Annotated in this window: 52 protein-coding genes and 4 pseudogenes (1 of these 56 running past the window's edge); 28 read left to right on the top strand and 28 right to left on the bottom strand. The window is 57.4% G+C overall.

The window, feature by feature from the left end:
• From ACYZTU_RS06055 to ACYZTU_RS06045, 3 genes are all read left to right on the top strand, one after another.
• Positions 1-109, top strand: partial view of an alginate O-acetyltransferase gene (locus ACYZTU_RS06055; protein WP_461968721.1) — the final stretch only. 1,067 nt of this gene lie to the left of the window's left edge; 109 of the gene's 1,176 nt are visible here — the last part of the coding sequence; the start codon falls outside the window, past its left edge; the stop codon is at positions 107-109.
• A gap of 14 nt (positions 110-123) precedes the next feature.
• The gene (locus ACYZTU_RS06050; protein WP_282375203.1) at positions 124-789 is read left to right on the top strand and encodes an alginate O-acetyltransferase AlgF; all 666 of its coding nucleotides are present in this window, start codon (positions 124-126) and stop codon (positions 787-789) included.
• A gap of 106 nt (positions 790-895) precedes the next feature.
• Positions 896-2,347 carry a mannose-1-phosphate guanylyltransferase/mannose-6-phosphate isomerase gene (locus ACYZTU_RS06045; protein ID WP_461968719.1) on the top strand — a complete coding sequence of 484 codons (1,452 nt, stop codon included), beginning with the start codon at positions 896-898 and terminating at the stop codon, positions 2,345-2,347.
• A gap of 77 nt (positions 2,348-2,424) precedes the next feature.
• Here the strand turns inward: ACYZTU_RS06045 and ACYZTU_RS06040 are convergent, their stop codons facing one another.
• Positions 2,425-5,157 carry an RHS repeat domain-containing protein gene (locus ACYZTU_RS06040; RefSeq protein ID WP_461970976.1) on the bottom strand — a complete coding sequence of 911 codons (2,733 nt, stop codon included), beginning with the start codon at positions 5,155-5,157 and terminating at the stop codon, positions 2,425-2,427.
• A gap of 182 nt (positions 5,158-5,339) precedes the next feature.
• Here ACYZTU_RS06040 and ACYZTU_RS06035 point away from each other — a divergent pair, with 182 nt between their 5' ends.
• From ACYZTU_RS06035 to ACYZTU_RS06025, 3 genes are read left to right on the top strand one after another with little or no spacing between them, the layout of a single operon-like run.
• On the top strand, positions 5,340-5,804 hold the full coding sequence (locus ACYZTU_RS06035) for a multidrug transporter (RefSeq protein WP_461968717.1): 465 nt from the start codon (positions 5,340-5,342) through the stop codon (positions 5,802-5,804).
• 34 nt (positions 5,805-5,838) lie between these two features.
• Positions 5,839-6,666: an SDR family oxidoreductase gene (locus tag ACYZTU_RS06030; protein WP_461968715.1), complete on the top strand. Its 828-nt coding sequence runs from the start codon at positions 5,839-5,841 to the stop codon at positions 6,664-6,666.
• Positions 6,663-7,064: a DUF4440 domain-containing protein gene (locus ACYZTU_RS06025; RefSeq protein WP_461968713.1), complete on the top strand. Its 402-nt coding sequence runs from the start codon at positions 6,663-6,665 to the stop codon at positions 7,062-7,064. The genes ACYZTU_RS06030 and ACYZTU_RS06025 overlap by 4 nt, the downstream gene beginning before the upstream one ends.
• Here the strand turns inward: ACYZTU_RS06025 and ACYZTU_RS06020 are convergent.
• Positions 7,057-7,709 (bottom strand): annotated as a pseudogene (locus ACYZTU_RS06020) (efflux RND transporter periplasmic adaptor subunit); the annotation flags it as partial. The gene ACYZTU_RS06025 and the pseudogene ACYZTU_RS06020 overlap by 8 nt on opposite strands.
• Before the next feature lie 401 nt (positions 7,710-8,110).
• On the opposite strand from ACYZTU_RS06020, the gene tmk reads away from it, so the two are divergent.
• The 5 genes from tmk to ACYZTU_RS05995 are packed head-to-tail and all read left to right on the top strand — an operon-like array spanning position 8,111 to position 11,210.
• Positions 8,111-8,758 (top strand): dTMP kinase, encoded by a 648-nt coding sequence (gene tmk, locus ACYZTU_RS06015; protein WP_461968711.1) that lies wholly within the window; start codon positions 8,111-8,113, stop codon positions 8,756-8,758.
• Between the two features lie 8 nt (positions 8,759-8,766).
• Positions 8,767-9,126 (top strand): hypothetical protein, encoded by a 360-nt coding sequence (locus ACYZTU_RS06010; RefSeq protein ID WP_461968709.1) that lies wholly within the window; start codon positions 8,767-8,769, stop codon positions 9,124-9,126.
• A complete protein-coding gene (locus tag ACYZTU_RS06005) occupies positions 9,126-9,899 on the top strand; it encodes a dCTP deaminase (RefSeq protein ID WP_461968707.1) in 774 nt (257 codons plus the stop codon). The genes ACYZTU_RS06010 and ACYZTU_RS06005 overlap by 1 nt, the downstream gene beginning before the upstream one ends.
• Complete coding sequence (locus tag ACYZTU_RS06000) at positions 9,896-10,252, top strand: MazG nucleotide pyrophosphohydrolase domain-containing protein (RefSeq protein ID WP_461968705.1); 357 nt, start codon at positions 9,896-9,898, stop codon at positions 10,250-10,252. The genes ACYZTU_RS06005 and ACYZTU_RS06000 overlap by 4 nt, the downstream gene beginning before the upstream one ends.
• The gene (locus ACYZTU_RS05995; protein ID WP_461968703.1) at positions 10,230-11,210 is read left to right on the top strand and encodes a hypothetical protein; all 981 of its coding nucleotides are present in this window, start codon (positions 10,230-10,232) and stop codon (positions 11,208-11,210) included. The genes ACYZTU_RS06000 and ACYZTU_RS05995 overlap by 23 nt, the downstream gene beginning before the upstream one ends.
• 219 nt (positions 11,211-11,429) lie before the next feature.
• On the opposite strand, the gene ACYZTU_RS05990 is transcribed toward ACYZTU_RS05995, so the two are convergent.
• The 4 genes from ACYZTU_RS05990 to ACYZTU_RS05975 are packed head-to-tail and all read right to left on the bottom strand — an operon-like array spanning position 11,430 to position 16,252.
• Positions 11,430-12,281 (bottom strand): efflux RND transporter periplasmic adaptor subunit, encoded by an 852-nt coding sequence (locus ACYZTU_RS05990; RefSeq protein ID WP_461968701.1) that lies wholly within the window; start codon positions 12,279-12,281, stop codon positions 11,430-11,432.
• 39 nt (positions 12,282-12,320) lie between these two features.
• A complete protein-coding gene (locus ACYZTU_RS05985) occupies positions 12,321-12,521 on the bottom strand; it encodes a DUF1656 domain-containing protein (protein WP_007896379.1) in 201 nt (66 codons plus the stop codon).
• Positions 12,511-14,715 (bottom strand): FUSC family protein, encoded by a 2,205-nt coding sequence (locus ACYZTU_RS05980; RefSeq protein WP_461968699.1) that lies wholly within the window; start codon positions 14,713-14,715, stop codon positions 12,511-12,513. Before ACYZTU_RS05980 ends, ACYZTU_RS05985 begins: the two co-directional genes overlap by 11 nt.
• Before the next feature lie 10 nt (positions 14,716-14,725).
• Complete coding sequence (locus ACYZTU_RS05975; RefSeq protein WP_461968697.1) at positions 14,726-16,252, bottom strand: efflux transporter outer membrane subunit; 1,527 nt, start codon at positions 16,250-16,252, stop codon at positions 14,726-14,728.
• Between the two features lie 190 nt (positions 16,253-16,442).
• On the opposite strand from ACYZTU_RS05975, the gene ACYZTU_RS05970 reads away from it, so the two are divergent.
• The 3 genes from ACYZTU_RS05970 (at position 16,443) to ACYZTU_RS05960 (ending at position 19,110) form a co-directional block, all read left to right on the top strand.
• Positions 16,443-17,411: a LysR family transcriptional regulator gene (locus tag ACYZTU_RS05970; RefSeq protein WP_282375192.1), complete on the top strand. Its 969-nt coding sequence runs from the start codon at positions 16,443-16,445 to the stop codon at positions 17,409-17,411.
• A gap of 76 nt (positions 17,412-17,487) precedes the next feature.
• Positions 17,488-18,462, top strand: a complete 975-nt coding sequence (locus ACYZTU_RS05965) for a 2-hydroxyacid dehydrogenase (protein ID WP_461968695.1) — start codon at positions 17,488-17,490, stop codon at positions 18,460-18,462.
• 138 nt (positions 18,463-18,600) lie between these two features.
• Positions 18,601-19,110, top strand: coding sequence for a DUF2165 family protein (locus tag ACYZTU_RS05960; protein ID WP_461970975.1), 510 nt, complete (start codon positions 18,601-18,603; stop codon positions 19,108-19,110).
• Positions 19,111-19,139: 29 nt separating this feature from the next.
• Here ACYZTU_RS05960 and ACYZTU_RS05955 read toward each other — a convergent pair whose 3' ends face one another.
• Positions 19,140-20,042 (bottom strand): DMT family transporter, encoded by a 903-nt coding sequence (locus ACYZTU_RS05955; protein ID WP_461968693.1) that lies wholly within the window; start codon positions 20,040-20,042, stop codon positions 19,140-19,142.
• A 137-nt stretch (positions 20,043-20,179) separates the two neighbouring features.
• On the opposite strand from ACYZTU_RS05955, the gene ACYZTU_RS05950 reads away from it, so the two are divergent.
• Positions 20,180-21,055, top strand: coding sequence for a helix-turn-helix domain-containing protein (locus tag ACYZTU_RS05950; RefSeq protein WP_461968691.1), 876 nt, complete (start codon positions 20,180-20,182; stop codon positions 21,053-21,055).
• A gap of 46 nt (positions 21,056-21,101) precedes the next feature.
• On the opposite strand, the pseudogene ACYZTU_RS05945 reads toward ACYZTU_RS05950, so the two are convergent.
• The 4 genes and pseudogenes from ACYZTU_RS05945 to ACYZTU_RS05930 form a co-directional block, all read right to left on the bottom strand.
• Positions 21,102-21,878, bottom strand: a pseudogene (locus ACYZTU_RS05945) (TonB-dependent siderophore receptor); the annotation flags it as partial.
• Positions 21,879-21,942: 64 nt separating this feature from the next.
• Positions 21,943-22,269, bottom strand: a complete 327-nt coding sequence (locus tag ACYZTU_RS05940; RefSeq protein WP_461968689.1) for a DUF3325 domain-containing protein — start codon at positions 22,267-22,269, stop codon at positions 21,943-21,945.
• Positions 22,270-23,850, bottom strand: coding sequence for a PepSY-associated TM helix domain-containing protein (locus tag ACYZTU_RS05935; RefSeq protein WP_461968688.1), 1,581 nt, complete (start codon positions 23,848-23,850; stop codon positions 22,270-22,272).
• On the bottom strand, positions 23,847-24,152 hold the full coding sequence (locus ACYZTU_RS05930; protein ID WP_461968686.1) for a DUF3649 domain-containing protein: 306 nt from the start codon (positions 24,150-24,152) through the stop codon (positions 23,847-23,849). Before ACYZTU_RS05930 ends, ACYZTU_RS05935 begins: the two co-directional genes overlap by 4 nt.
• 177 nt (positions 24,153-24,329) lie before the next feature.
• Between ACYZTU_RS05930 and ACYZTU_RS05925 the strand changes: the two genes are divergently transcribed.
• The 3 genes from ACYZTU_RS05925 to fecA all read left to right on the top strand — a co-directional run bounded on the left by ACYZTU_RS05925 (position 24,330) and on the right by fecA (position 28,188).
• A complete protein-coding gene (locus ACYZTU_RS05925) occupies positions 24,330-24,818 on the top strand; it encodes a sigma-70 family RNA polymerase sigma factor (protein WP_461968684.1) in 489 nt (162 codons plus the stop codon).
• 8 nt (positions 24,819-24,826) lie between these two features.
• Positions 24,827-25,765 (top strand): FecR domain-containing protein, encoded by a 939-nt coding sequence (locus ACYZTU_RS05920; RefSeq protein ID WP_461970973.1) that lies wholly within the window; start codon positions 24,827-24,829, stop codon positions 25,763-25,765.
• 89 nt (positions 25,766-25,854) lie between these two features.
• Complete coding sequence (gene fecA, locus ACYZTU_RS05915; RefSeq protein ID WP_461968682.1) at positions 25,855-28,188, top strand: TonB-dependent Fe(3+) dicitrate receptor FecA; 2,334 nt, start codon at positions 25,855-25,857, stop codon at positions 28,186-28,188.
• Positions 28,189-28,307: 119 nt separating this feature from the next.
• Here the strand turns inward: fecA and ACYZTU_RS05910 are convergent, their stop codons facing one another.
• Both ACYZTU_RS05910 and ACYZTU_RS05905 read right to left on the bottom strand, forming a co-directional pair.
• Positions 28,308-28,715, bottom strand: coding sequence for an HPF/RaiA family ribosome-associated protein (locus tag ACYZTU_RS05910; RefSeq protein ID WP_054049780.1), 408 nt, complete (start codon positions 28,713-28,715; stop codon positions 28,308-28,310).
• Between the two features lie 213 nt (positions 28,716-28,928).
• The gene (locus ACYZTU_RS05905) at positions 28,929-29,876 is read right to left on the bottom strand and encodes a LysR substrate-binding domain-containing protein (RefSeq protein WP_140684258.1); all 948 of its coding nucleotides are present in this window, start codon (positions 29,874-29,876) and stop codon (positions 28,929-28,931) included.
• Positions 29,877-30,011: 135 nt separating this feature from the next.
• Between ACYZTU_RS05905 and ACYZTU_RS05900 the strand changes: the two genes are divergently transcribed.
• A complete protein-coding gene (locus ACYZTU_RS05900) occupies positions 30,012-31,388 on the top strand; it encodes an L-serine ammonia-lyase (RefSeq protein ID WP_461968680.1) in 1,377 nt (458 codons plus the stop codon).
• A gap of 63 nt (positions 31,389-31,451) precedes the next feature.
• On the top strand, positions 31,452-32,753 hold the full coding sequence (locus ACYZTU_RS05895; protein ID WP_461968679.1) for a serine/threonine transporter: 1,302 nt from the start codon (positions 31,452-31,454) through the stop codon (positions 32,751-32,753).
• Here ACYZTU_RS05895 and ACYZTU_RS05890 read toward each other — a convergent pair.
• Positions 32,735-32,947 (bottom strand): hypothetical protein, encoded by a 213-nt coding sequence (locus ACYZTU_RS05890; protein ID WP_461968677.1) that lies wholly within the window; start codon positions 32,945-32,947, stop codon positions 32,735-32,737. The two genes, ACYZTU_RS05895 and ACYZTU_RS05890, sit on opposite strands and share 19 nt — an antisense overlap.
• Positions 32,948-32,970: 23 nt before the next feature.
• On the opposite strand from ACYZTU_RS05890, the gene ACYZTU_RS05885 reads away from it, so the two are divergent.
• Positions 32,971-33,288, top strand: a complete 318-nt coding sequence (locus ACYZTU_RS05885; RefSeq protein WP_461968675.1) for a DUF3509 domain-containing protein — start codon at positions 32,971-32,973, stop codon at positions 33,286-33,288.
• Here ACYZTU_RS05885 and ACYZTU_RS05880 read toward each other — a convergent pair.
• Positions 33,285-33,785, bottom strand: coding sequence for a phosphate-starvation-inducible protein PsiE (locus ACYZTU_RS05880; RefSeq protein ID WP_461968673.1), 501 nt, complete (start codon positions 33,783-33,785; stop codon positions 33,285-33,287). The two genes, ACYZTU_RS05885 and ACYZTU_RS05880, sit on opposite strands and share 4 nt — an antisense overlap.
• A gap of 290 nt (positions 33,786-34,075) precedes the next feature.
• Here ACYZTU_RS05880 and ACYZTU_RS05875 point away from each other — a divergent pair.
• Positions 34,076-34,330 (top strand): annotated as a pseudogene (locus ACYZTU_RS05875) (YebG family protein); the annotation flags it as partial.
• A gap of 141 nt (positions 34,331-34,471) precedes the next feature.
• Here ACYZTU_RS05875 and ACYZTU_RS05870 read toward each other — a convergent pair.
• The 4 genes from ACYZTU_RS05870 to ACYZTU_RS05855 all read right to left on the bottom strand — a co-directional run bounded on the left by ACYZTU_RS05870 (position 34,472) and on the right by ACYZTU_RS05855 (position 38,805).
• A complete protein-coding gene (locus ACYZTU_RS05870) occupies positions 34,472-35,581 on the bottom strand; it encodes a dihydrolipoamide acetyltransferase family protein (protein ID WP_461968672.1) in 1,110 nt (369 codons plus the stop codon).
• Positions 35,582-35,609: 28 nt separating this feature from the next.
• Complete coding sequence (locus ACYZTU_RS05865; protein WP_461968670.1) at positions 35,610-36,599, bottom strand: alpha-ketoacid dehydrogenase subunit beta; 990 nt, start codon at positions 36,597-36,599, stop codon at positions 35,610-35,612.
• A complete protein-coding gene (gene pdhA, locus ACYZTU_RS05860) occupies positions 36,592-37,686 on the bottom strand; it encodes a pyruvate dehydrogenase (acetyl-transferring) E1 component subunit alpha (protein WP_461968668.1) in 1,095 nt (364 codons plus the stop codon). The genes ACYZTU_RS05865 and pdhA overlap by 8 nt, the downstream gene beginning before the upstream one ends.
• Before the next feature lie 99 nt (positions 37,687-37,785).
• A complete protein-coding gene (locus tag ACYZTU_RS05855) occupies positions 37,786-38,805 on the bottom strand; it encodes a Glu/Leu/Phe/Val dehydrogenase family protein (protein ID WP_461968666.1) in 1,020 nt (339 codons plus the stop codon).
• Positions 38,806-38,988: 183 nt separating this feature from the next.
• Here ACYZTU_RS05855 and ACYZTU_RS05850 point away from each other — a divergent pair, with 183 nt between their 5' ends.
• Positions 38,989-39,792 (top strand): SirB1 family protein, encoded by an 804-nt coding sequence (locus ACYZTU_RS05850; protein ID WP_461968664.1) that lies wholly within the window; start codon positions 38,989-38,991, stop codon positions 39,790-39,792.
• A 107-nt stretch (positions 39,793-39,899) separates the two neighbouring features.
• On the opposite strand, the gene maiA is transcribed toward ACYZTU_RS05850, so the two are convergent.
• From maiA to hmgA, 3 genes are read right to left on the bottom strand one after another with little or no spacing between them, the layout of a single operon-like run.
• Positions 39,900-40,535: a maleylacetoacetate isomerase gene (gene maiA, locus ACYZTU_RS05845; protein WP_461968662.1), complete on the bottom strand. Its 636-nt coding sequence runs from the start codon at positions 40,533-40,535 to the stop codon at positions 39,900-39,902.
• A 12-nt stretch (positions 40,536-40,547) separates the two neighbouring features.
• A complete protein-coding gene (gene fahA, locus ACYZTU_RS05840) occupies positions 40,548-41,852 on the bottom strand; it encodes a fumarylacetoacetase (protein WP_461968660.1) in 1,305 nt (434 codons plus the stop codon).
• Between the two features lie 3 nt (positions 41,853-41,855).
• A complete protein-coding gene (hmgA, locus tag ACYZTU_RS05835) occupies positions 41,856-43,160 on the bottom strand; it encodes a homogentisate 1,2-dioxygenase (RefSeq protein ID WP_461968658.1) in 1,305 nt (434 codons plus the stop codon).
• 165 nt (positions 43,161-43,325) lie between these two features.
• On the opposite strand from hmgA, the gene ACYZTU_RS05830 reads away from it, so the two are divergent.
• The gene (locus tag ACYZTU_RS05830) at positions 43,326-44,129 is read left to right on the top strand and encodes an IclR family transcriptional regulator (protein ID WP_461968656.1); all 804 of its coding nucleotides are present in this window, start codon (positions 43,326-43,328) and stop codon (positions 44,127-44,129) included.
• Here ACYZTU_RS05830 and ACYZTU_RS05825 read toward each other — a convergent pair.
• From ACYZTU_RS05825 to ACYZTU_RS05815, 3 genes are all read right to left on the bottom strand, one after another.
• Entirely contained in the window at positions 44,118-46,673 is a 2,556-nt protein-coding gene (locus ACYZTU_RS05825; protein WP_461968655.1) for a LuxR C-terminal-related transcriptional regulator, read from the bottom strand. The two genes, ACYZTU_RS05830 and ACYZTU_RS05825, sit on opposite strands and share 12 nt — an antisense overlap.
• A 141-nt stretch (positions 46,674-46,814) precedes the next feature.
• On the bottom strand, positions 46,815-48,188 hold the full coding sequence (locus ACYZTU_RS05820; RefSeq protein WP_461968653.1) for a DUF1329 domain-containing protein: 1,374 nt from the start codon (positions 48,186-48,188) through the stop codon (positions 46,815-46,817).
• A gap of 23 nt (positions 48,189-48,211) precedes the next feature.
• Positions 48,212-50,005 (bottom strand): DUF1302 domain-containing protein, encoded by a 1,794-nt coding sequence (locus ACYZTU_RS05815; protein ID WP_449643791.1) that lies wholly within the window; start codon positions 50,003-50,005, stop codon positions 48,212-48,214.
• Positions 50,006-50,849: 844 nt separating this feature from the next.
• Here ACYZTU_RS05815 and ACYZTU_RS05810 point away from each other — a divergent pair.
• From ACYZTU_RS05810 to ACYZTU_RS05795, 4 genes and pseudogenes are all read left to right on the top strand, one after another.
• Positions 50,850-52,874 (top strand): S-type pyocin domain-containing protein, encoded by a 2,025-nt coding sequence (locus tag ACYZTU_RS05810; RefSeq protein WP_461968651.1) that lies wholly within the window; start codon positions 50,850-50,852, stop codon positions 52,872-52,874.
• 1 nt (position 52,875) lies between these two features.
• Complete coding sequence (locus ACYZTU_RS05805) at positions 52,876-53,142, top strand: bacteriocin immunity protein (RefSeq protein WP_461968649.1); 267 nt, start codon at positions 52,876-52,878, stop codon at positions 53,140-53,142.
• A gap of 189 nt (positions 53,143-53,331) precedes the next feature.
• Positions 53,332-53,628, top strand: a complete 297-nt coding sequence (locus tag ACYZTU_RS05800; protein WP_461970971.1) for an HNH endonuclease signature motif containing protein — start codon at positions 53,332-53,334, stop codon at positions 53,626-53,628.
• Between the two features lies 1 nt (position 53,629).
• Positions 53,630-53,881: pseudogene (locus ACYZTU_RS05795) on the top strand (bacteriocin immunity protein).
• A 168-nt stretch (positions 53,882-54,049) separates the two neighbouring features.
• Here ACYZTU_RS05795 and ACYZTU_RS05790 read toward each other — a convergent pair.
• From ACYZTU_RS05790 to ACYZTU_RS05780, 3 genes are all read right to left on the bottom strand, one after another.
• Positions 54,050-54,961 carry an SDR family oxidoreductase gene (locus ACYZTU_RS05790; protein ID WP_461968647.1) on the bottom strand — a complete coding sequence of 304 codons (912 nt, stop codon included), beginning with the start codon at positions 54,959-54,961 and terminating at the stop codon, positions 54,050-54,052.
• Between the two features lie 111 nt (positions 54,962-55,072).
• Entirely contained in the window at positions 55,073-55,975 is a 903-nt protein-coding gene (locus tag ACYZTU_RS05785; RefSeq protein ID WP_461968645.1) for an alpha/beta fold hydrolase, read from the bottom strand.
• On the bottom strand, positions 55,975-56,757 hold the full coding sequence (locus ACYZTU_RS05780; RefSeq protein ID WP_461968643.1) for a class II aldolase/adducin family protein: 783 nt from the start codon (positions 56,755-56,757) through the stop codon (positions 55,975-55,977). Before ACYZTU_RS05780 ends, ACYZTU_RS05785 begins: the two co-directional genes overlap by 1 nt.
• Positions 56,758-56,845: the final 88 nt, after the last annotated feature.

Genomic DNA, 56,845 nt, shown 5'->3' with positions numbered 1-56,845 from the left:
CGGTGACGCCGACCCGCAGTGGGTCGCAGAGCTCAAAGAAGCCGGCGTTCGCCAACAAAACGTAGCCGCAAACACTAAATCCGAGACGCCCGACCGGGCGCAAAACTGAAAGAGAGGTACACCATGACTTTCACTACTACTCCTCGCCGTCTCGCCGCTCGCTCCTTAAAAGCAGTTGCACTCGTCGCTGGCATGAGCGTTCTGTCGATGTCCGCCTTTGCTGGCGACGCCGCACTCTACGGTCCGACCGCACCGAAAGGCTCAAGCTTCGTGCGTATCTACAACGCCGGTAACGCTGAAGTCAGCGCCACCGTCGGTACTACCAACCTGAGCGAAGTCGCGCCGCTGTCCAGCAGTGACTTCAGCTTCATGCCGGGCGGCGATTACAGCGCCAAGGTCGGCAGCCAGACGCTGCCGGTGAAACTGGCCGGTGATCACTATTACACCCTGGTCAACAACGCCAGCGGCGCGCCACAACTGATCGAAGAGCCGCCGTTCAAGAACAAGCAGAAATCCCTGGTTCGCGTGCAGAACCTCAGCGACAAGGCCCTGACCCTGAAAACCGCTGACGGCAAGACCGAAGTGGTCCCGACCGTGGCCGCCAAGGGCCGTGGCGAACGTGAAATCAACCCGGTGAAAGTCAGCCTGGCGCTTTACGATGGCGACAAGAAAGTCGGCGACGTGAAACCGGTTGCCCTGGAACGCGGTGAAGCCGCCGTGCTGTACGTCACCGGCACCGGCAGCAGCCTGGCACCAGTCTGGGTAAAACGCCCGGTTTCGACGCGCTAATCATTTTGTCGGGTAGCCCACGGGCTACCCGGACACGGAATAAGAACAAGAGTGAAACGACAGAACGCAGTAGCTCTGACCCATACGATTTTCAAGGAGTAACAACATGATTCCGGTGATCTTGTCAGGTGGTAGTGGCTCACGTCTTTGGCCGCTTTCGCGTAAGCAATTCCCCAAGCAATTTCTCGCCCTGACCGGCGAACAAACACTGTTCCAGCAAACCCTGGAACGCCTGGTGTTCGAAGGCATGGACACCCCGATCGTGGTCTGCAACAAAGAACACCGTTTCATCGTCAACGAGCAACTGGCCGCCCGTAAACTGGACGTTCAGCGCATCCTGATGGAACCGTTCGGCCGCAACACTTCACCGGCCGTGGCCTTGACCGCAATGATGCTGGTCAACGAAGGTCGCGACGAGTTGATGCTCGTGCTGCCCGCCGACCACGTGCTGGAAGATCAAAAAGCCCTGCAACGCGCGCTGGCCCTGGCCACCGTCGCTGCAGAAAACGGCGAATTGGTGCTGTTCGGCGTACCGGCCACTAAACCGGAAACCGGCTATGGCTACATCAAGTCGGCCAATGATTCGCTGCTGCCGGAAGGCGTCAGCCGCGTCTCGCACTTCGTCGAAAAACCGGACGTGAAGCGCGCCACCGAATTCGTCGAGTCCGGCGGTTACTTCTGGAACAGCGGTATGTTCCTGTTCCGCGCCAGCCGTTTCCTCGAAGAGCTGAAAAAACACGATCCGGACATCTACGACACCTGCATGCTGACCCTGGAGCGCAGCAAACAGGATGCCGACACCGTCGACTTCGACGCCGCCACCTTCGCTTGCTGCCCGGACAATTCCATCGACTACTCGGTGATGGAAAAAACCCAGCGCGCCTGCGTTGTACCGCTGACCGCGGGCTGGAGCGATGTCGGCTGCTGGGCGTCGTTGTGGGAAGTGAATGAGAAAGACGCCAACGGCAACGTCACCAAAGGCGACGTGGTCATCCAGGACAGCAAAAACTGCATGATCCATGGCAACGGCAAACTGGTGTCGGTGATTGGCCTGGAAAACATCGTGGTGGTTGAAACCAAGGACGCCATGATGATCGCCCACAAGGACAAGGTCCAAGGCGTGAAACAGATGGTCAACACCCTCAACGAACAAGGCCGCAGCGAAACCCAGACCCACTGCGAAGTCTATCGTCCGTGGGGCTCCTACGACTCGGTGGACATGGGCGGCCGCTTCCAGGTCAAGCGCATCTCGGTCAAACCGGGCGCGTGCCTGTCGCTGCAGATGCACCACCACCGCGCCGAACACTGGATCGTGGTCAGCGGCACGGCTGAAGTGACCTGCGACGAAAACGTGTTCCTGCTGACTGAAAACCAGTCGACCTACATCCCGATCGCCTCGGTCCACCGTCTGCGCAACCCGGGCAAGATTCCACTCGAAATCATCGAAGTGCAATCGGGCAGCTACCTGGGCGAAGACGATATCGAGCGGTTTGAAGATATCTACGGTCGCTCTACCCCGATCGACCGCGGCGTATCGGTGAAAACCATCGCGCGGTAATTGATCTGTAACACCAGAAGCCCCCGTCCGACCGACTGCGCTCCCTATCCGTAGTCGGTTGGACGTTTTTTTATGAGTCAGACCTTAAGGGGTTTTTTGACACTGAATTTCAGATCCTTCCACTTCAGAATTGAAGTGGGTCCTCGTGAACTATCCAATTCTACGGTTCCACCGCTTTTCGCAGCAGCGATGAAACGATGATGCCCATCCTGAAGGGTGATTATTTTTGTCTCACTGTCATGTGCAAAAATCGGGGTTCCCAAGCCGATTTTAAGCGCTGCTGGATCTTTGGCTTTAATTGCAGCAATGGCTTGTTCATGCTCGACACCTTTCAACGAATTGAACTTTTCATATTCTTCAATACCTTCTTTGTTGATCCAGTCTTGGCTAGGTACTATTTCGTGACCGTCCGGCCATTTAGGCAGGTTCTTTCCTTCGACCAAATCAAATTTTCTGTGAAAAACCACGACCAACCGTTGCACGATAACTTCCCTTCTGTTCCTCATAATGGTCACGTTTTTGAAACTCATAGAAACGTCGCTGGTGGATAGCCCACTCCCGCCCAGCATTACGTTCTCGCTTCTTTTTCCTACATCTATTCCATTTGTACTGTCTGCTCCTCTCACCTGTTCGAGCGAACTCTTTCCAGCCACAGCGGGTAGGGCAGGTTTATTAGCAGGAGACAAAACGTTCACTATCGGCTTTGTAACAACGGTGCGACCGTTAATTTCGGGAGCAACACTACGCGCTCCAAAAATACACGCCATATTTTTTACTGAGCTTTTATTTAGTTCTTTTGCGTGCGTTGCAACGCCACTAATGGCGCTCTCCCCTTTGGCATACCCGTCAATATCCACGAAAGTAACCGGGTTATTTCCTACCATTGCGTAATAATTCAATCCATCTACATTGCCTGCCGGATCCGGATTCAGCCACCGCTGCAACCACGGTATGTAATACCGAAACCCATAGTAATAAAGCCCCGTCGCATCTCGTTCTTTGCCGGAATAACGAATGGTTTTGTAATCCCCATCGGTGTCGTTCGGGCTGGCAGACCAGGCTGTTGTACCAAAGGGATGATAAGTTTCCCGACTGATGATTCGCGCATCGTCGGCGAGTTCCAGCGTGCAGGAGTTTAGATGATCAACCAGGCTGTAGCGGTACTGATCGTTGGTCACGCCGGACGGCGGATCGGTTTCCCAATGCAGCACCCGGACACTATTGAGCCCGGCCTGCGCGGTGATGACCTGTAGCACCTTCCCGGTGCCACTGTCGGTACGCAGTTCCAGCCCCGGCAAGTAACGCACTTCAGCCACCACGGTGCGGGCATTGGTCTGTAACGAGCGAATCTTGCGCACGCGCTGACCACCGCCATCGTAGACATAGGATTCCCGGTCATTGAAACCGGAGGCGCGCTCCACCGGGCTGACCGATTGCAACTGGTTACGCAGATCCCAGGTTAAAAACCGTCCCTGATCCAGTTCCAGCAAATTACCCCGGGCATCGAACGCGGCGGCGATTTCTGCCTCGGTGGGTGGCACTCCGTTGCGCCAGGGCAGACAGCGATTGCTGTTACGCGCGGCCTTCAATTCACGTCCGGGCCCCTGCGCACCGACGTGCGTCAGCTTCAGCAAGTTACCGCCCTCGTCATAGCTGTAGGTCTGGTGATAGTTGCTGACTGCTGCCGGATCGGTTCGCCCCACCGATTCCGGCCCCTGATTGGCACTACCCGCCTCCCAACCAAAGGCCACGATCAATTGGTAAAGGCTGTCGTAGTTAAAGCGACTGATCGGTTCGATACGTTGGTTGGCGAAGTGACGCACCGGCAATGCCTTGTCCTCGATGCTCAGGACATTGCCCGTGCGGTCATAGTCGTAGATCAGATGCTGCAACATCCGAGCACCCGCGGCCTGAGCCCGACGCTCCATCAACAAACCGTCTTCAGCGCGGTAAAGCAGGGTTGTTTCTACAGCGTTGCCGGCAGTTTCGTGCGTCACTTTCCCCTCGGCGTCGTACTGGATATCGCTGACCAGCGTTTGCCACGTGGTCAGTCCCTGAAGTTGCAGACGCGTCTCACGCAAACGACCGTCAAGGGTCAGGCTGAAGGCCTGGCGGTTTTCCTTGGCATCGAGTTGTTCCTGCACATCATTCAGTGGACCGAAACTCCACGTCGAGGCGGCTCCCTCCCCCGGCTCAAGCAACCGCTGGCGATCGGCTTCCAACTCTGGCCAGTCAGGTGTAACAGGGTCCAGGGTGAAGTGACGGACTTGCTTCAGGCATTGGTCGGTGATTGAAAAGGCCTCGAACAGTACCGTTTCTGCGGGGTCGTCGTGACGGATCAACTGGCCGCATTGATTCTGCTCGCCATGATCGGGACCTCCATAGGTCATGCGGTCAACACAATGGCCTGGCTCCGTCCCGCCCTGCTCGAACACCGAAACGGGACGAAGTAGATCGTCGTACTCGACTTCACGTCGCGTGCCTCGACTGTCCCAGCTCAGCAAAACCTCATTGCCCTGACCTGGCAGGTTGAGCTGCCAACCGGCATCAACGCTCTCGGTGAACAGCGCATTACCCGACAGCGAAAACACCGTCGTGAGGTTGGCGGGCGTCAGCGGCTCTTCTTGTTTCAACGCCCAAAGCCGTGGATCCCACTGTTCAACCGCACGCCCTGCAGCATCGTAAAAGGTGCGGTTGATGCGTGCCTGAGTAGGAACGCCTTCGACCTCGCGCCAATAATCAACCGAACGGATCGGCAGTCCACGCGGGTCGACAACGGACAATCCTGGTGTTTTGTGGTGCATTCCCATCGTTGAAGACCGCATGCCGGTGGCGTCCTTGTTTGCCAGCGGATATCTAACCGTTCGTAGGCATGCAAGGCTACTGTCAGAAATCACAGTGCCGACCAACGGCAAAGGACCTTGATCGACGAATGTCCATTCCTTCGGCCCTTCGGTAGGATGGTGGCCATGAGTTCAAGGAGCGTTCAAACATGTTCATCGGCGTCCTGTTGGTCATCACTTGGCTGATTTTGTTGCTGCGCTACCCGACCAAGGCATTGCCGGTCTCGGTGGCAGCCGCCATTGGGTTGGGCCTGGTGGCAACGTGGGTGATCTGGATGGACAACCGCGAGGTCAAGCAAATCGCGCGCCTCGAGCTGCGCATCACTTATGCGCCCGAACACTGCCCGGCCGATAGTCCACTGCAACTGAAAATGAACAACAGCAACGACGTGCCGCTGACCGAACTGCGCTGGCGCATTGCCGCCTATGCGCCGGGCGACACGGTCAATCTGGCCGACAATCAATACGCCGCACCGCGCTATCGCGGCCCCGGCGAACTGCAGGCCGGCGCGAACTGGGAAGACTGCTTGCCGATGCCGCCACTGCGCCCTGGCTATCGCCCGCAAACGCTGGAGTTTCGCGCCGAGCGTTTGCAAGGTAGTTTCTCCGATTGATCTTCCCTTTCTCTTTTTGCACAAGGACCGCGCCATGCCCGTTGCATTGATTACCGGTTGTTCCAGCGGCATTGGCCGCGCCCTCGCCGAGGTGTTCAAAAGTGCCGGTTACGAAGTCTGGGCCAGCGCCCGCAAGGCTGAAGACGTGGTGGCTCTGGCCGCTGCCGGTTTCACCGCCGTGCAACTGGACGTCAACGACGGTGCGGCACTCGAGCACTTGAGCGATCGCATCAACCAGCAACATGGCGGCCTCGACGTGCTGATCAACAACGCCGGTTACGGCGCCATGGGGCCGTTGCTCGACGGCGGTGTGCCGGCCATGCAGCGGCAATTCGAAACCAATGTGTTCGCCATCGTCGGTGTCACCCGCGCGATGTTCCCGGTGCTGCGCCGGGCCAAAGGTCTGGTGGTGAACATCGGCAGCGTGTCCGGGGTTTTGGTCACACCATTCGCCGGCGCCTACTGCGCCTCTAAAGCGGCAGTGCATGCTTTGACCGATGCGTTGCGTATGGAACTGGCGCCGTTTGGCGTACGGGTCATGGAAGTCCAGCCGGGCGCTATCGCCTCCAGTTTTGCCAAGAATGCCGGTCATGAGGCTGAGCAGTTGATCACCGAACAATCGCCGTGGTTTCCGCTGCGTGAAGGTATTCGCGCGCGGGCCAAGGCCTCTCAGGACAAACCGACGCCAGCCAAGGAGTTTGCAGAGGATTTGCTCAAGGCTGTGCAGCAGAGCAAACCACCGCGCCTGATTCGTCTGGGCAATGGCAGTCGGGCGTTGCCGTTGTTGGCGGGGTTGTTGCCTAAAGCCTGGCTGGAAGCGGGATTAATGAAGCGTTTTGGATTGAAGGGGCAGCTCCCATGACCGACTACACCGAATACTTTGACGAAGTGATCCAGGCCCACGTTGCCATCGAGCAGTGGCTGGCCGAGGAACGGGACAAGTCAGAGCTTGAACAACTGCTGACACGTTTTTCGCCACAGTTTTCCATGATCTCGCCATTGGGGCGGGTGCTGGATTTTGAGGCGCTGAATGAATTGTTTCTACTGGCGGGCGGGAAGAAGCTCGGGTTCAGAATTGAGCTCAGCGAATTGCGTGGCATCGCTCTGTACGACGGTGGCGCGACTGTGAGTTATCGCGAGCAGCAGACGGATGCGACGGGGTTGCACTCTGATCGGCGATCGACGGTGGTGTTTGAGAAGCAGGCGGATGGCAAGGTGGTTTGGCGGCATTTGCATGAGACGTTTTGCACGGTCAGTTAACAACCACAGTACAAGTAATCCCCGCCGCCAACAGCACACCCTCCGGCACTTCATCGATGTGAATCCGCACCGGCACCCGCTGCGCCAACCGCACCCAGTTAAAGGTCGGGTTCACGTCCGCAATCAGCTCGCGACTTACCGGGTTATCACGGTCGTAGATACCGCGAGAAATACTCTCCACATGCCCCTTCAGCACTTCCCCGCTCATCAACTGCATGTCGGCTTATCGCCGACCCGCACGTGGGGCAATTTGGTTTCTTCAAAGAAGCCGTAGACCCAGAACGAGTTCATGTCGACCACGGCCATTTTCGCTTCACCGATGCGCGCGTAATCGCCGCGATGCACATTGAGGTTGGTCACGTAACCGTCCACCGCTGCGCGGACCTCGGTGCGTTTGAGGTTCAGTTCGACGGCTTCCCGTTGCGCCTGAGCGTGCTGGTAATCGGCTAACGCCGAGTCGGCGATGTTGCTGGCGTCGTCGCGGTTTTCCCTGGAGATCACCAGGTTGTCCATGTCGGCGCGGCGGTGGGCATTGACCTTGCGCATCTCCCACGTCGATTTGCGAGACGCCACCAGCGACTGCGCCTGTTTGACCGCGATGCGGTAGTGCTCGGGGTCGATCTGCATCAGCAAATCGCCCTTCTTCGCGCGTTAATTGTAAGCGTTTGTTCAAAAAATCTTAAAAAACCAACCAAAAATTCATCACACATGAAAAATCTCAAGCAAAAAATCTGAATTTTCTGGCACCGAAAGGACAAAAAACGCGCCGTTTTCCATAATTCTCAAGATCCTCATCAGATGGCTGAACCATTGCAGTAGTCCAATGCTTACGATTACTGTACGAAAAATGCTCCTCTCCGGATGCTGTTCCTCAAGGATTATCCGTTTCTGCACAGCAATAGCCCACTGCCTGCGCCAATACGAGTATGCTATTCTTACCAACCATGGATAGTTAGATAAAAACACATACTTCAACAAACAGACTCAAATAAAACTCAATACAATATTTAATACAACCTTATACAAGCATATAGAGAGACTTAACAGTGAGAGGAAAATTCATTGTACTTGAAGGGATAGACGGATCAGGAACATCTACTCAATCAAAACTTTTAGAGAATACCCTTGGCGAGCTAGGCATTAGATGCGCAACAACTTGCGAGCCATCTGATGGCCCCATTGGAAATTTGATACGTCAAATTTTTAAAGGAAGGATAAAAATGTCTACCGGTGCAAACAAAAATATCAACTCCGGTGACCTATTTGATGAGCAAATGGCATATCTTTTCGCTGCAGACCGGCACGACCATCTTTACAACGACATAGATGGGATATTCAGCATGTTAGACAAGGGTATAAGCGTAATCTGCACAAGATATTATTTCTCGTCATTAGCATACCACTGCTCAAACGAAAACGACTTTAACTTCGTGCAAGAATTGAACAAAAACTTCCCTAAGCCAGACCTCATCATATATTTAGACAACCCTGTCGAAGTATCAATCAAAAGAATGGAGTCCAGAAAATTCAAAGATAGCTATGAAAATCTCAAAAAACTCACACAAGCTAAAGAAAATTACAAAAAAGCCATATCTAATTACCAAGGAAAAACACTAACAATTACCGCAACGGAGCCTCAGGAAAACATAAAAGCTGTTATTAAAGAAAAAGTAATCGAGTTATTCAACAACTAAGGTGAACCATGATTAAAATCCCGAGCATCATATACTCCAACACCGACGACTTTATTTCCGAAATAACAGAACTGGTTCAAAACAAGCTATTCCTAGCTGATGATTTGATAGCAATCGCACAAAGACCAGACTCAAACATCAAGCACAACCTAGAAAAACTAAATAAAACCTCAGCCATGCAACTTATCATGATATGTCTTGCATACACTCAAATCGACTCACTCGAAATAAGAGTCGAACCTTTTGGAAGTCGACTAAAAGAAAATCTTAAAAAGATTAGTGAGGGTTTGCATATCAATGCGGAATCCATCCTTCCTATTTCTACTATAGAAAACGACCTAATCAAGACTCTTTCGAAAGTAAGCTAATGTCAATCCTATCCAATATCGAAATAGAAAAACTTATTAAGACCTCAAAGCTTATTGAAAACGGAGACATTTCTCAAATAGGCGCAGCCTGCTATGAACTTAGAGCAGGAACCACTTACTTTGATCTAACAGAAAACAATTTGCGCATTGACATTAACTGGACGGGCTCCATAATTATTAAGCCTTGGCATAGAGTTGTTATAATGACTCAAGAGACATTAAATATGCCTAACAACCTTCTTGCCAAAATCACGAGCAAAGGTTCTTTGTTTAGCGTAGGGCTTAGCGCCGTAAATACTCAAGCAGATCCTGGCTTCAAAGGGCAAATTGGAGTGGTAACTCAAAACTTCAGTGACAAATATATAAAAATAAATGTCGGGCAATCTATAGTAAAAGCTGATTTTTCCGAGCTATCCTCACCAACTAGCAAACCTTACTCTGGACAACATGGATTTAAGAGTAATATTTGGCCAATTGTATCCTCTCTTCAAAAAAGCCATGAAGATGTAGCAACTGATCGGCGGGTAGAATCGAAAACTCTAGAAGCTTACAAAGTACTTCCTGAGGAAATATCAAGCATCGTCAAATCGTTATCAAAACATCAAAAAACAGTAAACTTACTTTTAGTAGGCGCGATGTTTTTGAACACAACCACCCTAATCCTTATGCTGCTACCCACGCAAATAATTGAAAACACGACAGGGATAATCATAAACATTATCTCCCAGCTAATAATCTCAGCTTTTGTATTGTTCTGGAGACAAAAAACGTGAAATTTTCAGAGCTATGCAAGATATGTAAAGAGTTTGATGAAGAACATGGTTTTCCAGTTGTTTTCGAAAAAGAAAACGAAAAATTCAATCAGATCACAAAAGACCTAGTGGGATTATTTGGTGAAATAGGAGAATTCTCAAATATAGTAAAAAAAATAAACATTAAAATAGAAAAAGGCGATCAGTACGAACTAAACACCCCCGAAGCCGCTGCACACTTAAAAGAAGAATTGTCAGATTCATTAATATATTTAATACGCCTAGCCAACATCTTGGATATCAACTTAGAAAAAGAATGCTTAAACAAAATGGAGAAAAATAGAATCCGCTATGAAAACCTCAAAAAACAATAAGAATATTTTTTTTCTAGCTGTAAACACTGGATTCACGGATCACAACCAACCCAATGACGCTTTCCTTGAGTTTTACGAAAGCAGAAGTGGCAATGGCCTTTACTGTTCCATAATTGGAAATGTTGCAATTCCTAACGGACACGGAAGCAACAACAGCACACCTATAATAGAAAATAATCCAATATGGCGAAAAATTGCCAAATCCATACTTAACAAACAAACCTTGCCAGGCATCCAATTTAGCACAACATGGCCAAATTATATTGGAGAGCTAACTTTTATCGCAAAAAACCAAAAAGACCAGCTCGATAATTATAAAAAAATATCTTCTAGTTTCGACAGCAACTATATAACCACCCAATTTCAACTTCTAGAGTCAGCTACGAAAATTGCAATAGATTCCGGTTTCCAGCACATTCAACTACATGTTGCCCATGGGTATTTTTTCAACCTAATACTTGACCACAGATTTAGCAAGTACGCGGATTTAGGATTGGAGTTAGCATCGAACTGGCTCCTTCAGAACAAAAAAAACGGCATTGAAACTTCAATAAGAGCTTCAATGTCAACCGGTGCAGACGAAATGGACTCGACTGATTCTTTTTCCGACAACCCCATACTGACTTTACCGACAGACTATTTCGATTTGTCAGCTGGATTCTACAACATAAACAAACGATTAATTTACCCTTCCACCAAAACAATACTTGAAACACGTTACAAAGACTCACTAAATATTGCCAAGCAAAATTCAAATATTAAGTTTATTATTTCTGGAAAATCACAAGCCTTGTTTTCTTCGGACCTTCCTGACAACGCTCATATTGGAATTTGTCGCGACCTCATTGCAAATGAAAATTTTCTGTCAGAGCGTATACATGGATGCCAAAATAAAATGAAATGTCATTATTTTTCAAGAGGAAAAAATAAACTCACTTGTGGGATGTGGAAGAAATGACAAACCTATAGTAATCAAACGTTAAACACGCCTAGGATCACCCGACAAATAGTCTCATAAAAACGAAATAATCTAAGTTTTCCATTATGCATGCTCCAGCCATAGCAAACCCGTATTTTCAAACTAAGCAGCCAGAGAATAGTGGACCGAGTAGTCTATTATCAATTCACATCTGAGCTAGATAAGTTTTACTTTTAAAGACTACTATCAGTGCGACTTTTACGGCCTCACAACCACCGTACACGTTATCCCCGCCGCCAACAGCACACCCTCCGGGACTTCATCGATGTGAATCCGCACCGGCACCCGCTGCGCCAACCGCACCCAGTTAAAGGTCGGGTTCACGTCCGCAATCAGCTCGCGACTTTCCGGGTTATCACGGTCGTAGATACCGCGAGAAATACTCTCCACATGCCCCTTCAACACTTCCCCGCTCATCAACTGCATGTCGGCTTTATCGCCGACCCGCACGTGGGGCAATTTGGTTTCTTCGAAGAAGCCGTAGACCCAGAACGAGTTCATGTCGACCACGGCCATTTTCGCTTCACCGATGCGCGCGTAATCGCCGCGATGCACATTGAGGTTGGTCACGTAACCGTCCACCGCTGCGCGGACCTCGGTGCGTTTGAGGTTCAGTTCGGCGCCTTCCAGTTGCGCCTGAGCGAGCTGGTAATCGGCTAACGCCGAGTCAGCGATGTTGCTGGCGTCATCACGGTTTTCCCTGGAGATCACCAGATTGTCCATGTCGGCGCGGCGGTGGGCATTGACCTTGCGCATCTCCCACGTCGATTTGCGAGACGCCACCAGCGACTGCGCCTGTTTGACCGCGATGCGGTAGTGCTCGGGGTCGATCCGCATCAGCAAATCGCCCTTCTTCACCAACTGGTTATCACGCACCGGCACGTCCACCACTTCGCCGGTAACGTCCGCCGCCACATTGATGATGTCGGCGCGCACCCGGCCGTCGCGGGTCCACGGCGTGTCCATGTAATGCACCCAGAGGGTCCGGCCGATCCATATCGCAAGGGCCAGCACCAACAGAGTGGCGAGCAGGCTGAAAAGCTTTTTCATCAGGGCCTTCTTCAGTGATAGAGAGTCAGTGGTAGAGAGTCAACGGTAAACAGTCAGCGCCAGGGCGCCGAACAGACAGGTAAACAAACTCAGGCGCAGCAGCGCCGGGTGCCAGAAGAAGCGGTACAGATCGAACCCGGACAGGAACCGGTCCAGCGCCCAGGCCAGTGCCGCCGCGATGAAAAACATCAAAGTCATGGTCGGCATGTACACGCCGTGGAAGGCGATTTCACGAGGCATGTTCAAGTCCTTGGGGCTTGGCGGTGGGGTTGGCATTCATATAGCCGGCGAGCGGTGATTGCGGGTCCAGCAACGAGGTGCGGATGAAGTGCAGGTAGCTCTTCACCCGGCGCAGGGCCGAGTTGTCGAAGTGCGGCGCGAAAGGCTCGTCGGTGGCTTGCACACGGCTGATCGCGTGATCGACGACGATCAATCCACGCTCCAGATTGCTCTGGCTCGGTTGCAAAAACAGCCGCACCAGCGAGCGGCCCATCACCCGGATCGCCTGACGCCACGGCTTGGATTCGGCATAGGCCGGATGCACCGGCAGGATCGCCTGTTCCTTGCGCAACTCGATGATCGCGTGGCCAACTTCCAGCACCACAAACATCCAGCGCAGCAAGTCCCGTTGTACCTGCGGCTGCCCTGCCGCGAGACCATAGGCCTGATGCAGCAAGTCGCGGGTGCTGCTTTCGAAACTCGACGCCAAACCCTTGAGTTTGCCGCTGATGGCGTACACCACTTGCCCGCGCAGATCCTGCTCCAGCCGACGCCACAACCAGCGACTGTTGGGCGGCAGAATAATCGCCCCGGCGGCTGCGCAGACCAGCATGCCGAGCACCATGGCGATGTAGTCGTTGATAAAGGCGTAAGGGTTGTAGACGGTGAGGTTGTCCGGCACCGAACCGGTGCTGAAGAAGATCAGCAAGCCGAGGCCGACACCGGCGTAGTGTGGCCGGGAAGTGAGGAACGAACCGAGCACGATTACCGGCGCGAGCATCACGCAGAGCAACGGAAAACCGTCGATCCAAGGGAAGATGATAAACATCTCGACGAAGCCAATCAGTGCCCCGAGCAACGTCCCGCAAGCCATCTGAAACGCCATGCGTTTTGGATTCGGTGTCGCCGCTGAAAGGCCCACGGTCGCGGCGGCGATCAGCGTCATGGTCGCGCCGCTCGGCCATGCGGTGGCAACCCAATAGCTGCCCAGAACAACCAGAATGAATGCCGCGCGAATCCCCGAGGCGGCCGACGCCATCCAGTTGGTTTGCGGGGTGAACGGCTCATCCCAACGCTCGCGCGCATGGCTGTGATCAGCCAACGACGCGTGGGTCTGCGCATAACTGTGCAAGTCATCGACAAAGCGATAGAGCAATTCGTATGCCGTGTGAAAATCCAGCTGCTCGACGTCGCTCGGATTGCGCTCCTGAAAAATAGCTCGCAGGCTGCGAACGCGCGCCGGCAGACCTTCTTTATAGGCGGTCAGCGCGATGACCAGACGCCCCGCATCGGCGTTGGTCAGGGCACGGCCGCTGAAGCCATCAAGCAGTTCGGCGAGGTCCTGCAAACCCGGTTTGATCGCCGCGACCACGTGATCAGTGCCGCTGCTGCGCAAGCGTTCAAGCAATTGGTGCAGGGCGTTGAAGCGCGTAGTGATACCCATGAACTCGCTGTTCAGTCGACTGAGCCGACCGTTGCGCCGACGCATGTGCGGGTCTTCGAACACAGTGACGCTGCGCAACCCTTCCAGCCCCACGGCCTCGGCGATGAAGCGCACGTTGCTCGCCTCGAAAGCCTCCCGTTTGCTGCGACCGCGCAAGCCATCCGTGACGAACAGCGCGAACACGCCGAAGCGTTGATACAAGGCGTTGCGCATCGCGGCGCTGGCGGTTTGCGGCAGGATCGCGGCGCTGACCAGCGTGGCGCAAATAATCCCCAAGGAGATTTCCAGCACCCGCCACACAGCGGCCATGAACGCGCCATCCGGGTGAGCCAATGCGGGCAAACCGACCATCGCCGCGGTGTACCCGGCGAGCACGAAACCGTAGGCGCGGAAGTTGCGATAGCGCGCCGCGCCGGCCGAGCAGATGCCCACCCAAATCGCCAGCGAACCGAGGAACAGCTCGGTGTTTTGGGCGAACAAGGCAATCAGCGCGACCATCACCGCCGAGCCGGCCAAGGTGCCGAGGAAGCGATAGAAACTTTTGGCGAATACGTGGCCGCTTTGCGGTTGCATGACGATGAACACGGTGATCATCGCCGTGCGCGGCTGCGGCAACTCCAGACGCATGGCCAGCCACAGGGTCAAGAGCGCCGCGAACAGCACCTTGAAAATGTAGACCCAGGTCACGCCATCGCTGCGCGCCCAGTCGAAGAAACCCCGGCGCCATTCAAGGGAATACAGCCAGCGCAAAGGTGCGGGCAAGGGAGTCATGGAGTCCTGCTCAATGATTGAGGGCTTGGAGAATGGCCGGGATGTTCGGTGCTATTTTTTTCGGAGCATCGGTCTGGCTGTCTTTCGGCGCATCGTTACCCGCGCCCAGTCCGCCGCCCAAAGCCGTCACCAGTCCAGCGTGAGCGCTGAGACGCGCGGCTTGAACCTGCTGCTGAACCTGTTGCTGTTTGAACAACAAGGTCTGGGCGTTAAGCACGTTGAGGTAATCGGTGAGGCCGCGCTGATAGGCGATCATCGAGATGTCGTAGGTCTTCTGCGCGGTGGCCACCGACTCGGCGGCGAAGGTTTGCTGCTTGTCCATGGATTCGCGGCGGATCAACTGGTCGGAGATGTTTTTCAGTGCATTGACCAGCGTCTGGTTGTACTTGGCCACGGCGATGTCGTAACCGGCCGAGGCTTCGCCCAGCTCCGAGCGCAAACGGCCGCCATCGAAGATCGGCAACGAAATGGCCGGGCCGACGCTGAAGTTGAGCTTCTTGCCGGTCAGAAACTCCAACGCTCCACCGCCAGTTGCCATATAGCCGAGGCTGCCGACCAGATCGACGTTGGGGTAGAACCCGGCGTGGGCCACATCAATGCCCCGCGCCTGGGCCGCCACTTGCCAACGACTGGCGACCACGTCAGGGCGTTGACCGAGCAACTGCACTGGCAAGGATGACGGCAACTTCAGAGGCGCGCCCAACGACAGCGTCGGCCGCTGCAACTGCGCGCCCTCCCCCGGGCCAAAACCTGCCAGGGCTGCGAGTTGATTGCGGCTCAGGGCGATTTCTTCGTCCAGCGCATCGATCTGACGATGGGTTTCCGGCAACGGCGTTTCGGCCTGGCTGACTTCAAAATGGGTGCCGATGCCGCCGTTGAGACGCTTTTGCGCCAGGTCGAGAATTTGCTGTTGCTGTGTCAGGGTCGCGGCGACGATGTCCCGTTGCGCGTAATGCAACGACAGCTCGATGTAGGCGCGCACGATGTTGTTCTGCAATTCGAGCTGGGCCAGACGCGCTTCCGCAGCGCTCATGTGAGCCATGTCGACGGCGCGCTCGGTGGCGTTGCTTTCGCGGCCCCAGAGATCAAGGGTGTAGCTGAAGCCCAATGACGCGTTGTTGTCCCAAGTGGTGGTGTTGGCCAACACGCCCGGCCCGTAGAACTGATCGGTGGGCCAGTTATGGCGTTTGAGGGTGGACTCGCCATTGATCTGCAGCGACTCCGCGGAGACGGCGATCCCGGCCATGGATTTGGCCTGACGCACTCGCGCCGCCGCCATGGCCATGGTCGGGCTGCCTTGCAGGGCGAGGTCGATCCAGCGGTTCAGTTGCGGGTCGCCATACGCCTGCCACCATTGGGCTGTAGGCCAGTGAGCGTCCAGCGCGGCGCTCTGAATAGCTGCGTCGGTGGCCAATGAATTGGCCTCGAGTGCCTTGCCCTGCGGAGCAATACCTCCGGTACCGATGCAGCCGCTGATTGCCAGGGGTAAAGCCAAAACACTGAGCGTCTGAAGCGCTCTGCTGATGCGACGCGGCACTGCTGCGATCCTGAAGTGGGGAGTTGTTCCTGAGGTGCGCAATTCTATGGGTCGGCTTTGTTGGCGATAAGCTGGGAATCCTGTGAATCTTTGTTACCGTTAACGCGATAATCCGTTAGTCCATCTTTAGTCGCCTGTAGAAAATCAGCAACTTCGTGTCACAATTTGCCATTCGCCTAGAGAGCACCCCATGGACACTTTGCAAAACATGCGCGCCTTCAGTTATGTGGCCGAGGCTGGCAGCTTCACCGCCGCCGCCGTGCAACTCGACACCACTACGGCCAACGTCTCGCGCGCGGTCTCCAACCTGGAAGCCCACCTGCAAACCCGCCTGCTCAACCGCACCACTCGACGCATCGCCCTGACCGAGGCCGGCAAGCGTTATCTATTACGCTGCGAGCAGATCCTGGCCTACGTCGAAGAAGCCGAAGCCGAAGCCAGTGATGCCCACGCGCGCCCGGCCGGGCAGCTTAAGGTGCACACCATGACCGGCATCGGTCAGCACTTCGTGATCGACGCCATCGCCCGCTACCGCAAGACCCACCCCGACGTCACCTTCGACCTGACCATGGCCAACCGCGTGCCGGACTTGCTCGACGAGGGCTACGACGTGTCCATCGTGCTCGCCAGCGAACTGCCGGACTCGGGGTTCGTCTCCCAGCGTTTGGGCATCACCTACAGCATCGTTTGCGCCTCGCCGGCCTATGTAAAAGCCAACGGCTGCGCGCACAAGCCCAGCGACTTGCTGAACCACGCCTGTTTGCGTCTGGTGAGCCCGGTGATTCCGTTGGAGAAATGGACCTTCGACGGCCCTGAAGGCCAGGAAATGGTCACTATTAATAGCTCGCCGTTTCTGGTGAATTCTGCTGATGCAATGAAGACAGCGATCACCAGCGGCATGGGGGTTGGCGTGTTGCCGGTGTATGCGGCGATTGAAGGGTTGCGCAACGGGACGCTGGTGCGGGTGATGCCGAATTACCGGTCGCAGGAACTGAATCTGTATGCGATTTATCCGTCGCGGCAGTATTTGGACGCAAAGATTAAAACGTGGGTCGAGTATTTGCGCGGGTCGTTGCCGGAGATACTGGCGGCGCATCAGGCGGAATTGGTGGCGTATGAATTGAGCGGGAGCATGGGTGGGGTTCGGGTGGCGAACTGATCCAGACACTCGCATAACGACGGAGAGAAATGTTAGCGTGCTTGGCATTCTCCGAGCCCCGACGAGCCCTCCTCCCATGAAAAAGACCGTCCTCGCCTTCAGCCGCGTCACCCCCGAAATGGTCGAACGCCTCAAGCAAGACTTCGACGTCATCGTGCCCAACCCGAAAAACGGCGACATCAACGCCCAATTCAACGAAGCCCTCCCCCACGCCCACGGCCTCATCGGCGTCGGTCGCAAACTCGGTCGCGCACAGCTAGAAAACGCCGCCAAACTGGAAGTCGTCTCCAGCGTCTCCGTCGGCTACGACAACTACGACGTCGCCTACTTCAACGAACGCGGGATCATGCTCACCAACACCCCCGATGTCCTCACCGAAAGCACCGCCGACCTGGCCTTCGCCTTGCTGATGAGCAGCGCCCGGCGCGTCGCCGAACTGGATGCCTGGACCAAGGCCGGCCAATGGCAAGCCACCGTCGGTGCGCCATTGTTCGGTTGCGATGTGCACGGCAAAACCCTGGGCATCGTCGGCATGGGCAACATCGGTGCGGCCATCGCCCGTCGCGGGCGGCTGGGCTTCAACATGCCGGTCATCTATAGCGGTAACAGCCGCAAGACCGAGCTGGAGCAAGAACTCGGCGCGCAGTTCCGCAGCCTGGATCAACTGTTGGCTGAAGCCGATTTCGTCTGCCTCGTCGTGCCGCTCAGCGAGAAAACCAAACACCTGATCAGCCACCGCGAATTGGCACTGATGAAGCCAAGCGCCATTCTGGTCAACATCGCCCGCGGTCCGGTCGTCGATGAGCCTGCGCTGATCAAAGCGCTGCAAAACAACCGCATTCGGGGCGCCGGGCTGGACGTCTACGAGAAAGAACCGCTGGCCGAGTCGCCGTTGTTCCAACTGAAAAACGCGGTGACATTGCCGCACATCGGCTCGGCGACTCATGAAACCCGCGAGGCCATGGCCAATCGTGCCTTGGCCAACTTGCGCAGCGCCCTGCTGGGTGAACGGCCGCAGGATCTGGTGAACCCGCAAATCTGGAAAGGCTAATTAAAACGGGCAGACACTTTTAAAGTATCTGCCCGACTTCTACATAACTTGCAATTCACTCTGCCGACGAAAAAAAGTTAAGCGCTATAGACTCTCCACTACTTATCCGCCCGGACCATGTACATGGAGAACATCATATTGAACAACTTTACAACCGAAAAAATCATAAGAATCAGCAAAATAGTGCTGATGGCTTATATAAGTTTTTTTGGACTTCTGGTGATGTATAGCAACTTCACCGACTACTCCACCAACTACGAATATGTCGCCCATGTCCTGAGCATGGACACGACCCATAACAATGAACGAACAAGCTACCGGTCCATCACTTCGCCCATACTGCACCACCGGATTTACTGGCTCATTATCACCCTTGAAGTGACCTACACCGTTTATTGCCTGGTAGGCACTTACCACCTTTTTCAAAAACTGAATGCGTCAGCCCGCGAATTTCATGAAGCAAAAAAATTATCGATAATCGGTTTACTGATCGGTTTGTTCATCTATTACATCTGTTTGCAGGTAGTGGGCGTCGAATGGTTCAACATGGATAGATCACAGACATGGAATGCCAAGGACTGGGCTCGACACATCGTTGATTTTATGTTGCCACTGCTTATGTATGTCTCGTTAAAGATCGAGCGCTGAAGAGTACCGCGCTCGAGCTTCAAAAAATGTCAGGCCAAGTTGCCAGTCCGCTTCAACACACGCGCCTTGGCTTTGCGGAATACCAGCACGTTGCCCAGCATTACCAACACCAACCCCACCAATGCCGGCGCGGTCCATTGATAGCCTTCGGCAAATGCCGACACATTTAGCGCCACGACGGGGAACAGTACGGTGCAATAGGCTGCGCGTTCCGGCCCCATCCGCCCGACCAAGGTCAGGTAGGCAGTGAAACCGATCACCGAACCCGGAATCACCAGGTACAGCAGCGAGCCGATGTAGCGTGCGTTCCATTCCATGTCGAAAGGAATGCCTTTGACCAGGCACCACACCGACAACATCGCCGCGCCATAAGTCATACCCCAGGCGTTGGTGGTCAGGGGTTTGAGACCGGCCTTCTGTTGCAGGCTCGAAAGCATGTTGCCCGCCGAGAAGCACAGCGTCCCGATCAGTGCCAGGCCTAGACCGAGCAAGGTTTCCGGGCTGGCGGTATGACCGGCCAGCTCCGGCCAGAACAACAGGCCAAGTCCGAACAAGCCCAACGCACCGCCCATCAGCACGTTGCGGGCAATTTTCTGACCGAAGAACACCCGCGCATTAAGGGCGTTCCACAACGTGGCGGTGGAAAACACCACGGCGACCAGACCGCTGGGGATCCACTGGCTGGCGGTCAGGAAGCACATGAAGTTGATGCAGAACAGGCACAGCCCCTGCAGCAGGCAGATCAGATGCCCCCGACGGTTCATCACTTGCAGACGACGACTCAGCAGCAGCATGACGAACAGCACCAATGCCGCGAGGCCGAAGCGATAGACGATCGACACCGGAATCGCCACCACGCCCAGTTGCCATTTCAAGGCAATCCAGGTGGTGCCCCAGATCAGCACGGTCAGCAAATACAACGACAGGTTCATGGCAAAGGCTCCTCAATAGAGGCTCAGTGTCCCGCCCCAAGCCTCGCCGCACTTGCATAAACTTGCGCTTTTGTCAGGCCGGGGCTGGCACGTGAACGTCCACGGAGTAGGATGCAAGGCGTTGGAGAGAACCGATCATGCCCGCACTGGAATCACTGCAAGTCTTTCAAGCCCTCAACTGCTCGCCCAATGCTCGTCTGGAGCACAGCGCCGAACTCGGTGACGGCATGGCTGCAGCCTTGTGGAGCAATCATCACGATGCTCAGGACTACGAAGCGCCGAGCCATCACACCCTGTCCTGCTACATCGCCGGCGGCACCGGGACCTTTCGCCGCGACCAGCCCGGCACCAAGGGCGGCCCCGACAAGCTGTGCATCCTGCCCGCTGAGCATCAGTCAGCCTGGGTGATCAACGGCGACATTCGCCTGGCCCACGTTTATTTCAGCCCCGAACAGTTCGCCCTCGGCTGCGTCACCCTGCTGGACCGCGAACCTCGCGAACTGCAACTGCGCGAAGCCACCTTTCTCGACGACCCGGCACAAGCCCGGCGCTTTCGGCAAATGCTCACACTCAACTGGGACGAACCCGGTGAACGACTGCTCACCAGCAGCCTCGCCCACGAAATGCTCAGCCACGTCTTGCTCGGTCAGGTCGGCATGCGCGAGGGGTTGCGGCTCAAGGGTGGACTGGCGGCGCATCAGCGGCGGCAGTTGGTGGAATTCATCGACACTCAGTTGGCCGAGGCCATCAGCCTGGGGCAATTGGCGGCGTTGTGTGCCATGTCGGAATACCATTTTGCGCGGATGTTCAGAGAAAGCTTTGGCTTGCCGCCGTATCAGTATGTGTTGGCTCGCAGACTGAGCCGGGCGCGGGAGTTGTTGCGTTCGACGTCGCAGCCGTTGGGGGAGATTGCATTGGCGTGCGGGTTTGCCAGTGCGAGTCATTTCACCAATCGGTTTCGTCAGGCAATGGGTGGAACGCCCGGCGAGTATCGGCAGGCGTTTTTGCGGTAACCCGAAAGTAGTTGGTGCTCGCGATTAACGATGACGCGGTCTGCCGTTAGAACTCCAATGTGCTCGAAAGCGACACCTGCCGCGAATCGCCCATCGACACAAAGAACCGGCTCGCCGCCGAGGTGTAGTAGGTGCGATCAAACAGGTTCTTCACGTTGAGCTGGAACTTGACCTTCTGCCCTTCGACCTTGGTGTCATAGGTGGCGAATGCATCGGCCACGGTGTAGCGCGGCAAGTCGAAATCGTTCACGGCGTTACCCGCTCGCTCACCGACATACCGCGCCCCCGCGCCGACCCGCAGCTGATCGTCACCGACGAGGGTGCTGAAGTCGTAGACCGCCGACAGCGAGCCACTATTCTTCGCTACGTTTTGCAGTTTTTTGCCTTTGTAGGTCGGGTCTTCAGTGACTTCGGCGTCGGTGTAGGCATAGCTGCCGATCATGCTCCAGCGATCACTCAGCTGACCGGTCAAGTCCACTTCCAGCCCACGGGAACGCACTTCGCCGGCGGCGCTGTAAATCGTCACCGGACCTTCGGAGTTGGACACCAGCACGTTGCGTTTTTTGATGTCGAACAGCGCGACGTTACCCGTGACGCGACCCGGCATGTCGAGCTTGGCACCGACTTCCCAGGACTTGGCTTCTTCCGGCGCGATGCTGCCGTCAAGCACGGTGCTGCTGCCGCTCAACGGCGCAATGGTCGAGTTGGGTTTGAACGACTCGGTGTAGCTGCCGTAGAACGACAGTTCATCGGTGTAGCGATACACCAGACCGGCGCGAGGCACCCATTTCTGGCCGTTGCTGTCGGTGTTGGCCTGGAACGGGAAATGCGCACGCGCACCGCGATGTTCATCGTCATGGGATCCCGGAGGGCTGGTGATCATCAGCTCAGACCTTTGCAAACATGGCAACGGGGCTGGCGAGCAGGCTCAAACCCGCCAACACCAGGGCCAGGCGCGGGCGATACGGCATCAACAGCACCAGCACCAGAGCGCTGAGCATCAACACCGCAAACCACTCCACCAACCCAAGTCCCCACCCCGTCGACGACACCGCAGCCCACAACGACAACGCCAGCAACAGCCAGCCACTGAGTTTCATCCCTTGGCGGCGGCGGGCCGAGGGCTTGCGCCCCAGCAGTTCGGCGTGATGCCGATTCATGGATAAACAGAGCGCGGTGAAACCGCCGTAGCACAGCAGCAAGGCCAGGAACATTCAGTGCGCCTCTCGCTCAAGCGATATCGATTTCGCCCGCGGTCGGGTGACGATTCCAGCCAGCCCCGAGCGCTGCATTTTCCACGCCGCCCAAGCGAAAAACAGGCCACTGCCCAGGCATGCCAGATCGAAACCGGCCATGGCCCAATCGCCCTGCGCCAGCGTGACACCCAAGTGATAAGGCGTGGTCAGCGCGTTCAGCAACGGCACCGCACAGAACAGCAACGCCGCCAGCGCCAACTGTTCGACCCACGCGGTGCGACCACGGCGGACCATGGCATGCAACACACTCGAGCCCCAGACGATGAAGAAGCAGTTCACTTCCCAATCTGCCCGCCCGGCCATCTCGACCGGCAACAATCGATTGGCCCAGAAGAACGCCGCCACCGCGACCATCAACCCCGACATGCCGGCGATGTTCAGCACTTCCACCAGCCGCAACTCGAACGGCATCACACCGCTCTTTGCATGTTTGAGCTGACGCTTGCCGAGCCAGACCACCAGCCCGGTACCGATCATCGCCGTGCCCGCCAAACCACAAATGAAGTACAGCCAGCGCAACACAGGACCGGCGAAATGGCCCATGTGCAAGCCGTAGAAACTGCCGGCAATGGCCATCGGCAAGGATTGTTGCACCGTGACGCCAAGCAATTGCCCGGTTACCCCGTTGAACGTCACCGCGCTGCCAAAGTCGTGGACTACGCGGTCGGCGCCGTCACGCGCAAGGACGACCGAGGCATTCGCATCGCCCGGATTGTTGACCGTCAGCCGCCCGGCTCGCCCGCCCGACCACTGCTCGCGGGCCCGTTCCAGCAGCGGTGCCAACGGCGCCAACTGGCCCGGTTCACCGGCAAGTTCGGGGGTACTGGAAACAGGAAACACTTCATCGTAAAAGGTATCGCTGTCACTGCCATAAGAGGCAACGATGCTCGCGGGCATCACCATCGACATAAAAATCACCAGGCTGCTGTAAGTGATCATCAGGTGAAACGGCAACACCAGCACACCCACCGCGTTGTGCCCGTCGAGCCAGGAGCGCTGGCCTTTTCGCGGGCGGAAGGTGAAGAAGTCCTTGAAGATTTTCTTGTGGGTGATGATCCCGCTGATCAGCGCGACGAACATCACCATCGCTGCGAGGGTCGACAGCCAGCGACCCCACGGATAGGGCATCTGCAACTGAAAGTGGAAGCGGTAAAAGAACTCGCCACCGCGTGTGTCCCGGCCCTGCACTTGCGCGCCAGTTTGCGGGTCGAGGAGTTTTTCTGTGAATTGACCCCGCGTGCCGGGCTTGGCCGGTGCTTGCTGCCACCGCACCGACAGCGCGGGTTCGCGAGCGTCAGGCAAATCGATGAGCCATCGCGAGGCACCGGCGGCGTGCTGCTGAAGATAATGCTGGGCCAGGGTCAGACTCGTTTCGGAGGACACTGCACGTGCGGGAATTTCCGGCTGCATCCAGTGGCTGATCTCATCCTTGAAATAGGCGAGTGTGCCGGTCAGGAAAATCGCGAACAGCAGCCAGCCGAAGATCAGCCCGGCCCAGGTGTGCAGCCAGGCCATGGCCTGACGAAAGCCCTCTTTCATGAGAGATCCATCCAGTACGCCAACCCCGACACCGCCGCCAACACCACGCTTGGCACGATCAATCCGAACCAGGCTTGCCACGCACTGCGACAGGCAAAGCACCAGAGTACGGCGACCAGATAGACCAGAAACGATGTCATCATCCCAGTGACCACCGCTTCGGCGCGGGCCATCGGCAACCATGAGCTCAGGCTGACACTGGCCAGCGCTGCGACGATATAGCCGCCCAACACCGCGGCCAGCACTCGAGAAGTGACGGCCAATCGATAAGAAATGGGGAGCGTGGTGATTTTGCCTTTCATGTTTCGACCTTGAAACCGGGTGAAGCCGCGTGAAGGTCACGGGGCCAGCATGCGCGCAATATTAATGATAAATATTCTCATATGCAAAACAGATCCGATTGCCGGGGCCGCTACCCACCCCTACAATGCGAACAATTCTTGTTCTCTAACGTATCCGTTTGTGTCGGAGTGGTTCTATTGCAGCCCGCCAATCCCGTCGAAGTCCTCTATCACGCCCATCACAACTGGCTCACCGGTTGGTTGCGGCGCAAGCTCGACTGCCCGGACAGCGCCGCGGATTTGGCCCAGGACACCTTCATGCGGGTGCTGACTGCACGGGAAACACCGCAAATCATCGAGCCGCGAGCCTTCCTGACGACGATCGCCAAGCGCGTGCTGTTCAACCATTACCGCCGTCAGGATCTGGAACGCGCCTACGCCGAAGCACTGGCGCAAATGCCTGAGGTGTACGCGCCGTCCGAGGAAGAACAGGCAATCATCCTGCAAACCCTGATGGAGCTGGACCAATTGCTGGACGGTTTGCCGCGACTGGTCAAACACGCCTTTCTGCTGGCGCAGGTCGATGGCCTGACTTATCCACAGATTGCCGCCGAACTGGAGATTTCCATCGCCACGGTCAAACGTCATCTGAACAAAGCGGCCATGCGCTGCTACTTCGCCCTATGAGCAACTCAATAAACTCTCCACCGGACTTTTCATCCCAAGTCGCCGAACAGGCTGTGCATTGGTTGATGGAAATGCAGCAAGGGCCATTGACCCCACGCCAGCAACTCGCCTGGCAGCGATGGCACGATGCGCACAGTGAGCATCAACGGGCCTGGGAACATATCCAGCGGGTCAATCAACGCTTGCGTGGTTTGACATCGCCGCTGGCTCACGCCGCCCTCAACTCGCCGAAGTCCGCCAGCCGTCGTCAGGCGCTGAAGCTGCTGCTGATTCTCGGTGCCGGTTGCGCAGTCACTTGGGGGATGCGCGAGCACAACCCATTGACCCCGTTATTGGCCGATTACCGCAGCCCGGTCGGCCAGAGACGCAAGGTGCCGCTCGGTGATGGCAATCAGTTACAGCTCAATACCGCCAGCTCCGTGGATGTGCGCGTTGAAGGTCAACAAAGGCTGATCCGCTTGCTCGAAGGCGAGATGTTGCTCACTGCCGCCCAAGCGTTTCAGGTTCGTACCGCCCAAGGTCTGTTGAAGACTCAAGGCGCGCGTATGAACGTGCGGCAGTTTTCCGATCACACCCAGGTTGCGGTGTTCGAAGGCAGCGTTGAATTGACGCCCGACGGTCGTTCACCGCTGATACTGCAAAGCGCCCGACAGTTGAGCTTTGGCGCAAAAGGCATCGCAAACGCTGTGCCGCTGGACGTCAACAGCGGCGCCTGGGCCGATGGCATGCTGGTAGCCGCGCACATGCGCCTCGGAGATTTCCTCGACGAACTCGGTCGCTATCGCCGCGGGCAACTCAATTGCGATGCGAAGGTTGCGGATTTGCTGATCTCCGGGACGTACCCACTGGATGACAGCGAACGGATTCTTGACCTGCTGGAAATCAGCTTGCCGGTGAAAGTGAAGCGGTTTACCCGGTATTGGGTGACGGTTGAGGCACGTGCGTAACGATCGTCTAAATAAATGAGCCGTTTTTCAGATCTGGCGTGACAGAGAAGGAAAGCCACCTTGATTCCACCTTCTCAGGATCGTCGTCCATGCAACCCACCCGCCTCACCCCGCTGGCCCGCACCTTGCGCCAACTCTTGCTGGGCGCCAGCCTGAGTTTCTGCGTGCTGCCGCTCGGACTCGCCGCCGATGCCAAGCCGTACCACATCGCACCGTCCTCGCTGGAAAACGCCCTCAACCAGTTCGGCCGTGAAGCCGGCGTGTTGATTACCTTTGGTTCGCAAATCACCAGCGGAGTGCAGAGTCGTGGCCTGGAAGGCAACTACACCCCTTCGCAGGGTTTGAACGCTTTACTCGAAGGCTCCGGCCTGCAAGCTCGCGCCGAGGGCGACAATGCCTTCAGCCTGCAATCGGTGGGCGATACCGCGCTGGAGCTGGACACCTCGAAAGTAGTCGGCGACTGGCTCGGCGATGCGGCGCCAATCAACGTCTTCGAGCATCCCGGCGCGCGTGATGTGATCCGCCGCGAAGAGTTCGAGCGCCAGGGCGCGACTCAGGCCAAGGACGTGCTCAACCGCATCCCCGGTGTGAATGCGCCGGACAACAACGGCACCGGCAGCCACGACATGGCGCTGAACTTCGGCATTCGTGGGCTCAATCCGCGGCTGGCCTCACGCTCGACGGTATTGATGGATGGTATCCCGGTGCCCTTCGCACCTTATGGTCAGCCGCAGTTGTCGTTTGCACCGATCAGCATGGGCAACATGGACGCGGTGGACGTGGTGCGTGGCGGCGGTGCAGTACGTTACGGACCGCAAAACGTCGGCGGCGTGGTCAACTTCGTTACCCGGGCGATTCCCGATGAGCCGACGGTCAAGGGTGGTTTTCAGACCGAAACCAGCCCTTCCTCCAGCCACGACGGGTTCAAGACCACTGCCAACCTGCTGGCCGGCGGTACTGCCGAGAACGGTCTGGGCGGTGCGCTGTTGTATTCCGGCACGCGCGGTGGCGACTGGCGAGAACACAGCGATACCGAAATCGACGACCTGATCCTCAAGGGTAAATACCAGCTCGACGACGCCAACAGCTTCAACGCGATGGCCCAGTATTACGAAGGCAAGGCCGACATGCCCGGCGGCCTGAACGTCGCCGATTACGACGCTGACCCTTACCAGTCGACGCGTCCGAAAGACCAGTTCTGGGGCCGTCGGACGATGTTCAACGTCGGTTATCGCTATCAGGAAGATCGCCGGGAATTCACCGCCAACACTTTCTTCACCAAGACGTTGCGCAGCGGCTATCTGGATCAGGGCACGTTCCTCTCGCTGTCGCCTCGCGAGTATTGGGTGCGCGGTCTGGAAACCCGTTTCGCCCAGGGCTTCGATGTCGGCGCGACCAGCCATGAAGTCGGTGTCGGCTATCGCTACATCAACGAAGCCGGCCACGAATTGCGCTATCGCACTCCGATCGCCAGCAACGAATACCCGACCACCGACAGCCGCAACGACCGCGACACCCGTGGCGGCACCGAGGCCAATGCGTTCTTCGTCGACGACCGGATCGACATCGGCAAGTGGACCTTCACTCCGGGCATCCGCTACGAGATGATCGAATCGCAGCAAACCAACAACCTGACGAACGTGAAGTACAAGGGCGACTACAACACGGCACTGCCGGCGTTGAACGTGCTCTATCACGTGACCGACACCTGGAACCTCTACGCCAATACCGAAGGCTCGTTCGGCAGCGTGCAATACAGCCAGATGCCAAATCGAGTGACCAGTGGTGAAGTCAAACCGGAGAAGGCGCGTACCTGGGAGCTGGGCACCCGTTACGACAACGGTGCATTGCGGGCAGAGATCGGCGCGTTCCTGATCAATTTCGACAACCAGTACGAAAGCAACCAGACCAACGACTCGGTGATCGCCCGTGGCGAGACTCGCCATCAAGGTATCGAAACCAGCGTCAACTATGCCCTCGATGATTTGAGCCCTTCATTGGCCGGTTTCGATGTTTATGCCACTTACGCCTATGTGGACGCGACCATCCGCGAAGACGGGCCGAACAAGGGCAATCGCGTGCCGTTCTCCTCGAAACATAAAGGCACGATTGGCGTGGGTTACACCGAAGGCGCGTGGAAGCTCAACTTGGACAGCAGCTATCAGAGCGACCAGTTTGCCGACAACGCCAACACCTCAGCTGAAAGTGCTGATGGCAGCACCGGCAAGATTCCTGGGTACATGCTGTTCAGCAGCCGCGCGGCGTATGACTTCGGGCCGAAGTTATCGGACTTGAATGTAGCGGTGGGGGTGAAGAACGTCTTCAACCATCAGTACTTTACCCGCTCGTTTGATGACAACAACAGGGGTAAGTATGTGGGGGAACCGCGGACGGTTTATGTGCAGACGTCGGTAGCGTTCTAATCCTGGCGCTGATCGTTCCCACGCTGCATGGGAACGATCAGTAACGATCAGCCCAAACGAGAACGGGCCTGCATAAGCAGACCCGTTTGTCAGTGGAAAGGTAAAAAATTAATCAGGCTTCAACCGTTTTGCGCAGCCTGTTCGTTTTCGAGAAACTCGTCTTCCAGCAACGCATCGGCAGCGACTCTCTCGAATGGCACCACCGCGGCACGTGGTTTGCCCCGCAGTTTGCCAAACAGGTGCTCAAGCGCATGTTCAAGTTTTTCGGCCGCACCGTCGATCGCTTGCTCCAGGGTATCGGCTTTATGGGTGACAGAAATCGGTTGGTGGCCTTTTGGCCGCGCTTCCAGCTGACAGCGCATGTCATGGGGACCGGGCTTGTCGCCGTTCTCGTCCCGCAGATGAACCTCGACGCGTGTCAGGTCTTCTTCATAACGTTCTAGCGTGCTCTCAATGGTAGTACGTACCCACTCCTCCAGTCGGATGCTGCTTTGAATATGGTTATCGCTGTTGACTTGGATTTGCATAGTTCATCCCTTATTTCAGCTAGCTAGCGAGAGGCACTTCGGCTGGCCCTTGGGCGTCATCACCGTGACCTCTTACTTACACAATCGGTCTGCTCGCAGAACAATTCAACCCCTAAAAAAAGATAATTTTCGATTCGCAAAAAAAGCCGGACAAGGAGCAAAAGCGCTGTTAAGGTCGGGAGTTGGGTCGCATCGCTTCTTTGTCATAATTGCTCACATCTGCCGCTCCGCCAGTGGGTGCAGACTCCGAAAAATCCCCGCTTCCTCTACCAGCCAGTCATGCACCGCGCGCACGCCCGGATGGCTCAGCGCACCCGGCGCATAAAGCAGCACGTAACGCTTGTGATTGGGCACCGCCAGGCCAAACGGCACGATCAACGTCCCCCGCTCCAGCTCATCGTTCAGCAACGTTCGCCGCGCAATCGCTACACCCATCCCGGCAATCGCCGCTTCAATGGTCAGGTGATTGCGATTGAAGGTATGCCCGCGCCGCACGTCGGCGCCTTCGAAGCCAATGGCATTGAGGTAGAACTCCCATTCCGCGTACTCGTAACTGCCGCGCCAGGCGGTGATGTCGTGCAGCAACGGGAAATGCATCAGATCCGCCGGGCCATGCAGCGGCGGTCGGCCGCGCAACAGGCTCGGGGCACACACCGGGAAAATCTGTTCGTCGAGCAAGGTGGTGGATAAAAGTCCGGGATAACTGCCGTCATTCAGATCGATGGCCAAATCGAAGTCGCCTTCGTGCAATGGCACGCTGCTGTCCTCGGCCACCAGGCGCAATTGAATGTCCGGAAAGCGCTGCTGCAACCGCGGTAGACGCGGCGTCAGCCACTTGCTCAGGAACGACGGAATCGAGCGCAGCCGTAATATCCCGCTGATCATCCCAGCATCCAGTCGTCGCAATTCCGCGTCGATGCTGCCGTAAGCCTCGTTGACCGTGATGGCCAGTCGCTGGCCTTCGGCACTCAACTCCACACCCCGAGCGCGACGATGGAACAGTCGAAAGCCCAGCCGTTCTTCCAGTTGGCGGATTTGCTGACTGACCGCACCCGGCGTGATATGCAGCTCTTCGGCGCATCGAGTGAACGACAAGTGCCGCGCGGCACAGGAAAACACGTGCAGCCAGACGTAAGTCTGGGCATGCAATTGACGACTCATCGTTTAGTCCTGCTAAAGGCTTTCTTAGGAAGTTTCGTTGGTCACGTAGGACCGAGGTAGGCAGTATCGCCGACATTGCGCTTGTCCTACAAAAATGGCAGCGATTTCTCCTCCATTGCTTGTATAGGCTTTAGCATGGCTATCAGTGTTTTCGATCTCTTCAAAGTCGGCATCGGTCCGTCCAGTTCCCATACCGTAGGCCCGATGCGCGCCGCGGCGACCTTTGCCCAGGCACTAATTGACCAGCAATTGCTGGATGCCGTACGTCGGGTGGAAATCCGCCTGTACGGTTCCCTTTCCGCCACCGGCGTCGGCCACGCCACCGATCGCGCCTGCGTCATGGGCCTGATGGGCGAGTGGCCGGACAGCATCGATCCCACGTCCATCGACAGTCGTATCCAGACCCTGCGGGAAACCGGCGAACTGTACCTGGCTGGCAAAACCACCATTGCCTTCAACTGGCAGAGTGATCTTCTGCTACTCGACGAGAGCTTGCCCTACCACCCCAATGCGATGTCCCTGACAGCCTTTGGCGATACCGGTGAGTTGTCAGAGCAAACGTACTACTCGATCGGCGGCGGTTTCATCATCGAAGCGGCCGAAGCCGAGTCCGGCATCGCGCCAACCAGCGATGTGGTGCTGCCGTACGACTTCTCCAGCGCCGCCGAATTACTCAAGCTCTGCAACCAGCACGGCCTGCGCGTTTCCGAGTTGATGATGGCGAATGAATTGGCCTGGCGCAGCGAAGCCGAAATCCGCCAGGGCCTGCTGCACATCTGGTCGGTGATGCGCGAGTGCGTCGAACAAGGGTTGCGCCACGAAGGCATCCTGCCCGGCGGTCTGAATGTTCCGCGCCGCGCCGCGAAATTGCACCGCAGCCTGTTGGAAATCGGCAAGCCGAATGTCATCACCTCCACGCTGTCTGCTATGGAGTGGGTGAATCTGTTCGCCCTCGCCGTGAACGAAGAAAACGCAGCGGGTGGACGCATGGTGACGGCGCCGACCAACGGCGCCGCAGGGATCATTCCGGCGGTGCTGCACTACTACATGAAATTTAACCCGGACGCGTCGGACGATGACGTTGTCGCATTCTTTTTGGGCGCGGCGGCCGTAGGAATTCTCTGTAAGAAAAACGCTTCCATCTCCGGTGCCGAAGTCGGTTGCCAAGGAGAGGTCGGTTCCGCCTGCGCGATGGCCGCCGCCGGGCTGGCCGACATCCTCGGCGCCACACCGGAACAACTGGAAAACGCCGCCGAAATCGGCCTGGAACACAACCTCGGCCTGACCTGCGACCCGGTCGGCGGGCTGGTGCAAGTGCCGTGCATCGAGCGCAACGCAATCGCCGCCGTGAAAGCGATCAATGCCACGCAAATGGCCCTGCGCGGCGATGGCAAGCACTTCATTTCCCTGGACCGGGTGATCCGCACCATGCGCGATACCGGCGCCGACATGCATGACAAATACAAAGAGACTTCACGGGGCGGCCTGGCGGTGAGCTGGGTGGAGTGCTGAGGAGCATTCCTTGACCGTCCGCAACACGTGAGCCCGAGCAAGAATAATAACGAGGCCAAAACGATGACCGATGTACGTACACCTGCAGCCGATAATCCTGCTGTAGACCTCAAACGCGACACCGCAACAGCCACCAGGAGCTGGAGCAAACACGACACCACCTGGATGCTTGGCCTCTACGGCACAGCGATTGGCGCCGGCACGCTGTTCCTGCCGATCAACGCCGGGGTCGGTGGTTTCTGGCCCTTACTGATTCTGGCGGTGCTGGCGTTTCCGATGACGTTCTTCGCCCACCGCGGCCTGACCCGCTTCGTGTTGTCCGGGCGTTCCGGGGACATCACCGAAGTGGTGGAAGAACACTTCGGCATCGGCGCCGGCAAGCTGATCACGCTGCTGTATTTCTTCGCGATCTTCCCGATTCTGCTGGTGTACAGCGTGGCGCTGACCAACACCTTGAGCAGCTTCATGGAGCATCAATTGCACATTGCCCCGCCACCGCGGGCGATTCTGTCGCTGGGCTTGATCCTCGGCCTGATGGCGATCGTGCGTTGCGGCCAGGGCGTTATCGTCAAATGCATGAGCGTGCTGGTTTACCCGTTCGTCGCGGCGTTGCTGCTGCTCGGTTTCAGCCTGATCCCGAACTGGAACGGCGCGTTCTTCGCCACCGCCAGTGAAGGCATGCCGCTGCCGTTGTTCTTCAAAACGCTGTGGCTGGCGATCCCGGTGATGGTGTTCTCGTTCAACCATTCGCCGATCATTTCCGCTTTCTCCGTGGATCAGAAACAACGCTATGGCGAACAAGCCGAACGCAAAAGCAGCGGCATCCTAGCCATCGCCCACGCGATGATGGTGGTGACGGTGATGTTCTTCTGCTTCAGCTGCGTGCTGGCCCTGTCCCCGGCTGATTTGGCGGCGGCGAAGGCGCAGAACATCTCGATCCTGTCGTACCTGGCCAACCACTTCCAGACCCCGGTCATCGCTTACGCCGCGCCGTTGATTGCGCTGGTGGCGATCACCAAATCCTTCCTCGGCCATTACATCGGTGCCAGCGAAGGCTTTCATGGCCTGATCGTGAAAAGCCTGCGCGGCCGTGGCCGGGTGATGTCGGCGAGCTGGCTGAACCGCGTGACCGCGATGTTCATGATCCTTAGTTGCTCGGCCGTAGCGACCTTCAACCCGAGCATCCTCGGCATGATCGAAACCCTTGGCGGGCCGATCATCGCGTGCCTGTTGTTCCTGATGCCGATGTACGCCATCCGCCGGGTGCCAGCCTTGCGCCAGTACTCGGGTCAGGCCTCGAACGTGTTCGTGGTGCTGATCGGTTTGATTGCACTGTCTGCGATCATCTATTCATTCCTGCCCTGAATCGGGCAGGAAAAAAGAAGGCGGGCCTCGGTGCCCGCCTCTTTCTTGCCGTGTCTATTGTTCGACCATTTTTCCGGCATGCACCTTGCTACGTCACTGCTGAGGCAAAAAGGATTTTTCAACATCTCAGCGAACGGCTTGCCGATGGTCTGGTACTGCGAACCAACCCGATAACGGCCGGTCAACAACTGCACGTTCAATCAGGCGGTGACGCATCATGGACAACCCTTTTCAGCTCATTACCGATGCCTTTGCACCGGATTATCAGATCAACCTGAGCATTCAGGGTCTGGATGGCCGCATCATGCTGACCCTCTCCAACAGCGGCCGCGTGGTCGCCAAACGGATGATCAGCGCCGAACAACGCAACGACCCCCTGCGCCTCAAACGCCTGGTGCAAAGCATCCAATTCGGCATCGCCATCGAACAGGGCCACAGCGCCGTGGCCATCCTCGAAGCCATGACTGACGGCGACAATCACACCCTGCCGCCGCCACACATCAAGGGCCACAGCCGGCCAGCCATAAGGCTTTAAATCTCGCCCTTCTCGACGTCGGGATGCTCACCGGAGCCCGCGCCAACCTTGCGTTGCGGGTGCGCGATCTTCACCGAAGGGAATTGCGACGAGGCGTAGCGCACCACTAGAATCGCAAACGCCAGCAGCAGAATCCCGCCACACAGGTAGATGATCCCAACATCCGGCGGATTGTGGTGCGAGACGTTGGAGATCAGCAACCGCGTCAGCGCGGTGATGGCCACGTAGATCAGGAAGCGCACCGGCATGTGATTGGTCTTGAAGTAAATCCCGACCATCGCCCCCAGTTCCAGGTAGATGAACAGCAGCAAGATGTCATCGATCTTGATGTGTCCCTCCTCGATCATCTGCAAAAACTCCATCACCGCCGCCCACGCGGTGACTGCACCGATGGCGAACAGCGCCAGATAGTGGAAGGTCTCGACGAACAGGTTGCCCAGGGACTCGGCCAGTTGGTGCACGTTCTGCCGCAGGTTCTCGGCCCAGTTGATTTTCACGATGATTCTTCCTTAGCTCGGTTCGAGCGGATGATGCGGGTTTGACGTGACGGTTGTTCTGCATGCAGAAAAAAGGCCAGGGGCGCCTGCCACATGATGGCGAGATGCTCTAAAACACGCTCCGTGGCGTTTGGTCGCACCCGGTAGGGCTGATCGGCCTGACAAACCCTGAATTCGGTCTACATTAAAAAGCCACTACCCAAAGCGCAGGGATTCGCTTATCCTTTTCGCTGTATATAAATACAGTGGTCGAATAAGACAACTTAATGTGAAGGCATGTGAGGTGGTGAATGGCCGTCGAAGTGGTATACCGCAGCAGCCGAGATCTGGAGCGCTTGTTCATGGATAAAGCCGAAGCTGACCGTCATGACAAAATGCTCGAACTGGCCGAGTTGCTGGCTGAAGTGTTGCAAAAAGCCGTTCCGTCCCTGACTGAACAGCAAGTGGAAGAAGCCGGGATCTACATGGCGAAGAATCGCGATGTGTTCGCCAAGGCGTTCAAGAGCCAGCCGGACGCTTTGTCCGAATTGCTCAATGCGCCTGCTGAAGTCGCTGAACCTGTTGAAGTGGCGGACACTGAGCTGACCAAGCCAGCTAAAGCCCCCAAGGCTGCCAAGTAAGCAACACCCGAATTGAATAGGCCCTGAGTCAAATGACTCAGGGCCTTTTTCATGTCTGCGAATAACCTATGCGTCGGGTTGTTCCAGCGCCTCGACCAGCGCCTTGAAGAAACGCGCCGCCTCGCCGCCCGTCACCACGCGATGATCGAAAGTCAGGGACAGCGGCAGGACCGGATGCACCACCACAATGCCGTCGACCGCCACTGGTTCGTCACGAATGGCGCCAGCGGCGAGGATTGCCACTTGCGGCGGCACCACTACCGGGTTGGCGTAGCGGCCGAACAAGGTGCCGAAATTCGACAACGTCAGGGTCGCCCCCATCATTTCCTTGGGCGGAATTGATCGCGCCTGCACATCGGCTCTTAATCGCATGACGCCTTCCTTCAAGTCAGCCGAGGAGCGATGACCGACATCGCGCAGCACTGGCACAAACAGGCCGTCCGGGGTGTCCACGGCGATGCCCAGATCGAGCCGTTCGTGCTGTTTGAGCGACAGGCTTTTGCTGTCGAAGGCGCTGTTGAGCACCGGTTCCACGGCGCACGCTGCCGCCATCGCCTTGGCGAGACGAATCAGCGGTTCGCGTGCCTGGCCCCAGCGATGCAGATCGGCATCCCCGAAAATCGTCACCGGCACGACTTCGGCATGGGACCGGGCCATGTTCAGCGCCATGCTGCGCCGCACACCGCGCAACCGTTCGCCGCCGAAGCGCTCGCGCTCAGTGTGAGCCGCGTTTTCCACATCCGTGCGGGTGATCAGCCCCTCGTGGCCGGAGCCCGTCAACCCGCTCAACTCCACGCCGAGTTGCAGAGCCAGTTGCCGCACGGCCGGCGTGGCGCGAGTCGCCAGGTGCTCTCGGGTCGAGGGGGCAGCCCCGATGAAAAACGAGTCGTCCTGACTGCTGCCGCCACCTTCGAGTCGCCCCACTACGGTGCCGGCGTCTGCTTCGCCTTCGTAACCGAGCAGCGGTTCACCGACGTGAATAATGTCGCCTTCGCCGCCATAAAGTTTTGCCACCACACCGTCATACGGTGCGGGGATATCCACCAGCGCCTTGGCGGTTTCTACCGACACCAGCAGTTGATCGGCCTTGACCGTATCGCCAACGTTGACGTGCCAGCGAACGATTTCCGCCTCCTGCAAACCTTCGCCCAGATCCGGCAGTTTGAAATATTTCATCGCGGCCTCCTTGGGTTCAGGCGTCTTTTTAGAGGTAGTGCAGCAGTACGTTGTCGCAGGCCAGCAAAATGTCTTCGACGTTGGGCATATAGAGCGACTCCAGTCGATACAGCGGCGGCGGGATATCCGGCGCGGTAACTCGCTGGATCGGTGCCTGCAAGTCCAGCAACACCCGTTCGTAGAGACTCGCGGCAATTTCTGCACCGACGCCACAGGAGCGCGGTGCCTCGTGGACGATCACGCAGCGACCGGTCTTGCGCACCGAGGCTTCCAAGGTGTCGAGGTCCAGCGGCTTGATAGTCGCGACATCGATCACTTCCGCCGAGACGCCCCGTTCGGCCAATGCGGTGGCGGCTTGCAGGGTTTCCATTACACAGGCGCCCCAGCTGATCAGCGTGATGTCACTGCCTTCGCGCAGGGTGAAACAGCTGTCCAGCGGCAGGCGCTTGCCATCGTCCAACAGCGGTTGCGGGTTCATGCGATAGAGCCGGGTCGGTTCGAGAAACACCACCGGGTCAGGGTCATCAATGGCCGCCAGCAACAAGCCATAGGCCCGGGCCGGCGATGACGGAATTACCACCCGCAGACCTGGAATGTGCGCGAACAATGCTTCAGTGCTTTCGCTGTGATGTTCTGGTGCGCGAATCCCTGCGCCCATAGGCGTGCGCATGACCATCGGGCAAGTGATCCGCCCGCGAGTGCGATTACGCATGCGACTGGCGTGGGACACCAGGTGCTCCATGGCCGCGTAGATGAAGCCCATGAACTGGATTTCCACCACCGGTTTCAGGCCCTGCGCAGCCATGCCGACCACCAGTCCGCCGAGCATGGTTTCGGCCAGCGGCGAGTCAATAACCCGCTTGAAGCCGAAGCTGTCGCGCAGCCCTTGAGTCGCGCGAAACACGCCGCCGTTCACCCCGACGTCTTCACCGAGGACGATGACGTTTTCATCTTCGCTCATGGCCCGATGCAGCGCCAGATTCACCGCTTCCAGCAACGTGACTTTGCCGTTACTCATGGCTCGAATCTCCCGCGCGACGCGCCGCCCTTTCGAGCAACTCTTCACGCTGGCTGGTGAGAGACTCCGGCCATTGGGCGTAGACGTGATCCATGACCGATTCGGGCGCCTGAGTCCCCGCCGCTTCGAAGTTATCCACAGCACGCTGCACCAAGCCTTGGCATTCGCTGATCAGCGCCTGCTCCCGGCCTTCGTCCCACACGCCCTGCCCGACCATGAAACGTTGCAGGCGTTTGACCGGTTCTTCGAGCCAGGCCTGCTTGACCTCGTCCGCCGGCCGGTAGCGCGTGGCATCGTCGGCGGTGGTGTGGTCGCCGAGGCGATAGCTCAGGCATTCCAGCAACACCGGGCCTTTACCGTGGCGTGCCCGTTCGAGGGCTGCGTGTACTCGGTCGTAAACTGCGAGCATGTCATTGCCGTCGACTTGCTCGCCGTGGAACCCGGCACCGATCGCTTTCTGTGCCAGCGTCGGGGCGCCGCACTGAATCCGTCGTGGCACCGAAATCGCCCATTGGTTGTTGTTGACCACGAACACCACCGGCAACTGCCAGGCGCCGGCGACGTTGAGGGCTTCGAGGAAATCGCCTTTGCTGGTGGCGCCGTCGCCACAGGTGGTGACGGCGACCCGATGTTCGCCGCGGATTTTAAAGGCGCTGGCAACGCCGCAAGCATGCAAGGCCTGGGTGGCAATCGGCACACAGATCGGGAAGTCCTGGGCCGCCGCCGGTTCGGCAAAGTCGCTGCCGCGCTCGTCGCCACCCCAGTACAGGAGGATTTCTTCCATGCGCACCCCGCGCATCAACTGCACGGCGGTGTCACGGTAATACGGCACCAGCACGTCTTCGGCGTGCATCACGCTGCCGACGGCGACGCCAATGGCTTCCTGGCCCAACGTCGGCGCATAAGTGCCAATGCGCCCGGTGCGTTGCAGGGTGACGGCTTTCTGATCAAAAAGGCGGGTCAGGACCATCTGCCGATAAAGGCGCGTCAGCACATTGAAATCGTCGGCCCAGGCAGGAAGTTCGCCGAGCAATTGGCCGTCAGGGGATAAAAATCGGGTGTAAGGCAGCTCAACCTTGTGAAGCATCCCAGGCTCCCGGCACGCCTCATCAGCGTGCGTCAGTCAAGCCTGACGCTTGTGGCACCAGGCCTTGGGAGCAAGTCTGCCGGATAGGCCCTCACTCCTTCATCGATACAACACTTTCTCCGCCAATTCGTCTGCCACTCGGGCCGGCGAGCGTTTTTCCGCCTGAGCATGGGCGAAGACTTCGGTCAGCCGCGAGCTGATTTTCGACAGGTGTGCGGTGATGGTCGTGAGCTCTTCGCCGCGATGTTTGAGCGAAACGTAGATCAGCCCGCCGGAATTGATCACGTAATCCGGTGCATACAGAATGCCCCGCCGCTCCAGTTGATCGGCGACTTCCAGATGGGTCAATTGGTTGTTCGCCGAACCGGCCACCGCTGCACAGCGCAGTTGCGTCACGCTGTGGCTGTTGAGCACGCCGCCCAAACCGCAGGGCGCGAGGATGTCGCAGGGCGTGCTGAGCAGCGCGTCATTGGCAATCGGGTGAGCGCCGAGCTGCTCCATTGCCAGCTGCACCTTGCCGTGATCGATGTCACTGACCAGCAGTTCGGCTCCGGCGGCGTGCAGCTGTTCGGCGAGGGCATAGCCGACGTTGCCGAGCCCTTGAATCGCCACGCGCAGGCCTTCGAGGTTATCGCTGCCCAGACGGGCCATAGCGGTGGCACGAATGCCAGTGAACACCCCCATCGCCGCGTGCGGCGCAGGGTCGCCCGCCGAGGTGGTGCTGGTGACGTATTGGGTCTGTTGGGCGATGCAATCCATGTCCGCCACGGAGGTGCCACTGTCGATGGCGGTGATGTAGCGGCCGTCAAGCTGATTGATGCAGCGCCCGAACGCTTCGAACAGTGCGCCGCGGTTCTCCACATGAATCGGGCGAACAATCACCGCAACGCCGCCGCCCTGAGCCAGCCCGGCCAGCGCCGCCTTGTAACTCATGCCTTGAGCAAGGCGTACCGCGTCCTCGACGGCGGACTCGTCGCTGGGATAGGCAAGGTAACGACACCCGCCCAAGGCAGGCCCCAGACGGCTGTTATGGATGGCAATCACCGCCTTCAGCCCGGTGACCGGGTCGACGCTCAGATGCAGCGATTCAAGGCGAGTGCTTTGCATGAGAGCGAACATCGCAGGGCTCCCGAATGACGACTTGTAGTCGCCAGTATAGGCCTGCGCCCAAAAATTGCAGAAGCGCACGGGAATAAGCGACGCCGCCATGCTGACTTTCGGACATAACTTAAAAGCGCCTGTGTGCGGCACTGGACGAATGCCCAAGACGGGGCTAAAACGAGGCATTCCCCGGAGATTTTGATGACCCCGCGCCAACGCTTCTTCGACTGCTTGCAACGAACACCGCCCGCGCTATTCGAGGCGGCGCTGTGGGTTGCCGTCGAACACGACAGTGAGGTCAATCCCGAGACGGTGCTGAAAGACTTCAAGGACTTGCAACAGCGCGTCAGCCATGGCTTGCCGATGCTGCCGGTGAGCGAACTGGCGCAGCCGTTGTTACGTCGTATGAATGACCTGGGATTTGCCCAGGACGACTTCACGCCATTGCGTCCACAAATCGCGCTGATCAATCACGTGCTGGAACGCCGGCGTGGGCAGCCACTGAGTCTGGGGTTGATTGCCCTGGAACTGGCCAAAGGTCTGGAGATCCCCATGGTCGGCGTCAACTTCCCCGGGCATTTTCTGCTGCGAGTACCGGGCGCCGATCACCTGCTGGACCCGTGCGGCGGGCGCCGTTTGTACCCCAACGATTGCCGGGAATTACTGCAACGCCAGTACGGCCCGAACATGAAGCTCAGCGCCGAGCATTTGCTCACTGCCGAGCCGGTGCAAATGCTGCAGCGACTGTCGCGCAACCTGCGTCAGTTGCACCTTTCTCACGATGACTACATCGGCGCCCTGATCGACGCCGAACGGGTGCTGGAACTGGGCAACGCCAGTGCCGCCGACTACCTGGCCCGGGCCAGTCTCTATCAACGGCTGGACTGCCCGAACGCTGAGCGCTTTGACCTAGAGCATGCGTTGCTGCTCAGTGACGACCCTATTCAGCGGATTCGGCTGACTGAGCGGTTGGGGCATTTGCCGCCTAACTCCATCGTCCATTAAAAGCAAAAGATCGCAGCCTCGTTTCACTCGACAGCTCCTACAGGAAATCGCGCCCCCAGTAGGAGCTGTCGAGTGAAACGAGGCTGCGATCTTTTGATCTGATGTTTTTAAGGGGTATCTGGCTGGTTCGCCGGATGCGCCTCGATGAACGCCGGATGTGTGGCTGCCAACGACGCCACTCGACGAATCCGCGGATACGCCTCAAGTGAAATGCTGAAGCGCTCGGCTGCGTACAACTGCGGGATCAGGTAAACATCCGCCAGCCCAGGCGTCGGACCAAAGCAATAACCCTCATCGCCGATCAACTGCTCCACCGTCGCCAACCCTTGGCTGATCCAGTGCCCAATCCACTCAACCACCTGCGGCTCATCGTGCCCCAACTGCCGCAGCTTGTTGAGCACGCTGACGTTGTGCAGCGGATGCACATCGCAACCAATCACCGACGCCACGCCACGCTCATGGGCGCGAGCGGCGAGGTCTTTGGACAGCAGCGGCACCTGTGGATAACGTTCCTCCAGGTACTCGATGATCGCCGGCGACTGAATAATTAGCTCACCTTCATCAGTGCGCAAGGCCGGCACCCGGCCTTGCGGGTTAACGGCGAGATACGGCGACTGTCGATGTTCGCCACCTGGCGGCGCGATCAGATTGATCGGCAGCGCCTGGTAATCCAGCCCCTTGAGCGCCAGCGCGATACGCACCCGATAGGACGACGTCGAACGGTAGTAGGTATAGAGTTCCATGACCCGATCCTCTTAGCGCGCCGGCAGCACTTTACCGCGGCATTCACCAAAACCGATGGAGGCAAAACCGTCGCGGCTGCAACGGGCGCGCAGGATGATTTCGTCGCCGTCCTCAAGGAATTTACGCACCTCGCCCGACGCCAGCTCGATCGACTTTTTACCGCCCTCGGTGATTTCCAGCAGGCTGCCGAACTGACCGTTTTGCGGGCCCGACAAAGTGCCTGAACCGAACAGGTCGCCGGCCTGCAACTGGCAGCCGTTGACGCTGTGGTGCGCGACCATTTGTGCCACGGTCCAGTACATGTGTTGGGTGTTGCTCAGGGTCAGGCGATGGGCCGGCAGGTCCTGCTCGCGCATGGTTTCGGTGAGCAACAGCACTTCCAGTTCGATGTCGAAGGCGCCAGCGGCCTGATCGCGCTTGTCGAGCAGGTACGGCAGCGGCTGCGGATCGCCTTCCGGGCGTGCCGGTTGAGCACGACGGAACGGCTCCAGCGCTTCGGCAGTCACCACCCACGGCGAGATGCTGGTGATAAAGCTTTTCGACAGGAACGGCCCCAGCGGCTGGTATTCCCAGGCCTGAATATCCCGCGCCGACCAGTCGTTGAGCAGGCAGAAACCGGCGATGTGATCGGCGGCGTCGCCGATGGCGATCGAGTCGCCCATGTCGTTGCCCTGACCGATCCAGATCCCCAGTTCCAGCTCATAGTCCAGACGTGCGCATGGACCAAACGTCGGCTCGGTCTGACCGGCCGGCAAGGTCTGGCCTTTCGGACGACGAACGTCAGTGCCGGATGGGCGAATGGTCGAGGCACGACCGTGGTAGCCGATCGGCACGTATTTGTAGTTCGGCAGCAGCGGGTTGTCCGGACGGAACAGTTTGCCGACGTTCTGCGCGTGCTCGATGCCGACGTAGAAGTCGGTGTAGTCGTTGATTTTCGCCGGCAGGTGCATCTCGCAATTCGCCGCCAGTGGCAGCAGTTTTGCGCCTTGGGCTTCAATCTTGCCGTGCAGGGTGCTGCCTTCTTTGAACAATTCGAGCAAGCGTTCGCGCAGGGCAACGCGAGCCTCGCGGCCCAGTTCGAAAAACGCATTCAGCAGACCGCCACGGGTGGCCTCGACTGCCGCTTTCGCCGCTCCGTCGAACAAACCCGCGTCCAGTGCTGCTTCGAGGTCAAAGATGTGTTCGCCGATGGCCACGCCGCTACGGGGTGCGGAGCCCTTCACGCTGAACACACCCAGCGGCAGGTTTTGCAGCGGGAAATCGGTATGGCCGTTGGCGGAGGCAACCCAGCTACGAGTGATGGAAGTCTGAGTCATGGGTTATCTCCGGGTCGGGTCGAAAGTGGCGGGCAGCGTGGCCCAGCAAGCATCGTAGTTGTTTTGCAGTTGCGGGCAATCCAGCGCGAAACGGCTCGGGCGCAGCACCTGACTGGTCTCGAACATGAAGGCCATGGTGTTGTCGATTTTCGCTGGTGAAAGCTCGGTGTTGATCGCCTTGGTGCAGGTTTCGCCGTCCGGGCCGTGGGCGCTCATGCAGCTGTGCAAGGACGCACCGCCGGGCACGAAGCCTTCGGCCTTGGCGTCGTACTCGCCCTGGATCAGGCCCATGAATTCGTTCATCAGGTTGCGGTGGAACCACGGTGGACGGAAGGTTTTCTCGGCCACCATCCAGCGTGGCGGGAAGATCACGAAGTCCAGATTGGCCAGACCGTGGACGCTGGTCGGCGAGGTCAGGACGGTGAAGATCGACGGATCCGGGTGATCGAAGCTGACCGTACCGATGGTATTGAAACGACGCAGGTCATATTTGTACGGCACGTTATTGCCGTGCCAGGCGACTACGTTCAGCGGCGAATGATCGAGCTCGCAACCCCACAACTGGCCGAGGAATTTCTGCACCAGCGTGGTCGGTTGTTTAAGGTTTTCGTAATGGGCGACCGGCGTCAGGAAGTCCCGTGCGTTGGCCAGGCCGTTGCTGCCGATCGGCCCCAGGTCCGGCAGGCGCAGGGGCGCGCCGTGGTTTTCGGCGATGTAGCCGCGGGCTTGCGGGTCGAGCAGTTCAACGCGAAATTTCAGACCGCGTGGCAGCACGGCGATTTCCAGCGGCTCCAATTCAAGCACGCCCAATTCGGTGGCGATGCGCAGGCGTCCCAGTTCCGGCACCAGCAACAGTTCGCCGTCAGCGTTGAAAAACACGCGCTCCATGGAGCGGTTGGCACGGTAGCTATAGATGCTGATCCCGGCCGGCTTTTCCGCACCCGAGTTGGCGGCCATGCTCACCAGCCCGTCGATGAAATCGGTGGGTTCGCTCGGAATATCCAGCGGGTTCCAGCGCAGGCGATTGGGGGTCACTTCACCCAACGGGCCGCCAGCCAGTTGCCGATCCAGTTTGACGAACGCCGGGTGATTGGCCGATGGCTGAATCCGGTACATCCAGGTGCGCCGCGCTTCGCTGCGAGCCATGGTGAACGCGGTGCCGGAGAACAGTTCGGTATAGAGACCGTACGGGGCTTTTTGCGGGGAGTTCTGGCCGACGGGCAGTGCACCGGGCAACGCTTCACTGCTGAATTCGTTGCCGAAGCCGGACTGATAAGCCAGCGCTGGCGCCGTTGAATCGAGGTTCATGGAGCCTCCTGAACAGGAAGTAGGCAATGGCCTGTCGCTCCATTCAAGAGGTCTCGGCACGCCCGGGTTATTTTTATCGTAATTAGATTACGCATAACGTAATTTGATTGGTATTGACCGTCAAGCTATAAAGACGCCCATTCGTCCCGGGATCAAACCGCCTCCATGGAAACGCCGCGCAGCAACGATAAACAGAAAGTCCGCTCGGCCGAGGTTGGCACTGACATCCTCAAGGCCTTGGCCGAGTTGTCACCATCGACTTCACTGTCGCGCCTGGCTGAACACGTACAGATGCCGGCCAGTAAGGTTCATCGCTATTTGCAGGCACTGATTGCCAGTGGTTTCGCTGAACAGAATGCTGCCACCAACCATTACGGTCTGGGCCGCGAGGCCTTGCGCGTCGGTCTCGCCGCACTCAACAGTATGGACGTGCTGAAAGTCGGCGCCCTGCCCCTGGCCGAGCTGCGCGATGAACTGAACGAAACCTGCTTTTTGGCGGTGTGGGGCAATCAGGGCGCAACCGTGGTGCATATCGAACCGGCAGTCCGCGCGGTGACGGTGGTGACGCAATTGGGCTCGGTGTTGCCATTGCTCAGTTCATCAACAGGTCTGGTGTTCGGCGCGTACTTGCCCAAACGCGAAACCGTGGAGTTGCGCGAGCAGGAATTGCAAAGCAGCTCGCCCCATGCGCTGGCGGACGATCAAGCCTATGCAGCGTTGTGCGATCAGATCCGCGAACGCGGTCTGCATCACGTGCATGGTTTGCTGATGCCGGGGGTCGATGCGTTGTCTGCTCCCGTATTCAATGCGGTCGGGAATGTAGCGGCGGTCATGACCATTGTTGGCCCGGCCTCATTGTTTCACGCAGACGAAAACGGCCCGGCGGCACAGCGATTGCTGGCGGCGACGCGGGCCGTGAGTTGGCGAATGGGGTATCAATCGACGCGCCCAGCTGAACTATCCCAATAGCCCCATCCCCTTGGCCTTCGCGACAGCCTGGGTCCTGCGTTCAACGCCTAATTTGCCGTGAATGCGCCGAGCATGCGTTTTGACGGTGTGTAGCGAAATAAACAGCTGTTCGGCGATTTGTTGATTGGAATTACCCAGCGCAATCAACTTGAGCACTTCAACTTCGCGCTGACTGAGCGGGTTGTTATCACCCGCCTGCTCAATGCTTTCAAGACAACGTTCGGCAACGCCCAGAGCCGGCATCAAATCAGGCTGACGCAGTTGCAACTCGCGAAGAGCCTGTCGAACGCCACAGCGATCGACCAGGCCCAAGCCCCTGACTAAAGACGCCTTGGCGCCCACCGAATCGCCGTTCAGCCATGCAATTTCGGCCCCGGCGAACAGCAGTTCGACTTCCAATGCCAGCATGGCCGACCGCTGCGACTGTTCGAGCAAAGGTGTGAGTTGACTCATCGGGTCTTTGGCCTGGTGCAGATACACCTGCGCCAACACCAGCAAGTATTCAATCCGCGCAATCAACATCAATGTCGCCGGTGGTGCCAGCCGCGCCAGTGGACCACGGTAGTGGCGCAGCACCCGGCTGAGCGCTTCATGAGCCAGTTCGGGGCGGCCCTGCTGTAGCCAGATTTGACTGCTGATTTGCAACAGCACACCGCGGTAAACGGTCTCGGGAATCTGCCGCTGCTGCATCAAGCGTTCGGCATCGCGTAGATGGACAAACGCTTGGGCGTAGTCGCGTCGATTTGCCGCCAGTTGAGCTTGGCCGAGAAAACCGTAAAGCACGCGTTTGTCGTGACTGCGCAGGCAATCCTCCAGCCCTGCCTGAAAGAATGCCTCGGCGCGCTCATCGTGCCCCTGACACAAGGCAAGTCGACCGCGACGCAGCGCGATTCGCCCCAGCAACGGAACAGGTCGCTGAGCATGCTGACTCAGCAATTCAGAAATGTTCGCGAGCAAGCTTTCGGCACGTTGAGGCGCCCCGCGCTGCTCCAGCAATTGCGCGTGATCAAGCTCCAGCAACCCTTCGAATACCAGCGAGCCTTGCGCTCGCGCCAGGCACAACGCCTCACGGTTGATGGCCTGCGCTACATCGAGTTCGCCCCGTAACAGAGCCTGTTGCGTCAAACCCGACTGGCACATCAAGCGCACGGGCCAGAGATCAGAAGCAAGCACGGTCAGCGCCTCGAGGAAATGCGCGCGCGAACCCTCCATGCGTCCCTGCAAATGCAGTAACCAGCCTTGCTGGGCCTGCCAGCGCGCGATCAATTGCCGCTGAAGGAACGCCGAGGGCTGAGGGGTGAATCGAGACAGATGTTCGATGCAATCGGCCGCTTGCTCGAATCGACCGGCAAACAGCAAGGCTGCGGTGATCAGTCCCACCAGTTGTGGCGACCCGAGCATCAGCTCCTCGCCCTGTTGCTCATGCAAACGCAACAACAGCACCACCGTCTGTTCCTCGAACAAGTGCTCGAAACTGAAGTGCTGCAACAGGCTGACCGCGACCTCGAACTCTCCAGCCAGCAGCGCTTGTTCAAAGGCGGCTTTCCAATCGAGTTCGGCCGCAAACCACTGGCAGGCAAGACGATGCCATGAGCGTCCCGCCGGCCATTGCTCTTCGCGCATCAACTGAGTAAGCGGGGGGAAAATCTGCAGCCAGTCTGCCGAATCCTGCCAAGGCTCTATAAAGCAACCCAGCTCCTGCAACGCCTGCAAGCATTGGGCTCCCTCACCCGCGCCAAACAGGTGGTCGCAAAGCCTTGCATTGAAGCGCGGCAAATGCGCGAGCACGCGCCAGGCTTCCGCCAGCTCTGGGGTGAGCGTGGTGAACAGTTCGTGCTCCAGGTAATCGAGCAAGGTGTTTGTTCGCCCCTGTAGCGTGTTGTTGCTTGACCAGGCACATTTTTGCAGCAGCGCAATCCGTACACCGGCGCACCAGCCGCCACTGCGCTGGATGATCTTGCCAGCGACGGTGTTTGCATCCGTGGGTGGCAGGTGGTGCAACAGCCTTGCGACTTCAGCTTGATTGAACGCCAGCGTGGCGCGCTCGCACTCGTACAACTCATCATCGAGCAGCAAACGTGGCCAGTTGCATTGCGGGCGACGACGGGTGCCCAACCACCAGGTCAACATCGGGCTGCTGACCGTTAGCATGCGATCCAGCAGCAGGTCCAACTCAGGATTCGGGACGCGGCAATAGTCATCGAGAAACAGCCAGGTCGCCGTCTGTGACCGCGCCAGATACTCCAGCAACGCGGGCTCATCCGAGGAGTTCAGCCCCAGCGCCTGAGCCAACCGCTGCCGAAAATCGACCACATTGATCGGCTCCCCCACCAACGGCAACCAACAGACCTGACACTGCGCGGGCGCCTGCAACAGGCACTCGGCGAGCAGCGCACTCTTGCCACTACCGGCAGGCGCACAGAGCAATTTCACCCGCGCCGTCGATGCCAGTAACGGCTCGATCAACCGGTCGCGAGACAGGTGGTGGGAAGACAGACGGGGCAGGTGTCCAGGACGATCCAGACACAGCGTCATGGCGGTCATAGTGGTGCGCCTTTTTATAGTTGTGGCGCCACCCTAGCCCTCTCGTCGCAGCTTATTGAAGAAGTATTCAACACACTGATCGGCACCTATAAAAAAGGTGACCACGAGGTCACCTTTTTGTGTAGGAGCCTGTAGGACTGATTACCTCACTCCTGTACTCCGCAAGGCTGCCGGCGTGTAGTCCCCTGCTTTGGCATCGATGTTGAATTCGAAGCTGCGCCTCTCCTCGTTCTTCATCCCTAACGCAATGTAGCGACCGGCAATGAGGTCATACAGGGCTTCGACCGTATAGGCCGGAACCTGGTGATCGTAGTAGAACTGAGCGTGACCTTCCGCGACGCGCCACAGCTGACCGCGACCGTCGTAGTGATCGGCCAGCGCCACCTGCCAGCTGTCTTCGTCGATGTACATGTGACGCTTGGCATACACGTGCCGCTCGTTCGGCTTGACCGTGGCCACGATCTCCCAGACCCGGTGCAACTCATAGCGGGTCAGATCCTGATTGATATGCCCGGCCTTGATCACATCGGTGTACTTGAGGCTGGGCGAGTCGAGCTTGTAGCTGTTGTAAGGGATGTACATTTCTTTCTTGCCGACCAGCTTCCAGTCGTAGCGATCCGGTGCGCCGGAAAACATGTCGAAGTTGTCGGTGGTGCGCAGCCCGTCGGACGAGGTCCCCACGCCGTCATAGGCCACTTGAGGCGCACGGCGCACACGTCGCTGGCCCGCGTTGTAAATCCAGGCCTTGCGCGGTTCGTTGACCTGATCGAGGGTCTCGTGAACCAGCAACACGTTACCCGCCAGGCGCGCAGGTGCGGTGACTTCCTGCTTGAAATAGCTGAGGACATTTTCATCGCTGCCCGGTTTAAAATCACCGAGCAACGAAGGTACTGCAACCTCGTCCTTGAATCGGATAACGGTGAAATCACCATTGGACTGAGGCGTTGCCTGGGTGATGGTGCGACGCAGGTTCCCGCCGTGATAACGGGTGATATGGTTCCAGATCACCTCGACACCGTTCTTCGGAATAGGAAAGGCGTAATAGCGGTTACCGGTGAAATTGGCCAGCCCGTTACCGTCGTTGATCGGCGTCACATTCAGGGCGCTGCGCTTGGCCGACTCATTGATGTCCGCTGGTACGGCCACCGTACGGTGGGTTGGATAAACCGGGATTTTGTAGGTCTCGGGGTAGCGCTTGAACATCGCTATCTGGCCATCGGACAGCTTGTCCTTGTATTTGTCGACCGTCGCCGCGGTGATGGTAAACAGCGGCTTTTCATTGGCAAACGGGTCAGCCAGGAAACCTTTACTGTCCACGGCACCGGCGTTTTTCGGGATGCCTCCGGTCCAGGCCGGGATCGAGCCATCGGCATTGCCGGCCTTCTCGCCGCCCAACGGCGTAAGGCTGGTGCCGAGTTTGTTCGCTTCTTCCGGCGACACCGTCGCCATTACGTTGGCAGCCAACAGGCTCAGGGCCAGGGCCAGGGCACCGCATTGCAGAATCATCTTGCGCATTAAAGTCATCCTTCTCAGCCAGATCAGAAGTTCACGCCGAAGCTCAGCGCCAGGAAATCGCGGTCTTCCAGGACGTTGTAGTCACCCCCGAAGAAGTCGGTGTAACTCAGGCTCGCGGTATAGGTATTGCGGTAGTCGGCATCGACGCCGACGCTGACCGCCTTGGCGCCTTCGTTGAACAGCCCGTTGGGGCCGTAGCCGGCGACGTCGTGGGACCAGGACAGGTTGGGCTTGAGGTTGATCCCGGCGATGACGTTGTTGTAGTCGAGGATCGCGCGGGCGCGGTAGCCCCAGGAGGTCGAGGTGACAAAACCGTCGGTATCGCCGCCAAAACCGTATTGGCCATAGACCGAGTCACGGCCGTAACGCAGTTTGGTTCGCGACTCCAGACCACCGACTCGCACCACCGCCGCCTCGCCGACCAGGGTCAGCCGTTGGGCACCCAGCACTTGGTCGACGAAGTGCGTCAGGGTGCTCTGGATCTGGGTCACTTCCTTGCGGCGGTAGCCTTTGTTGTCAGCACCTGGCGTGGTAGCGATAGGCGATACCGCGCCGCCTGCGATCGGGTTGAGCAACGCCAGGGTCAGGTCGTTGGTGCTGACTTGCACTGGAGCGTTGGGGCGATAGCTGATCTCGCCGGTCCACGCCGTGCCAGTGGGCAAGGTGGTGGAAAAGCTCGCGCCGTAGAGACGAATGTCTTCCGGGTACTCAAGGTAATACTGGCCGCGACCGAGCATCACGCTCTGGGCCAGTGCCGACCCGGTGCCGGGCGCAATTCTGTTGGCGGTGCCGACGATGGCCGGGATCCGTGCCAGCGTTGTCAGGCCGGCAGTGGTGGTGCCGACCGTCGGGGTACGGCTGTGATAGTTCATGAAGTACAGACCGTACTCGGTGTCGTCCCCGAGCCAGCGCAATGCCGTCCCCCACTGCCCGGAGTCGCGGGCATCGCGGTCACCACCGCGCGGGACGATCACGCCTTCCCTGCTGACCTCGAAGCCTTGGCCAAACGCTGCAGCGATCGGTTGCAACGGTGCGATCGCCGGGCTGGCAACGGTGTAGTTCTTGTTGCAGCCGTCGGCCGCCACATCGACGCCGAAGAAGGTGCCGCAGTTATCGAGAACGGTCTGATCCCACTCCAGTTGATAGAAACCTTCCACCGAGAGTTGGCCGGTCAGGCTTTGAGAGGCGAACAGCATGTTCACCGGAATCAGGCCTTCCTTGATTTCAGCACCAGGACGGCGGAACGCTGAAACGTCGATCGGGTTGATGCTGTTGATCGAGTTACCGATGAAGGTACTTTCACCCCAGCTGACCACCTGCTTGCCGGCGCGCACAGTGCCTGGCAGATCGGCGATGGAATAGTTGTGATAGACGAAGGCGTCGAGAAGCTGCGCACCGGAGGACTTGGCGCCTTCTTTACGACCGCTGTCACTGATCGGTTTGAACTCGCGGTCCTCGTCCTTGAGTTCGAAGTCGTACCAGTACTTGCCACGCACGAACACCCCGGTGTCGCCGTACTTCAGTTCGAGGTCGTGAATCCCCTTGAAGATCTTGGAGAAGGTTTCGCCCTTCTTGAAGTTCTGCCGCCCGTCATCCCCGGTCGAAGACTGGCCGGTCCCGCCATTGACGACGCCCACCAGGGATTTGTCGGCATCGCGCATGCCCCAGCTCGCGCCGATGGACAGCGAAGAGTCGAATGTCCCCTCGATTTCGCCAATGTTGAATGAAACAGCCTGCGCCTGGGCACAGCAACCCAAGGCCACCGCGGCGGCCAGCGCCTGCGGTTTGAAGATGGCGCGCATTGTTGTTTTTGTCATGCGTCTTCCCCGGTGAGTGACAGAAGGCCACACCCTACTGCCGCACGTTGGGAGCGATAAGCGCACCAAGGAGGTATTCGCGATGTACCTCCTAAGGATGAATGCCCGCATGGGACGGCGTTTTACACGGTTTATGGACGGGCTGGATGGGGGGCTATCAACGCAACGCATGGCGTGTTGGCGGGGCCTGCCGCCACTGTTACTCAAGCTGCAACAGTTCATGTCATGAATGGCTATTTTTCCTTTGCGCTCAGGCGCTTATTCTTGCCGGGCTTTCACGGCAAACGGCCTGAAAGCACAAGCAATGGCAAGTGACCCGTCCACACCATTGGCGACAGATTTTAGATGAATTGAAGATTTTCGACTCATCGCCCCGTGTTCACTGACGTTGATTTATTGCTCCTTGATCAATCGTCTTACTTTGGCCGCTGCTTTTGCAGCGGCCTTTTTTATGGGCGATGGTTTTGTGATGGGGGCGAAGAGCAACTTTTGTTTAAGACAGCCCTACAGATGTTTCCGATAAGGGCATAAGAAATATCTTTTTACTCAAAAGATAATTCTGCCGTTATTCATGCCCAATAGAAACCTCCCTCAATCTTATATGTAACGCCCCACAGACCTCTCAGACCCATGGTGTTCCCTTCTGCTGTAACTTTAAATAGCACGAAGCAAGAGCTGGCACTCCTCCTCATAATGGCTAGCCAAAAATTCGCTCTTTTTAAAACATTAAGCACATTCAAACGGATATGAATATGCCAAAGCCACACGGCCAACAGATCAATCCAGACCAGGTTTTCTTAGAATCGATACGCCTGTCGAGATAATAGGAACTGCACCCGATCACATGATGCCCGCGCCTCGGACATCCAACACGCCGAAAGACGGCCCATTCGGCCGAGGCGTACCGATCTATTATCGAAATCAAAACGAAGTAAAAGCCACAACCAAGGTTCTGGAGCAGCAATATCAGACCAGATCCAGCGAACTACCGCAAACCATCGAGGCAGAACTGGCAGCGACCCGACATGAAGGTCCAACGGAGCCAGTTCCACCTTTGCAATCAGTCGTCCGGGAATTAGGGGTACTGAATAAACTTACACAACGTAAGACCGTAGAGTTCCACAGTAATACATCCACCGCCCACGCGTTTTATGGAGGTGATCCATTTAATCGGCATATCAATGAATTCATGATCAAAGCCACGAAAATGGAGAAGTGGCCGGGACCGAATGGAATTGCCATGCAGGCTTTGAATCAATCACTCAGAGCCGCGATCGAAGCCAGATTGCTGGCTCAAACCTTGCAGTCGCTCCACCAGCGAACAGTCAATCTTCAACACACCCTCAGTGTCATGCAGGCCGCTGAACAGGCGCGATTGGCAGCGGAACAGGAAGCTCAACGTGTCGCTGCTGAACAGGCACGCATCAGGGCGGAAGCTGAAGCACTGGCCCATGCCCAAGAGCAGGCCCGGTTAGCAGCACTGGCAGAAGCCGAGCGATTGGCCACCGAGCAATCCCGGATTGCCGCTGAAGCCGCCGCTCGGTACATCGCCGAAGAACGAGCACGCCTCGAAGCGCAAGAGACGAAAGAGCGAGAGGAGGTCAATGCCAAACAACGTGCGGAAGGGCTCGCAAGACTAAATGCGATGGTTGCGATGTTCGAGTCATGGGAAGTCGCCAAAAACAGTCGGCCGTTTCCCGTATCAGCCTCGGCCGTAGCAGCTGGCCCGGTGTTCACCCTGGCAACTGGTCGTCTCGCCACCAGTGCAGCCACAACCCAGGCAATCAGGGCGGCTCTGCAAACCGGAGTAGCCGCCGTGATTACGGCAGGTACCGCGGTGGCCAGCCCCGTAATCGTCGGATTCGCGTCGCTGCTGTTCCCCTCGCCATTGGGTAACGGTGATCTCCGACAATTGAGCGTCCCACTCTCGGATCTGGCACCCGACAATCTCCATGCCTGGAGCCTCTCGCTCTCGGAATACGAGCCTGATTCTCTCCACGCCTTGAGCGTCCCACTCGCGGATCTCATACCTACCCATCTCAATTCCCTGCGCCCTATTGGCGAGGCCAACGGGGAAATCGAATTGCCGATAGCTATTGGCTCCAGAACCGTTGGGAACACCACGGAGTTTGTGGTTGCCGCTGCAAACGGCACTACGGTGCCTGGCAAAATACCGGTGCGACTCGCCACCTACGATCCAAGTGTCAACGCCTACAGATCCTACAACCCAGACGCCCCGTCCATCGGTATGACATGGACGCCGATTGTAAAGCCAAACAACGCGTCAACCAGTCTCCCGCCCAGGGAGCCGAACATTGTCGTTTACGACGGAACTACTTTAACGGCCCTTGAAGGAAGGATAGATACACACCCGGAGCTGGATCTTTACAGCTTTGGTGGCTTCATTACAGTTTTCCCGGTGGATTCGGGAATCCCTCCGACGTTCACGATGTTCAGGGATCGGCGGGATGATCCCGGTGTTGCCAGCGGAGACGGACAACCAGTTTCAGGAAATTGGTTGGGGGCAGCCTCGACGGGACAAGGAGCCCCGATTCCGATGCAGATTGCAGATAAATTTCGAGGGCGGGAGTTTTCGAGTTTTAAATCGTTCCGCAGGGCATTTTGGAAGGCAGTGGCTAGTGATGAATACTTATTTGAACAATTTGACCGTATCGACAAAGCTAGTATAAAACATGGATTATCGCCAAAACCTCATCAAACCGAACATGTAGGTAAAAGGCGAAAATACGAAATCCACCATGTAACACCAATCGACAATGGAGGAGCAGTTTACGACATAGACAATCTGCGCATACTAACTCCAAAGCAGCACATCCAAACTCACTCCAAAAAGGGCCAAGGAGATTAATATGATTTTAAAAAACAAGTTTGAAGATTACACAGAGCACGAATACCTAATCCTTGTAGGCTCGTTATTTGAAGGAGATTACTCATCAGAGAATGAGCACGACGACATCTTTGAAAACATAATTAATACTTCTGAACACCCCAGCGCATCAGATGTATTGTGCCACCCAGATGAGGGTGTAGAAGACAGTCCAAGCAGCGTAGTAAATATCTTCAAACAATGGCGAGCAGCCAACGGCAAACCAGGCTTCAAACCTGAAGCACAGTAATCCAAATAAAGAAGCAAGCATTCGTGCTTGCTTCTTATACTGCACATTCACCGCCAGTCTTTATGCAAACTCACGAGACTTCCTACCACCTACACACTTCTCGGAAACCGACTACATAGTTCTGTAATCACGCGAAGCGCCCCAGCAATTAAGGTTGATAATAAGTCAGACATTTGAAGCTCCAATCAGATTGCGGATAAACTTCGAGGACAGAATTTTTCGAGTTTCAGGGCTTTTAGAGAGGCTTTCTGGAGAGCTGCAATTGCCGACCCTGAGTTATCCAAACAGTTTACTGCCAACAATATTCAAGAAATGAAAAACGGAAGAGCCCCTTTTTCGCGAAAAGACGACAGGTCAGGTGGCAAAGTAAAACTTGAGTTACACCATGTGAACCGTGTTTCTAGAGGCGGCGAAATCTACGATATCGAAAACATCCGAATTGTCACTCCCAAACGACACTCCGAACTACACAAAGGAGGAAACTGACATGAGCAACATTTCCGATTACACCGAAGAAGAATTTCTTGAATTTTTAACTGAGATCTGCAGATCGTAATACCCGACTGAAAAAGAACAAATAGCCGCCGTACTTTTGTTTGAGGAGCTGACGGAGCATCCCGACGGTTCTGACTTAATTTACTACGCAGACTCAGACGAAGACTCCACCCCCGAAGCCGTCATTAAAAAAGTAAAAACCTGGCGAGCTGAAAACGGAAAGCCGGGTTTCAAAACCAAATAATAAATAAACGCGATGACTATTCAAACCAAGTGCAAACCCGACTTCAGCCGCTGCATTTTCAGCGGCTATTTTTGTAGGTGACTATCCGACTGAGTTCGTCACAGACAAAACGCATGTCTGAAACTCCATAGGTCCCAAGCCGCGTCCCTGCGACTCATGGCACAAGGCTTAAACCGAATGCTTCTGCAAATTCCCCATCATTTCCTTCAGCGCTTCAATGTTGTCCTTTGGATGCACTGCGCCTTCGAAATCGCAGATCTGCTGCCAATGCGCCGCCACCTCTTCCGGGGAGAAACCAACCCGCGGATCGAACCCGGCACCCAGGCTTCGTTCCCAGCGGACCTTGCCCATCCAGCCGCCGCCGACTTCAAACAACCCTGAGGTTTCCTGGCAGTTCTCGCTGGCGAGGTACACCACGAGTGGGCTGACCAGTTCAGGTTTGAGTTGTTCGAAGACTTGCGGCGGGATCAGGCCTTCGGTCATGCGGGTGCCGCCGGTGGGGGCAATGGCGTTGACCAGGATGTTGTTCTTGCGGCCTTCGATGGCCAGTGTGCGGGTCAGGCCGTAGAGGCCGAGTTTGGCCATGCCGTAGTTGGACTGGCCGAAGTTGCCGTAAATGCCCGAGGTCGAAGCAGTGAAGATGATGCGCCCGTAGTTTTGCTCGCGCAGGTGCGGCCAGGCGGCGCGGGTGACTTTGTAAGCGCCTTCGACGTGGACGCGGTAAACCAGGTCCCAGTCGCCGTCGTCCATTTTGTGGAAGGTCTTGTCCCGCAGAATCCCGGCGTTGTTGACCACCACATCGACACGGCCAAAAGCGTCGAGGGCGTGCTGAACGATTTTGTCGCCGTCGGTGACGGTGTCATGGTTGGCCTCGGCGATGCCACCTACCTCGCGAATTTCGGCCACCACTCGGTCTGCCGACGATGCGTTTGCACCTTCGCCTTGAGCCGAGCCGCCGAGATCGTTGACCAGCACCTTGGCGCCCTGTTTGGCGAACAGCAGCGCGTGTGCCCGGCCCAGGCCGCCGCCTGCACCCGTGATGATCACCACTTTATCTTCGAAGCGCACAGACTCATTCATTGGGGGACTCCAGCAGGCCAGGGGACAATGAGTCCGAGTGTCAGGCACGGCGATGCGGGTCACAATGAACTGGGGTGAGGATGAATGGTGCGCAATAAGGCAGGGGGATAATCAGGAGCAGGCCGCCCTGCGCGGCGGTGAAACCAGCTGATCGCGAAACTCCAGATAGTGCTTGAGCACCTGTACCGGCGCCTCGGTCTGAGGGTAGTGGCCAATGCCGGGCAACAAGACCGTGTCCGGATTCGGAATCAGTTCCCGATAGCGCTCGACCATGTGCGCACCGGAGATCGGATCGACTTCACCATCAATCACCCGCAACTGCACTTCACCACGCTGCATGGCTGCGACCCAACGCTCACGCTGGGCACGCCGCTCAGGGATGTAGGCAATCAATTTGTGCATGATCCGTTGCCCGTGATTGCTCTCGATCAGGCTCCAGAAATCATCCATTTCGCTCTCGGTGGGACGGCTCTGCGGACCGAAGACCTGCCGGAAACTCTTCACCAGACCGTCACGGGAAAAGGCTCGCCCGATCATCCAGCCCAAGGGGCTGAGCATGAGTTTTTGCATCAGTATCGGGCGATGGGTTTCGGGAAAGAGGCCGCCATTGAGGAACACACAACTCGCTATATCAATGCGCGCTTCGTAATGCCGGGCCAACAGTTCCTGGGCCACGCTGTCGCCATAATCGTGAGCCAACAGGTGCACCGGCTGCTCGACGTTCACGTGTGCCAGCAAGGCCTGTTGCAGATCGGCTTGCTCCAGCAGGCTGTATTCGTGGTCCACCGGTTTGGCGGAATCACCGAAGCCGAGCATGTCGCAGGCAATTACGCGATAGCGCTGGGTCAGCGGCTGCCACAGGAAATGCCAGTCCCAACTGGCGGTGGGGAAGCCATGAATGAGCAACAGTGGCTCACCCTGCCCCGCCGTCCAGTAACGGATGCTCTGGCCACGGAATACGAACGTCTGGCCGCGCTTGCGCCAAGCACTCAGGGGGATCTCGGCGAGTGGCATTAGAGTTTATAACCCGGGTCTTGTTTATCGAGTTTGCGCAGCAGCGCTGGCCAGGCCAGTGCGCCGCCCATCCCTTGAGCGCTTTTGGTGACGCCAGCGATCATCGCCTTGGCGCCCGCCAGAATCTGCGGTTCGATGGTGATCAGTTCGGCGCCACCGTTCTGCGCCAGCACCTGGATATCGCAGGCACGCTGGAAGGTAAACATCATCAGGAACGTGTCGGCGATGGTAGCGCCACAGGTCAACAGACCATGGTTGCGCAGCATCAGGAAATTGTTTTCGCCGAGGTCGGCTTGCAGTCGCGCCTTCTCTTCATGGTTTAGCGCAACACCTTCGTAGGCGTGATAAGCCAGGCTGGACAGGACAAACAACGACTGTTGACTGATCGGCAAAATGCCTTGTTTCTGCGCCGATACCGCGACACCTGCCGCGGTATGGGTGTGCAGCACGCAGACGACATCGTGACGAACCTCGTGCACCGCGCTGTGGATGGTGTAACCCGCCGGGTTGATCTCGTAAGGGCTGTCCATCAGCTTGTTGCCGGCCTGATCGACCTTGACCAGGCTCGACGCAGTGATCTCGTGGAACATCAACCCGAACGGGTTGATCAGAAAGTCCTCGGTACCGGGCACCTTGGCCGAGATGTGGGTAAAAATCAGATCATCCCAGCCATGCAGGGCGACCAGACGATAGCAGGCAGCGAGGTCGACGCGGGTCTGCCATTCGGCGGCGCTGACCTGGTCTTTGACACTGTGTGGTGATTGGGCGGGGGCTACGTTCACGGCAAGGAACCTCTAATTTTTATTCTTGGGGTTTCTATTGTTTACCGACGTTACAGCAGTCTAGTCACGCCCCGGGAATCGTGTAGTT

This window comes from Pseudomonas sp. HLT2-19-2, assembly GCF_054898005.1.
Note: the sequence above shows the minus strand (reverse complement) of the source record. Positions and strands in the feature narration are given on the sequence as shown.

Excerpts from the sequence above, each read along its gene's own strand:
- ACYZTU_RS06010 (WP_461968709.1), top strand. The coding sequence starts at position 8,767 with ATGATTAAAATCCCGAGCATCATATACTCCAACACCGACGACTTTATT.
- ACYZTU_RS05980 (WP_461968699.1), bottom strand. The coding sequence starts at position 14,715 with ATGACTCCCTTGCCCGCACCTTTGCGCTGGCTGTATTCCCTTGAATGG.
- ACYZTU_RS05950 (WP_461968691.1), top strand. The coding sequence starts at position 20,180 with ATGCCCGCACTGGAATCACTGCAAGTCTTTCAAGCCCTCAACTGCTCG.
- ACYZTU_RS05815 (WP_449643791.1), bottom strand. The coding sequence starts at position 50,005 with ATGACAAAAACAACAATGCGCGCCATCTTCAAACCGCAGGCGCTGGCC.
- ACYZTU_RS05830 (WP_461968656.1), top strand. The coding sequence starts at position 43,326 with ATGGAAACGCCGCGCAGCAACGATAAACAGAAAGTCCGCTCGGCCGAG.
- ACYZTU_RS05990 (WP_461968701.1), bottom strand. The coding sequence starts at position 12,281 with ATGAAAAAGCTTTTCAGCCTGCTCGCCACTCTGTTGGTGCTGGCCCTT.
- ACYZTU_RS06025 (WP_461968713.1), top strand. The coding sequence starts at position 6,663 with ATGACCGACTACACCGAATACTTTGACGAAGTGATCCAGGCCCACGTT.
- ACYZTU_RS06040 (WP_461970976.1), bottom strand. The coding sequence starts at position 5,157 with ATGGGAATGCACCACAAAACACCAGGATTGTCCGTTGTCGACCCGCGT.
- ACYZTU_RS06005 (WP_461968707.1), top strand. The coding sequence starts at position 9,126 with ATGTCAATCCTATCCAATATCGAAATAGAAAAACTTATTAAGACCTCA.
- ACYZTU_RS06035 (WP_461968717.1), top strand. The coding sequence starts at position 5,340 with ATGTTCATCGGCGTCCTGTTGGTCATCACTTGGCTGATTTTGTTGCTG.
- ACYZTU_RS05850 (WP_461968664.1), top strand. The coding sequence starts at position 38,989 with ATGACCCCGCGCCAACGCTTCTTCGACTGCTTGCAACGAACACCGCCC.
- ACYZTU_RS05865 (WP_461968670.1), bottom strand. The coding sequence starts at position 36,599 with ATGAGTAACGGCAAAGTCACGTTGCTGGAAGCGGTGAATCTGGCGCTG.
- ACYZTU_RS05955 (WP_461968693.1), bottom strand. The coding sequence starts at position 20,042 with ATGAACCTGTCGTTGTATTTGCTGACCGTGCTGATCTGGGGCACCACC.
- ACYZTU_RS05985 (WP_007896379.1), bottom strand. The coding sequence starts at position 12,521 with ATGCCTCGTGAAATCGCCTTCCACGGCGTGTACATGCCGACCATGACT.
- ACYZTU_RS06030 (WP_461968715.1), top strand. The coding sequence starts at position 5,839 with ATGCCCGTTGCATTGATTACCGGTTGTTCCAGCGGCATTGGCCGCGCC.
- fecA (WP_461968682.1), top strand. The coding sequence starts at position 25,855 with ATGCAACCCACCCGCCTCACCCCGCTGGCCCGCACCTTGCGCCAACTC.
- ACYZTU_RS05905 (WP_140684258.1), bottom strand. The coding sequence starts at position 29,876 with ATGAGTCGTCAATTGCATGCCCAGACTTACGTCTGGCTGCACGTGTTT.
- hmgA (WP_461968658.1), bottom strand. The coding sequence starts at position 43,160 with ATGAACCTCGATTCAACGGCGCCAGCGCTGGCTTATCAGTCCGGCTTC.
- ACYZTU_RS05820 (WP_461968653.1), bottom strand. The coding sequence starts at position 48,188 with ATGCGCAAGATGATTCTGCAATGCGGTGCCCTGGCCCTGGCCCTGAGC.
- ACYZTU_RS05895 (WP_461968679.1), top strand. The coding sequence starts at position 31,452 with ATGACCGATGTACGTACACCTGCAGCCGATAATCCTGCTGTAGACCTC.
- fahA (WP_461968660.1), bottom strand. The coding sequence starts at position 41,852 with ATGACTCAGACTTCCATCACTCGTAGCTGGGTTGCCTCCGCCAACGGC.
- maiA (WP_461968662.1), bottom strand. The coding sequence starts at position 40,535 with ATGGAACTCTATACCTACTACCGTTCGACGTCGTCCTATCGGGTGCGT.
- ACYZTU_RS05870 (WP_461968672.1), bottom strand. The coding sequence starts at position 35,581 with ATGAAATATTTCAAACTGCCGGATCTGGGCGAAGGTTTGCAGGAGGCG.
- ACYZTU_RS06045 (WP_461968719.1), top strand. The coding sequence starts at position 896 with ATGATTCCGGTGATCTTGTCAGGTGGTAGTGGCTCACGTCTTTGGCCG.
- ACYZTU_RS05885 (WP_461968675.1), top strand. The coding sequence starts at position 32,971 with ATGGACAACCCTTTTCAGCTCATTACCGATGCCTTTGCACCGGATTAT.
- ACYZTU_RS05825 (WP_461968655.1), bottom strand. The coding sequence starts at position 46,673 with ATGACCGCCATGACGCTGTGTCTGGATCGTCCTGGACACCTGCCCCGT.
- pdhA (WP_461968668.1), bottom strand. The coding sequence starts at position 37,686 with ATGCTTCACAAGGTTGAGCTGCCTTACACCCGATTTTTATCCCCTGAC.
- ACYZTU_RS05805 (WP_461968649.1), top strand. The coding sequence starts at position 52,876 with ATGATTTTAAAAAACAAGTTTGAAGATTACACAGAGCACGAATACCTA.
- ACYZTU_RS05790 (WP_461968647.1), bottom strand. The coding sequence starts at position 54,961 with ATGAATGAGTCTGTGCGCTTCGAAGATAAAGTGGTGATCATCACGGGT.
- ACYZTU_RS05965 (WP_461968695.1), top strand. The coding sequence starts at position 17,488 with ATGAAAAAGACCGTCCTCGCCTTCAGCCGCGTCACCCCCGAAATGGTC.
- ACYZTU_RS05930 (WP_461968686.1), bottom strand. The coding sequence starts at position 24,152 with ATGAAAGGCAAAATCACCACGCTCCCCATTTCTTATCGATTGGCCGTC.
- ACYZTU_RS05970 (WP_282375192.1), top strand. The coding sequence starts at position 16,443 with ATGGACACTTTGCAAAACATGCGCGCCTTCAGTTATGTGGCCGAGGCT.
- ACYZTU_RS05940 (WP_461968689.1), bottom strand. The coding sequence starts at position 22,269 with ATGTTCCTGGCCTTGCTGCTGTGCTACGGCGGTTTCACCGCGCTCTGT.
- ACYZTU_RS05855 (WP_461968666.1), bottom strand. The coding sequence starts at position 38,805 with ATGTTCGCTCTCATGCAAAGCACTCGCCTTGAATCGCTGCATCTGAGC.
- ACYZTU_RS05935 (WP_461968688.1), bottom strand. The coding sequence starts at position 23,850 with ATGAAAGAGGGCTTTCGTCAGGCCATGGCCTGGCTGCACACCTGGGCC.
- ACYZTU_RS05785 (WP_461968645.1), bottom strand. The coding sequence starts at position 55,975 with ATGCCACTCGCCGAGATCCCCCTGAGTGCTTGGCGCAAGCGCGGCCAG.
- ACYZTU_RS05810 (WP_461968651.1), top strand. The coding sequence starts at position 50,850 with ATGATGCCCGCGCCTCGGACATCCAACACGCCGAAAGACGGCCCATTC.
- ACYZTU_RS05995 (WP_461968703.1), top strand. The coding sequence starts at position 10,230 with ATGAAAACCTCAAAAAACAATAAGAATATTTTTTTTCTAGCTGTAAAC.
- ACYZTU_RS05900 (WP_461968680.1), top strand. The coding sequence starts at position 30,012 with ATGGCTATCAGTGTTTTCGATCTCTTCAAAGTCGGCATCGGTCCGTCC.
- ACYZTU_RS06050 (WP_282375203.1), top strand. The coding sequence starts at position 124 with ATGACTTTCACTACTACTCCTCGCCGTCTCGCCGCTCGCTCCTTAAAA.
- ACYZTU_RS05910 (WP_054049780.1), bottom strand. The coding sequence starts at position 28,715 with ATGCAAATCCAAGTCAACAGCGATAACCATATTCAAAGCAGCATCCGA.